Source organism: Eubacterium sp. AM05-23 (assembly GCF_003477535.1).
In the GTDB taxonomy this organism is placed as follows: Bacteria; Bacillota; Clostridia; order Eubacteriales; family Eubacteriaceae; genus Eubacterium; species Eubacterium maltosivorans.
Window position 1 is genome coordinate 230687 of the sequence record NZ_QUDF01000007.1, and the last position, 57671, is coordinate 288357.

56 protein-coding genes and 6 tRNA genes (2 of these 62 running past the window's edge) are annotated in these 57671 nt (G+C 46.4%); 51 read left to right on the forward strand and 11 right to left on the reverse strand.

Annotated elements, in window-relative coordinates:
* From DW091_RS11880 to ligA, 12 genes are all read left to right on the forward strand, one after another.
* Positions 1 to 398, forward strand: partial view of an AraC family transcriptional regulator gene (locus tag DW091_RS11880; protein ID WP_083337128.1) — the 3' portion only. 556 nt of this gene lie to the left of the window's left edge; the window shows 398 of its 954 coding nt (coding positions 557-954); its start codon lies beyond the left edge, outside the window; the stop codon is at positions 396 to 398.
* 105 nt (positions 399 to 503) lie between these two features.
* Positions 504 to 2291 (forward strand): ABC transporter ATP-binding protein, encoded by a 1788-nt coding sequence (locus DW091_RS11885; RefSeq protein WP_187368467.1) that lies wholly within the window; start codon positions 504 to 506, stop codon positions 2289 to 2291.
* A complete protein-coding gene (locus tag DW091_RS11890) occupies positions 2291 to 4033 on the forward strand; it encodes an ABC transporter ATP-binding protein (protein ID WP_118518242.1) in 1743 nt (580 codons plus the stop codon). The genes DW091_RS11885 and DW091_RS11890 overlap by 1 nt, the downstream gene beginning before the upstream one ends.
* 309 nt (positions 4034 to 4342) lie before the next feature.
* The gene (gene polA, locus DW091_RS11895) at positions 4343 to 7000 is read left to right on the forward strand and encodes a DNA polymerase I (RefSeq protein ID WP_118518243.1); all 2658 of its coding nucleotides are present in this window, start codon (positions 4343 to 4345) and stop codon (positions 6998 to 7000) included.
* 61 nt (positions 7001 to 7061) lie between these two features.
* Positions 7062 to 7676 carry a dephospho-CoA kinase gene (coaE, locus tag DW091_RS11900; RefSeq protein WP_158577886.1) on the forward strand — a complete coding sequence of 205 codons (615 nt, stop codon included), beginning with the start codon at positions 7062 to 7064 and terminating at the stop codon, positions 7674 to 7676.
* A 55-nt stretch (positions 7677 to 7731) separates the two neighbouring features.
* Positions 7732 to 7821: transfer RNA gene (locus DW091_RS11905), tRNA-Leu, on the forward strand.
* A gap of 263 nt (positions 7822 to 8084) precedes the next feature.
* Entirely contained in the window at positions 8085 to 10190 is a 2106-nt protein-coding gene (locus tag DW091_RS11910; RefSeq protein WP_058695626.1) for a hypothetical protein, read from the forward strand.
* Between the two features lie 2 nt (positions 10191 to 10192).
* A complete protein-coding gene (locus DW091_RS11915) occupies positions 10193 to 10876 on the forward strand; it encodes a response regulator transcription factor (RefSeq protein ID WP_096920054.1) in 684 nt (227 codons plus the stop codon).
* A gap of 10 nt (positions 10877 to 10886) precedes the next feature.
* On the forward strand, positions 10887 to 12206 hold the full coding sequence (locus DW091_RS11920) for an ATP-binding protein (protein WP_224168792.1): 1320 nt from the start codon (positions 10887 to 10889) through the stop codon (positions 12204 to 12206).
* Entirely contained in the window at positions 12203 to 13342 is a 1140-nt protein-coding gene (locus DW091_RS11925) for an iron-containing alcohol dehydrogenase (protein WP_058695623.1), read from the forward strand. The genes DW091_RS11920 and DW091_RS11925 overlap by 4 nt, the downstream gene beginning before the upstream one ends.
* A 20-nt stretch (positions 13343 to 13362) precedes the next feature.
* Entirely contained in the window at positions 13363 to 15567 is a 2205-nt protein-coding gene (gene pcrA, locus DW091_RS11930) for a DNA helicase PcrA (protein ID WP_058695622.1), read from the forward strand.
* Positions 15568 to 15597: 30 nt separating this feature from the next.
* Positions 15598 to 17598 carry an NAD-dependent DNA ligase LigA gene (ligA, locus tag DW091_RS11935; protein ID WP_118518245.1) on the forward strand — a complete coding sequence of 667 codons (2001 nt, stop codon included), beginning with the start codon at positions 15598 to 15600 and terminating at the stop codon, positions 17596 to 17598.
* Between the two features lie 113 nt (positions 17599 to 17711).
* Here ligA and DW091_RS20710 read toward each other — a convergent pair whose 3' ends face one another.
* Positions 17712 to 17846 carry a hypothetical protein gene (locus DW091_RS20710; protein WP_263422113.1) on the reverse strand — a complete coding sequence of 45 codons (135 nt, stop codon included), beginning with the start codon at positions 17844 to 17846 and terminating at the stop codon, positions 17712 to 17714.
* A gap of 165 nt (positions 17847 to 18011) precedes the next feature.
* Here DW091_RS20710 and gatC point away from each other — a divergent pair, with 165 nt between their 5' ends.
* The 26 genes from gatC (at position 18012) to DW091_RS12070 (ending at position 38238) form a co-directional block, all read left to right on the forward strand.
* Positions 18012 to 18299, forward strand: a complete 288-nt coding sequence (gene gatC / locus DW091_RS11940) for an Asp-tRNA(Asn)/Glu-tRNA(Gln) amidotransferase subunit GatC (protein WP_013379276.1) — start codon at positions 18012 to 18014, stop codon at positions 18297 to 18299.
* Between the two features lie 10 nt (positions 18300 to 18309).
* Positions 18310 to 19773, forward strand: coding sequence for an Asp-tRNA(Asn)/Glu-tRNA(Gln) amidotransferase subunit GatA (gene gatA / locus DW091_RS11945; RefSeq protein ID WP_118518246.1), 1464 nt, complete (start codon positions 18310 to 18312; stop codon positions 19771 to 19773).
* Between the two features lie 17 nt (positions 19774 to 19790).
* Positions 19791 to 21230 (forward strand): Asp-tRNA(Asn)/Glu-tRNA(Gln) amidotransferase subunit GatB, encoded by a 1440-nt coding sequence (gene gatB, locus DW091_RS11950; RefSeq protein WP_058695619.1) that lies wholly within the window; start codon positions 19791 to 19793, stop codon positions 21228 to 21230.
* Between the two features lie 68 nt (positions 21231 to 21298).
* The gene (rph, locus tag DW091_RS11955) at positions 21299 to 22021 is read left to right on the forward strand and encodes a ribonuclease PH (protein ID WP_058695618.1); all 723 of its coding nucleotides are present in this window, start codon (positions 21299 to 21301) and stop codon (positions 22019 to 22021) included.
* A 20-nt stretch (positions 22022 to 22041) separates the two neighbouring features.
* Positions 22042 to 22641 (forward strand): XTP/dITP diphosphatase, encoded by a 600-nt coding sequence (locus DW091_RS11960; protein WP_118518262.1) that lies wholly within the window; start codon positions 22042 to 22044, stop codon positions 22639 to 22641.
* A gap of 18 nt (positions 22642 to 22659) precedes the next feature.
* Positions 22660 to 23145 carry a metallophosphoesterase gene (locus tag DW091_RS11965; protein ID WP_058695616.1) on the forward strand — a complete coding sequence of 162 codons (486 nt, stop codon included), beginning with the start codon at positions 22660 to 22662 and terminating at the stop codon, positions 23143 to 23145.
* A 170-nt stretch (positions 23146 to 23315) separates the two neighbouring features.
* Positions 23316 to 23389, forward strand: a tRNA-Gly gene (locus DW091_RS11970).
* A gap of 13 nt (positions 23390 to 23402) precedes the next feature.
* Positions 23403 to 23479, forward strand: a tRNA-Arg gene (locus tag DW091_RS11975).
* A gap of 20 nt (positions 23480 to 23499) precedes the next feature.
* Positions 23500 to 23575 (forward strand) — tRNA-His (locus DW091_RS11980).
* 9 nt (positions 23576 to 23584) lie between these two features.
* Positions 23585 to 23660: transfer RNA gene (locus DW091_RS11985), tRNA-Gln, on the forward strand.
* Between the two features lie 46 nt (positions 23661 to 23706).
* Positions 23707 to 23782: transfer RNA gene (locus DW091_RS11990), tRNA-Lys, on the forward strand.
* A gap of 463 nt (positions 23783 to 24245) precedes the next feature.
* Positions 24246 to 24560 carry a YdcP family protein gene (locus DW091_RS12000; RefSeq protein ID WP_000420682.1) on the forward strand — a complete coding sequence of 105 codons (315 nt, stop codon included), beginning with the start codon at positions 24246 to 24248 and terminating at the stop codon, positions 24558 to 24560.
* 15 nt (positions 24561 to 24575) lie between these two features.
* Entirely contained in the window at positions 24576 to 24962 is a 387-nt protein-coding gene (locus DW091_RS12005) for a YdcP family protein (protein WP_000985015.1), read from the forward strand.
* 28 nt (positions 24963 to 24990) lie between these two features.
* Positions 24991 to 26376 (forward strand): FtsK/SpoIIIE domain-containing protein, encoded by a 1386-nt coding sequence (locus DW091_RS12010; RefSeq protein WP_000813488.1) that lies wholly within the window; start codon positions 24991 to 24993, stop codon positions 26374 to 26376.
* A 2-nt stretch (positions 26377 to 26378) separates the two neighbouring features.
* Positions 26379 to 26531 (forward strand): hypothetical protein, encoded by a 153-nt coding sequence (locus DW091_RS12015; protein WP_000879507.1) that lies wholly within the window; start codon positions 26379 to 26381, stop codon positions 26529 to 26531.
* A gap of 22 nt (positions 26532 to 26553) precedes the next feature.
* Positions 26554 to 27759 (forward strand): MobT family relaxase, encoded by a 1206-nt coding sequence (mobT, locus tag DW091_RS12020; RefSeq protein ID WP_000398284.1) that lies wholly within the window; start codon positions 26554 to 26556, stop codon positions 27757 to 27759.
* A 42-nt stretch (positions 27760 to 27801) separates the two neighbouring features.
* The gene (locus DW091_RS12025; RefSeq protein ID WP_001009056.1) at positions 27802 to 28023 is read left to right on the forward strand and encodes a hypothetical protein; all 222 of its coding nucleotides are present in this window, start codon (positions 27802 to 27804) and stop codon (positions 28021 to 28023) included.
* 116 nt (positions 28024 to 28139) lie between these two features.
* On the forward strand, positions 28140 to 28637 hold the full coding sequence (locus DW091_RS12030) for an antirestriction protein ArdA (protein WP_000342539.1): 498 nt from the start codon (positions 28140 to 28142) through the stop codon (positions 28635 to 28637).
* An 88-nt stretch (positions 28638 to 28725) separates the two neighbouring features.
* Positions 28726 to 29118, forward strand: coding sequence for a conjugal transfer protein (locus DW091_RS12035; RefSeq protein WP_000723888.1), 393 nt, complete (start codon positions 28726 to 28728; stop codon positions 29116 to 29118).
* The gene (locus DW091_RS12040) at positions 29102 to 31549 is read left to right on the forward strand and encodes an ATP-binding protein (RefSeq protein ID WP_000331160.1); all 2448 of its coding nucleotides are present in this window, start codon (positions 29102 to 29104) and stop codon (positions 31547 to 31549) included. The genes DW091_RS12035 and DW091_RS12040 overlap by 17 nt, the downstream gene beginning before the upstream one ends.
* Before the next feature lie 2 nt (positions 31550 to 31551).
* Positions 31552 to 33729: a membrane protein gene (locus DW091_RS12045; protein ID WP_000804748.1), complete on the forward strand. Its 2178-nt coding sequence runs from the start codon at positions 31552 to 31554 to the stop codon at positions 33727 to 33729.
* Complete coding sequence (locus DW091_RS12050; RefSeq protein WP_050274500.1) at positions 33726 to 34727, forward strand: bifunctional lysozyme/C40 family peptidase; 1002 nt, start codon at positions 33726 to 33728, stop codon at positions 34725 to 34727. The genes DW091_RS12045 and DW091_RS12050 overlap by 4 nt, the downstream gene beginning before the upstream one ends.
* Entirely contained in the window at positions 34724 to 35656 is a 933-nt protein-coding gene (locus DW091_RS12055; protein WP_001224318.1) for a conjugal transfer protein, read from the forward strand. Before DW091_RS12050 ends, DW091_RS12055 begins: the two co-directional genes overlap by 4 nt.
* Before the next feature lie 244 nt (positions 35657 to 35900).
* Positions 35901 to 36017: a tetracycline resistance determinant leader peptide gene (locus tag DW091_RS12060; RefSeq protein WP_001814923.1), complete on the forward strand. Its 117-nt coding sequence runs from the start codon at positions 35901 to 35903 to the stop codon at positions 36015 to 36017.
* A 15-nt stretch (positions 36018 to 36032) separates the two neighbouring features.
* Complete coding sequence (gene tet(M) / locus DW091_RS12065) at positions 36033 to 37952, forward strand: tetracycline resistance ribosomal protection protein Tet(M) (RefSeq protein WP_000691736.1); 1920 nt, start codon at positions 36033 to 36035, stop codon at positions 37950 to 37952.
* Between the two features lie 118 nt (positions 37953 to 38070).
* Complete coding sequence (locus DW091_RS12070) at positions 38071 to 38238, forward strand: cysteine-rich KTR domain-containing protein (protein ID WP_000336323.1); 168 nt, start codon at positions 38071 to 38073, stop codon at positions 38236 to 38238.
* Positions 38239 to 38297: 59 nt separating this feature from the next.
* On the opposite strand, the gene DW091_RS12075 is transcribed toward DW091_RS12070, so the two are convergent.
* Positions 38298 to 38651 (reverse strand): helix-turn-helix transcriptional regulator, encoded by a 354-nt coding sequence (locus DW091_RS12075; RefSeq protein ID WP_001227347.1) that lies wholly within the window; start codon positions 38649 to 38651, stop codon positions 38298 to 38300.
* A gap of 504 nt (positions 38652 to 39155) precedes the next feature.
* On the opposite strand from DW091_RS12075, the gene DW091_RS12085 reads away from it, so the two are divergent.
* Together DW091_RS12085 and DW091_RS12090 are read left to right on the forward strand one after the other, a co-directional pair.
* On the forward strand, positions 39156 to 39578 hold the full coding sequence (locus DW091_RS12085; RefSeq protein WP_000804885.1) for a sigma-70 family RNA polymerase sigma factor: 423 nt from the start codon (positions 39156 to 39158) through the stop codon (positions 39576 to 39578).
* On the forward strand, positions 39575 to 39805 hold the full coding sequence (locus tag DW091_RS12090) for a helix-turn-helix domain-containing protein (protein WP_000857133.1): 231 nt from the start codon (positions 39575 to 39577) through the stop codon (positions 39803 to 39805). The genes DW091_RS12085 and DW091_RS12090 overlap by 4 nt, the downstream gene beginning before the upstream one ends.
* 225 nt (positions 39806 to 40030) lie before the next feature.
* Here DW091_RS12090 and DW091_RS20570 read toward each other — a convergent pair whose 3' ends face one another.
* Positions 40031 to 40282: a hypothetical protein gene (locus DW091_RS20570; protein ID WP_001845478.1), complete on the reverse strand. Its 252-nt coding sequence runs from the start codon at positions 40280 to 40282 to the stop codon at positions 40031 to 40033.
* Between DW091_RS20570 and DW091_RS12100 the strand changes: the two genes are divergently transcribed.
* The gene (locus DW091_RS12100; RefSeq protein ID WP_000814511.1) at positions 40266 to 40469 is read left to right on the forward strand and encodes an excisionase; all 204 of its coding nucleotides are present in this window, start codon (positions 40266 to 40268) and stop codon (positions 40467 to 40469) included. The two genes, DW091_RS20570 and DW091_RS12100, sit on opposite strands and share 17 nt — an antisense overlap.
* 81 nt (positions 40470 to 40550) lie before the next feature.
* Complete coding sequence (locus tag DW091_RS12105; protein ID WP_001291561.1) at positions 40551 to 41768, forward strand: tyrosine-type recombinase/integrase; 1218 nt, start codon at positions 40551 to 40553, stop codon at positions 41766 to 41768.
* Positions 41769 to 41945: 177 nt separating this feature from the next.
* Here the strand turns inward: DW091_RS12105 and DW091_RS12110 are convergent, their stop codons facing one another.
* Both DW091_RS12110 and DW091_RS12115 read right to left on the reverse strand, forming a co-directional pair.
* Entirely contained in the window at positions 41946 to 42659 is a 714-nt protein-coding gene (locus DW091_RS12110) for a 4Fe-4S binding protein (RefSeq protein WP_118518247.1), read from the reverse strand.
* 81 nt (positions 42660 to 42740) lie between these two features.
* The gene (locus DW091_RS12115; protein WP_058695614.1) at positions 42741 to 43340 is read right to left on the reverse strand and encodes a nitroreductase family protein; all 600 of its coding nucleotides are present in this window, start codon (positions 43338 to 43340) and stop codon (positions 42741 to 42743) included.
* A gap of 169 nt (positions 43341 to 43509) precedes the next feature.
* On the opposite strand from DW091_RS12115, the gene DW091_RS12120 reads away from it, so the two are divergent.
* A complete protein-coding gene (locus DW091_RS12120; RefSeq protein ID WP_118518248.1) occupies positions 43510 to 43950 on the forward strand; it encodes a hypothetical protein in 441 nt (146 codons plus the stop codon).
* A gap of 51 nt (positions 43951 to 44001) precedes the next feature.
* Here the strand turns inward: DW091_RS12120 and DW091_RS12125 are convergent, their stop codons facing one another.
* The 3 genes from DW091_RS12125 to DW091_RS12135 all read right to left on the reverse strand — a co-directional run bounded on the left by DW091_RS12125 (position 44002) and on the right by DW091_RS12135 (position 46495).
* Positions 44002 to 44502, reverse strand: a complete 501-nt coding sequence (locus DW091_RS12125; protein WP_013379285.1) for a hypothetical protein — start codon at positions 44500 to 44502, stop codon at positions 44002 to 44004.
* Positions 44503 to 44668: 166 nt separating this feature from the next.
* Complete coding sequence (gene pyrE, locus DW091_RS12130) at positions 44669 to 45334, reverse strand: orotate phosphoribosyltransferase (protein WP_118518249.1); 666 nt, start codon at positions 45332 to 45334, stop codon at positions 44669 to 44671.
* 66 nt (positions 45335 to 45400) lie between these two features.
* Complete coding sequence (locus DW091_RS12135; protein ID WP_118518250.1) at positions 45401 to 46495, reverse strand: hypothetical protein; 1095 nt, start codon at positions 46493 to 46495, stop codon at positions 45401 to 45403.
* Positions 46496 to 46830: 335 nt separating this feature from the next.
* Between DW091_RS12135 and DW091_RS12140 the strand changes: the two genes are divergently transcribed.
* From DW091_RS12140 to DW091_RS12175, 8 genes are all read left to right on the forward strand, one after another.
* On the forward strand, positions 46831 to 47865 hold the full coding sequence (locus DW091_RS12140) for an ATP-binding cassette domain-containing protein (RefSeq protein ID WP_118518251.1): 1035 nt from the start codon (positions 46831 to 46833) through the stop codon (positions 47863 to 47865).
* The gene (locus DW091_RS12145; protein ID WP_013379289.1) at positions 47855 to 48514 is read left to right on the forward strand and encodes a methionine ABC transporter permease; all 660 of its coding nucleotides are present in this window, start codon (positions 47855 to 47857) and stop codon (positions 48512 to 48514) included. Before DW091_RS12140 ends, DW091_RS12145 begins: the two co-directional genes overlap by 11 nt.
* 74 nt (positions 48515 to 48588) lie before the next feature.
* The gene (locus DW091_RS12150; protein WP_224168793.1) at positions 48589 to 49368 is read left to right on the forward strand and encodes a MetQ/NlpA family ABC transporter substrate-binding protein; all 780 of its coding nucleotides are present in this window, start codon (positions 48589 to 48591) and stop codon (positions 49366 to 49368) included.
* 167 nt (positions 49369 to 49535) lie between these two features.
* Positions 49536 to 50390: a shikimate dehydrogenase gene (locus tag DW091_RS12155; RefSeq protein ID WP_074618238.1), complete on the forward strand. Its 855-nt coding sequence runs from the start codon at positions 49536 to 49538 to the stop codon at positions 50388 to 50390.
* Between the two features lie 13 nt (positions 50391 to 50403).
* Entirely contained in the window at positions 50404 to 50985 is a 582-nt protein-coding gene (locus DW091_RS12160) for an HDIG domain-containing metalloprotein (protein ID WP_118518252.1), read from the forward strand.
* A gap of 91 nt (positions 50986 to 51076) precedes the next feature.
* Positions 51077 to 52129 carry a nicotinate-nucleotide--dimethylbenzimidazole phosphoribosyltransferase gene (gene cobT / locus DW091_RS12165; RefSeq protein ID WP_118518253.1) on the forward strand — a complete coding sequence of 351 codons (1053 nt, stop codon included), beginning with the start codon at positions 51077 to 51079 and terminating at the stop codon, positions 52127 to 52129.
* A 30-nt stretch (positions 52130 to 52159) separates the two neighbouring features.
* Complete coding sequence (locus DW091_RS12170) at positions 52160 to 52597, forward strand: ACT domain-containing protein (RefSeq protein ID WP_058695603.1); 438 nt, start codon at positions 52160 to 52162, stop codon at positions 52595 to 52597.
* 257 nt (positions 52598 to 52854) lie between these two features.
* Positions 52855 to 53508: a TetR/AcrR family transcriptional regulator gene (locus DW091_RS12175; protein WP_058695602.1), complete on the forward strand. Its 654-nt coding sequence runs from the start codon at positions 52855 to 52857 to the stop codon at positions 53506 to 53508.
* 61 nt (positions 53509 to 53569) lie between these two features.
* On the opposite strand, the gene nudC is transcribed toward DW091_RS12175, so the two are convergent.
* The 3 genes from nudC to gadC form a co-directional block, all read right to left on the reverse strand.
* Entirely contained in the window at positions 53570 to 54397 is an 828-nt protein-coding gene (gene nudC, locus DW091_RS12180) for an NAD(+) diphosphatase (RefSeq protein ID WP_118518254.1), read from the reverse strand.
* A gap of 217 nt (positions 54398 to 54614) precedes the next feature.
* Positions 54615 to 56033 carry a glutamate decarboxylase gene (locus tag DW091_RS12185; RefSeq protein WP_058695600.1) on the reverse strand — a complete coding sequence of 473 codons (1419 nt, stop codon included), beginning with the start codon at positions 56031 to 56033 and terminating at the stop codon, positions 54615 to 54617.
* Between the two features lie 79 nt (positions 56034 to 56112).
* Positions 56113 to 57671: the 3' portion of a glutamate:gamma-aminobutyrate antiporter gene (gadC, locus tag DW091_RS12190; protein WP_118518255.1), read on the reverse strand. The gene runs 79 nt beyond the window's last position; only the last 1559 of its 1638 coding nucleotides appear in the window; its start codon lies off the right edge, out of view — the gene reads right to left on this strand; its stop codon occupies positions 56113 to 56115.

Consider the following 57671-nt stretch of genomic DNA (forward strand, 5'->3'; position numbering starts at 1 on the left):
AGGTGCTGGAGCTGCTGCTCTTTCTGAGCATTACCCCTTTTGACAGCGAAAGGGGCCGGCGGCGGTACCTTTCGGCCCGCCAGGCGCGTGTGGTGGAACAGATACACGATGTCCTCACCCAAAATCTGGACCAGAACATCACCCTTGAGGATCTGTCAAAGCGCTTTGACATTGGCATGACTACCATGAAGAACTGCTTCCGGGCCGTGTATGGAAAACCCATCAATACCTGGCGCAGAGAGTACCGCCTGCATGTGGCGGCCCGGATGCTCAGAGAGACGGGCAAGAGCGTCCTGGAAATCGCCAACAGTGTGGGCTATGAGAATCCCAGTAAATTCTCCGACGCTTTCAGAAAACAGATGGGCGTCCTGCCCCTTGAGTACCGGAAAAATAATTGACCACATGGAGCATTCCGCCCGTCCGGGGTAGAGACAGAGACCGGTTAGGAGTAAACTGTTTCCTATAGTTAGATATATCTAACTAAAAAGAGAAACAGAGGTGATATGATGCAACCACAAAAAGAGGCCCGGCGGGGGCTGTTTTCGTACGCGGGAAAGTATAAAGCCCTGTCCGTCTGCGCCTGTATTTTATCCGGGGTCAGCGCGGTTCTGGTCCTCATGCCCTTTATCTGCATCTGGCAGGTGGTGAGGGAAATTTTCGCGGTGCTGCCCAACGTGGGGCAGGCTCAGAATCTGAGTTACTATGGCTGGCTGGCCGTGGCCTTTGCCCTGGCAGGAATCATTACTTATTTTGCAGCCCTGATGTGTTCGCACCTGGCAGCTTTCAGAACAGCGCGCAATATGCGCAGCGAGGCGCTGCACCACATTGTCAGGCTGCCGCTGGGCTATTTTAACCAGAACAGCAGCGGCAGGCTCCGCCGTATCATAGACGAGAGCGCAGGGCAGACCGAGGCCTTTCTGGCCCACATGCTGCCCGATCTGGCGGGGGCCATTGTGACACCCTTTGCCATGCTGGCTATTCTGCTCATCTTTGACTGGCGGCTGGGCCTGGTGAGTCTGGTGCCCATGATCATTGGCTTTATTATCCTGTCACGGATGATGGGGGCCAGCATGAACACATCCTTGCAGCAGTACCAGAACGCCCTTGAGGACATGAACTCAGAGGCTGTGGAGTATGTGCGGGGTATTCCGGTGGTCAAGACCTTCCAGCAGAGCGTTTATTCCTTTAAGAATTTTCACGCAGCCATCAAGCGCTATAGCTCCTGGGCAGTGGATTACACCCTTAAATGCCGTTTGCCCATGTGCGGCTTTACCGTGTCAGTCAACGGCGTTTTCGCCTTTCTGATCCCGGCGGGAATCCTGCTGATTGCCAGTGCGGTGGACTACAAAACCTTTTTGCTGAATTTTATTTTCTATGTCCTGTTTACACCAGTCGTTACGGTCATGATGACAAGGATCATGTTCTCGGGGGAAAATGCCCTGATGGCCCGCGACGCGGCAAGGCGTATCGAAACGATACTCCTTGAAAAGCCACTCGAGGAGCCGACGGCGCCCCTCAAACCAAGGGGAGCCGGCATTGTGTTTGACCAGGTGCGGTTCACCTATTCGGGGAGCGATACGCCCGCTGTCGACGGCGTCAGTTTCGAGATTCCCGAGGGCGCCACTGTGGCTCTGGTGGGCCCCTCCGGCGGTGGAAAGACGACGGCGGCCAGCCTGATTCCGCGTTTTTGGGATGTGCAGGAGGGCCGTGTCTGCGTCGGCGGTGTGGATGTTCGCCAGATCGCTACCACCGACCTCATGGACCAGGTATCCTTTGTATTCCAGAACACAAGGCTTCAGAAGGCCAGCCTGCTCGAAAATATCCGCAGTGCCCGGCCCGACGCGCCGGCAGAGGCTGTGCTGGCAGCCGCCCGTGCCGCCAGATGTGAGGATATTTTTGAAAAGCTGCCCCAGGGTATCGACACTGTTGTGGGCACCAAAGGCGTTTACCTGTCCGGCGGTGAGGCCCAGCGGATCGCCCTGGCGCGCGCCATTCTGAAAGACGCGCCCATCGTGCTTCTGGATGAGGCCACTGCTTTTGCCGATCCCGAGAATGAATACCAGATCCAGAAAGCCTTCGAGGAGCTGACAAACGGGAAAACCGTTCTGATGATCGCCCACAGGCTGACCACCGTCCGGCATGCCGACTGCATTCTGGTCATGGAGAATGGCCGGGTCACAGAGCAGGGAACCCATGAAGCGCTGCTGGAAAAGGGCGGCACCTATGCAGCCATGTGGAAGGAATACCAGAGCACAGAAGCCTGGAAAATAACCGGAAAGGAGACAGCCTGATGACTGCTTATTTTCAGAAAAAGTTTGCCCTGAGCGAGCAGGGCGCAAGGGATCTGGTCAAGGCGGTTTTTGCCTGCACCCTGACCGATGTGATCCTCATGCTGCCCATTGGCCTTTTATACTTAGTCGCGACAGAGCTGGTTTCGCCCCTCATCGGGGGGAATGCTCCGGCGCCAAGCCTGTGGTTTTATATTGTCGGCTCGGTGATTGTCCTGGCACTGATCTTTATTTTTGAGTACATCCAGTACAACAAGACCTTTCTGGCATCCTACGCCGAGAGCGCGAACATGCGTATCCGGCTGGCAGAAAAGCTGCGGCGCCTGCCGTTATCCTTTTTCGGCAAGCGTGATCTGTCCGACTTAACCACCACCATCATGGCCGACTGCGCCGCTATGGAGACAGCTTTTTCCCATTATATCCCTGAGTTTATCGGGGCAGTGGCATCGGTCATTCTGGCCGGCATCGGGCTGTTTGTTATGGACTGGCGCATGGCGCTGGCACTTTTGTGGGTGCTGCCTGTGGTGCTTCTTATCATGGCGCTGAGCCGGGCACAGCAGAACAAGGTGGGCCGGCAGCACAACAAGGTAAAGCTGGACTGTGCCGACAATATACAGGAATGTATCGAAACTGTAAGGGAGATCAAGGCGAACAATCAGGAAAGCCGTTATCTGAAAAAACTTGACGACCTGCTGGGCAGAAATGAGAAAATCCAGATCAAGGCTGAGCTCAATACTGCCATGTTCGTAGTGACCTCCCAGATGCTGCTGCGTGTGGGCAGTGCCACCGTGGTGCTTGTGGGATCAGTACTTCTGGTCAGCGGCCAGACCGACTTTCTGACCTTTCTGGTATTTTTGATTGCGGCGACCCGTGTCTTTGACCCCTTATCCGGCGCACTGGTTAACCTGGCGGCCATCTACGCGACCATGCTCACAGTGGAACGCATGAAGGAGATCGAGGAACAGCCAGTCCAGGAGGGCAGCGAGCAGGCAGACTACCAGGGCTATGACATTGTCTTTGATCAGGTGGGCTTTGCCTACAACAGTGGGAAAACCGTGCTCGAGGATGTATCCTTCACAGCTTGCCAGGGTCAGGTAACTGCTCTGGTGGGGCCTTCCGGCGGAGGTAAGAGCACCGCGGCCAAGCTGGCCGCCCGCTTCTGGGACATTCAAAAGGGGCGGATTACCGTGGGCGGTACAGACATCAGCACTGTAGAGCCTGAAACGCTGCTGAAAAATTTTTCCATTGTTTTTCAGGATGTGGTACTCTTTAACAACACCGTACTCGAAAATATCCGTATTGGACGGAGGAACGCCACCGACGAGGAAGTGCTGGCCGCGGCACGCGCCGCTCAGTGCGACGCTTTCGTCATGAAGATGCCCGACGGCTATCAGACCAAAATCGGTGAGAATGGATCGGTTCTTTCCGGCGGAGAGCGCCAGCGCATCTCCATTGCCCGGGCGCTGCTCAAGGACGCGCCGGTCATCCTCCTGGATGAGGCCACCGCCTCGCTGGATGTCGAAAATGAGTCCCAGATCCAGCGGGCCATCTCCAACCTGGTTAAAAACAAAACCGTGCTCATCATTGCCCACCGCATGCGCACCGTGGCCGGGGCTGACAAAGTTGTCGTCCTGGAAAACGGCCGGGTCGCACAGCAGGGAACGCCGGAAGCCCTCATGGAACAGGGCGGCCTGTACCGCCATATGGTCGAGCTCCAGCAGCAAAGCGAGGACTGGGCCATCTGAATATCAAAAAGAAAAGTCCATTCGACAAAGAATGGACTTTTTTAGTCCCCAATCCCTGTACATTTAAGCCGCTTTTGGTATAATGAAGCTGAGTCCAAATTTCCAAGGGAAATTTGGCAGGGCAAAGGAGCGTAAGCGGTTGCCCGGCAACGAAGCGAACGCAGAGGACGAGGAAATTTTCCTGAAAGGAAAAAAGAATTACCGAGGAGTCTGTGCTCCTTGAAAAGAGTCCAAGCTTCGTCCTGCCCCTCAACCCGTATCGCCGCGATACGGGCTCATCGACCAAAAATAAATCCATGGAGGATTCACGTGAATAAAAAAAGTATCTTGATTGACGGAAACAGTCTGGTTTACCGTATGTTTTACGGCGTGCGCGAAATGTCCAATTCCAAAGGCGTGCCCACAAACGCCATCTACGGCTTTGTCAACGTCTTAGTAAAAATCCAGAATGAGTACAAGCCGGATTATCTGGCAGTGGCCTTTGACCTGAGCGCCCCGACCTTCAGGCATAAGGAGTACGAGGACTATAAGGGCGGCCGTGACAAAATGCCCGAGGATCTGCAGGTGCAGATGGACCTGCTCAAGGAGCTGCTTGGCAAAATGGGGATTCCCATGATCACAAAGGAGGGCTACGAGGCCGACGATATTATCGGCACGCTCTCTAAGCAGGGCGAAGCCAGAGAGACGAAGACTCAGATTATCACAGGAGATAAAGACTCCTTCCAGCTGGTGGACGACTATGTCAATGTGCTCTACACTGCTACCCGCAGCGGTACCCAGTTCGCCACAGTGGATGACGCCTACATCATGGAACGCTATGGCGTAACGCCCAGGGAGCTCATTGACGTTAAGGCGCTTATGGGCGACCCGTCCGACAATATTCCCGGTGTGGCCGGCGTAGGCGAGAAGACAGCCATCAAGCTCATCAAGGAGTACCACAATATCGATACGCTGTACGAGCACATCGATGACCTCAAGGGAAAACAGAAGGAAAAGCTGGAAGCCGGTAAGGAATCCGCCTTTGCCAGCCGCTTTCTGGGTACCATCTGCCTGGATGTGCCACTGGACCTGAGCCTTGAGGATCTGGCTTTCAAGCCGATCTTTACCGAGGAGAGCATCGAAATGCTCAGGGACCTGGAATTCAAGTCCATCCTCAATAAAATCCTGCCCGATGACGGCGAGGGGGACGCGCCAGTGGCGGCCAGCGATATCCAGTACACCACCATCGGCACCACCACCGAGATGATCACGGTCATGAACCGCCTGGCCAGGGAGCTGAAGCTGACGGTTTACGCCTACCGCGAGGACGACCGCGTCTGGGTGGCGGCGTACATCGGCGGTGTGTACTACTTTGTGGAAAAGCCCGCCATGGTTTCAGCCTTTTTCAGCGGTCTCGGTGAAATTCCAGAGGCCGACAGCCTGCAGACCGTCGGGCATGACCTAAAAAATCTGACACATATTTACCACAGCCAGTGCTCAGTCATCGTCAACTACACCTTTGACACCTACATCGGCGCCTATCTGCTGAATCCGTCCGACCAGCGCTATGATCTCCAGACCGTTGCCATGAAATACCTTGGCGACACCATCCAGAGCGAGGAAGACTTCTTCGGCAAGGGCAAGACCCTGGTGAGCGCAGCGGACATGGACAGCGCCAGACTGGCTGCCTTTATGGTCAAAAACTGCGAGGTCATCCACCGTCTCGAAAAGCCCCTGTCAGAAAAGATCGAAGCTGACGGTATGACTGGCCTGTTCCAGAACATTGAGCTGCCCCTGCTCAAAATCATGGCTTCCATGGAGGAGCTGGGCTTTAAGGTCGATATCCACCAGCTTGAGGAGCTGTCCGTAGAGTTTGAGAAAAAGATCGAGACCCTGACCTCGGAAATTTACGAGCTGGCCGAGGAGGATGATTTTAATATCAATTCCACCAAGCAGCTGGGCGCCATCCTCTTTGATAAGCTCAAGCTGCCAGTGGTCAAAAAGACCAAGACCGGCTATTCCACCAACGCTGAGGTGCTGGACCAGCTGGTGCTGTTCCACCCCATTATCCAGAAAATCATCGACTACCGCATGATCTCTAAGCTGGATTCCACCTATGGCAAGGGCCTGATAAAGCTGGTAGACCCAAAAACCCACAAGATCTATTCCACCTTTAACCAGACGGTTACAGCTACCGGGCGTCTGAGCTCCTCCGACCCTAACCTTCAGAATATTCCCGTCAAAACGGAGATGGGCCGGGAAATTCGAAAGGTATTTGTGCCATCAGCCGAGGACCGGGTACTGGTTGATGCCGACTACTCCCAGATTGAGCTGCGTGTGCTGGCCCACCTGTCTGAGGATGAAAACTTGATCGACACTTTTGTGAAAAACCAGGACATCCACACCCGCACCGCCTCCGAAATTTTTAACGTGCCCATGGACGCGGTGAGCAGAGAGCAGAGGAGCCACGCCAAGGCCATCAACTTCGGCTTGATCTATGGCAAGCAGGCCTTCAGCCTGGGCAAGGACCTTGGCATCACCCGGGGCGAAGCCCAGTCCTATATCGATCTGTATTTCTCCAGATACCCCAAGGTGCTGGAATACATGGAGAACATCAAGGCCGAGGCCAAGGAAAAGGGTTATGTGACCACCATCTGGGGGCGCAGACGCTATATCACCGAGATCAATTCCAGAAACCGGATGCTGGTGCAGGCCGGTGAGCGCATGGCGCTGAATACCCCGATCCAGGGCTCCGCCGCCGACATCATCAAAATCGCCATGATCAAGGTTTACGACCGTCTTGAACGCGAGGGGCTGAAATCCCAGCTGATCCTCCAGGTGCACGATGAGCTCATCATCGACACCCTCAAGACTGAGCAGGAAACCGTTATGAAGCTGCTGGTAGAGGAAATGGAAAATGCTGTGGATCTCAAGGTGCCTCTGACTGTGGATGCCCACGCCGGGGATTCCTGGTACGCGGTCAAATAGAAGCGGTTGCGCGGACCCGTATCGCCGCGATACGGGTCCGCTTTCTAAAAGGAGCAAGTCAATGAAAGTTATCGGATTAACCGGAGGCATCGCCTCGGGAAAATCGACGGTCTCCACCATTTTCAGGGAGGATTACAGGCTGCCCGTCATCGACGCCGATCTGCTTTCCAGAGAAGCTGTGCTGCCGGGCAGCCCCGGCATGCGCCAGATCGAGACCGCCTTTGGCCGTGAGGTTCTCCTGCCCGACGGCAGCCTGAACCGCAGCCGTATGGGGGAGCTCATCTGCGACGACAGCGCGGTGAGGGACCGGCTGAACGCTATCCTGCACCCGGCCATCAAGGATCTGTACTACGCGAATCTGGAAATGCTGAAACGGGACGGGAAGCCGCTTGTCATTTACGACTGTCCGCTGCTCATCGAGGCTGGCCAGCGCGATGAGGTGGACGAGGTCCTGCTGGTGGTGACCGATGCCCAGACAAGGCTTAAGCGCATTATGGAGCGGGACGGTGTGGACGAAAGCCTGGCAAAAAAGAAAATCGAGATACAGATGCCGGATGAAAAAAAGATCGAGCTGGCAGACACCATTATCTATAATAACGGTACGCTGGCCGACCTCAAAAACAGCCTTGATTTTTATATGAAAGAAAAATTAAAAAATGCTTGCATTATGAGCTAAGACCGTTTATAATAAATAAGGTCACGGACCGGTGATACAATCGGTCCGCATTTATGCGAGGATGGCGGAATTGGCAGACGCGCAGGTTTGAGGGGCCTGTTGGAACTTATCTCCAGTGAGGGTTCAAGTCCCTTTCCTCGCACCATTTTTAAAAAACAAAACCATGGAAGAGCATTCCATGGTTTTTTTATTTCTGACCCGTATCGCGGCGATACCCTTTGAAAATAATTTTTCCTACCAGAGAGTGTGTTTCTCTGGTTTTTTGTGCTTTGGCCAAATCTTCCCCGCTTTTTATCTACATTATTTAAGGGTTTTATGATAAACTATAATGAATTATGCAAAGTATTAGATGTGGATGAAGGATTTTTATAAATAGATCTATTTTATATCGAAAGGAAGGGTGTTTTAATGAAGAATTGTTGTGAAAAATGCGGAAAAGAACTGGGGTTTTTTGAGCGTTCTTTAAAAATAAACAATTCGCGGATTAACATACAATACGATGCGCTCTGCAGCGAATGCCACAAAACCATCAAGGAGGGCATCAGCCAGATCGACGAAATGTACCAGCGTGTCATGGGAAACCTCAAGGAAAATTACCGCGCCACCAACATGGCAGCCGTGGATATTGACACCTTGATCTTTCTGGCAGTCGAAGCGCTGCTGGTCATCGAACCGAATTATTTTTCTGACAAGACCAGCCTGAACCAGACCATTATCAACCGGACCGACCGGATCATTAACAAACAGAACGACATGGCCAAGATTGTCTACAAGGTGCTGCTCTATGGCTTCTTTGACAATCTTGAAAACAACGGGCTGGACAAGAGCAAGAACTTTGTCAGCTACATGATGCAGAATACTCTTTACATGGAACAGCTGTCCATGAACTGCAGCGAGGAAGTGCCGCGGACCTACGTTAACGCCTTTTTCTCCCGCAAGGGTTTTATCATGGAGCGCATTGAAAAGAAAACCCTGCTTTATGTCATGATCAAGGACGAAACCGTCATTGACTACGAAATGAAGCAGACCGAGGATTATTACCTGATCGACTTTAAAAATCTTTTCTATACCGGCGATCCGGGAAAAAATGTCCAGTGTTATGTGAACGGTGTGGAGAACGCAAAGACCATCACCAAAACCATCGATAATTTTAATACAAAGACTACCAAGAAAGAGGAGCGCCGCATACGCGACACCCTGAACATCATTAACGAGAAGGTTGTGAGAGACCTGAAGTCTCTGAAGCCTGATGAAGCCATCGACACCATTCATCTGGACTGCGTGCTGCTCTGTATCGCGAAAAATATAAGAAATGACCCCGAGGGACGTAAATCGCCCATTCAGGCCCCAGACGGCCTGACAGTGGATCTGCTCTGGAAAAAGTACACGGCCAATCTGGCGCTCATGGGCATCGACAGCAAAGAAAAGGCCGCCGAGTATATTGCCAAGAACTGCCTGTATGCAGACGGCTTCCATGTAAAATACGGCAAAAAAGATCCGGAAACAGGCTGGGCTTTCTTTACGACCAAAGGCTATATTGTCGCCTTTGACCAGAGCAAGCGGTTGTTTTTCATGTATACCGACGACTATCCCAACGACCTGTACTTCCCTTGTAACGAGATGATGTATAACGGCCGCCAGTACCTCCAGCTGCCAATGGAGGACGAGGTGCCAAACGACGACGAGCTGGACGGCATCCTGTTCTTCAGCCGTGACGTTAAGCTGATTATGGGCATCGGCCATTATTTTGAGCGCAACAATATGTTTTACCAGATGGAAAACTTCATCGAGGTTGAGGAAGCCGTCTACGGCGATCCTGAGCAGCTCATGGAGGTGAAGCGGGTGTCCGACCACCTGTTCAGGGATTTTGGCTACATGCCCTTCTGCCTGTATGACGAGTGGTATGTGATCCAGAAGGAGCTGCGGCAGGATGATATTCTCCTGAACCGGCTGATTCCCGAAAAGAGCGGCCTGCGCAAACGCTACGCCACCGGAGATGTCATCTACGCGCCCAAGATTCTCGATGCATTTAAAAATGGAGCCAGAGAGCTCCAGGACAATCTGGAGATCATGGGTGAGAGCATAGCAAAGGGGCTGCTGTGGTGCTATTTCAAGGCCTCCCTTATCGATACCCTGTCCAAGGAGTGGGTCCGCATCGGCGGCGATATCCTGGCAGCCGGTGACGACCTGGTGACCGCCTTTTTCAAATATTCCAGCCTCAAGACCATCGAACCGGAAAAGACCTACTATATCGGCTTGTTTATCTACTATCTGATGGATAAAAACATTCTGCCGGATACCGATTTTCTGGACAATTATGAGCGGGCAGTGCAGACCTTCCTCGAATGTAAACGGGAGGTTGACCGCACTCTGGCCGAGCAGCCGGCAGAGCCCATAACCCAGGAAATAAATACCGAGCCTGAAACGCCCCGGCCTCAGGCGGCACCGGCAGACGCGGCCCCCGAGCCCGAATTCAAGCCCCTGAACTGGGAAGATGACAAGCGGGGTGAATAAACATGCGCGTTTTACTGGTAGAGGACGAGGTATCCCTGGCAACCGCCCTTGGGAAAATCCTCGAAAAAAATAAAATCCTGGTTGATGTGGTCCACGACGGCATCGAGGGAAAGCTGCTCAGCGAGAACGATGTCTATGATGTTATTGTCCTTGACATTATGCTGCCAGGCATGAGCGGGCTGGACATTCTCAAATCCATCCGCGACCGCGGTAAGAACGTGCCTGTGCTGCTCCTGACCGCAAAAGACAGCACTGCTGATAAGGTAAAAGGCCTGGATATGGGCGCTGACGATTACCTCGTCAAGCCCTTTGTCACCGAAGAACTGCTGGCCCGTATCCGCGCTCTGGGCAGGCGCCCCTGGGAGGTCTACCAGGACAATGCCATTACCTTTTCCGATTTATCGCTGAATATCAACAGCGGAGAGCTGCTCATAGACGGCGCGCCCATCAAGCTGACCTCTAAGGAGGCCCAGCTGCTGGAAATGTTTATCAGAAACCCGGGTATGACGATCTCAAAGGAACAGATACTTGACCGGATCTGGGGGATTGAAAGTATGGCCATGGAGAATTCTGTCGAGATTTATGTTCATTATCTGCGGAAAAAACTGAAGAAATCCCGGACTGTTATCAAGACGATCCGTGGTCTGGGCTATGTGCTGAAGGAAGAGGACAATGCTCAGCCTTAATAAATTAAGATTGAATCTGACACTGATGAATACCGCGGTCCTGATTGGATTGTCGGTATTTGTCGCTGTTTCGCTCTATTTAACCATCAATATGGATATGGAGTCCGGCGTCAGCAATAACCTTGAGATCTACTGCTCTCAGCTGGCCAACAACGTCGAGCAGCTTCAGACACAACAGGAGGGCGGCGCGGTTGCGGCAGAGACCCAGAAGGGCTATCAGGAGTTTAAAGACACTCTGGTGCACAACAGCATCGCTTTTACGATCTGGGACGATGCGTTTAACGTGGTGGACAAGTCTGAGTCCCAGCCCTTGAATCAGGACCAGCTTTTCCGGCTTATTAACCGCTATTTCAGCGGCAACCGGGACAAGTATTTGATCAGTGACTACGAGACCGACGACAACAATCTTAAAATCTGTACCTATGTTACCGTCAGTAAGGATGGTGAAATGCGGGTGGTGCAGGCCATGAAAAATATGGATACGGAGCGTGGCGTGTTAAAGAACGCGGTCCGGATGATCCTTATCGTGGTGCTGGCCGGCGCGACCCTTTCCTTACTGTGCGGTTATTTTCTGTCCGGCAGGGCGCTGGTGCCAGTGCGAAAGAGCATGGACCAGCAGCGGGAATTCCTCGCGGATGCGTCCCATGAGCTCAGGACGCCCATTGCTGTTATCCAGACCAATCTGGAGGTGGTGAAGGCCAGCGGCGACGAAACCGTTGAAAGCCAGGCCACCTGGCTGGATAACGCCTATGACGAAACCAAGCGCATGCACCACATCGTGGAGGATTTGATGTTCCTGGCCAGAGCCGATTCCGGCGACGTGCACTTTGAGCCCATGCCGGTGGATATGAGCTACCTGATCATGGAGGTTACCGAGCGGTTTATCCCCATGGCCGCACAGAAATCCATCACGATCCTCAGCAAAGTTCCTATGGAAGAACTGAACGTGATGGGGGATGAAAAGCAGCTGACCCAGCTCATGGTTATCCTCATCGACAACGCCATCAAATACACCGAGCCGGGGGCTGACGAGCGGAATAAAACCATCGTCGTCCAGGCTGAGCGGATCGAGGAAGGTATTGAGATCTGTGTGGCCGATAAGGGCATTGGTATTTCAAAAGAGGAGCAGGAAAAAATCTTCCAGCGCTTCTACCGTGTGGATAAGGTGCGCTCCCGGGCAGAGGGCGGCACAGGCTTGGGCCTGTCCATTGCCTACTGGATCGTCCAGAAGCACAAGGGCATGATCAGGGTGGAAAGTGAAGAAAACCTGGGAACCAAAATGATGATTGTGTTCCCGGCTTATGAAGGACCAAAGGAGGCAAATGAATGAAAGAATTAAAGTTTAACGGCAGTAAGCTGGTTACAGGACCAGGCGCCATTGATTATATTAAGAATCTGGATGGACAGCGGATCTTTGTGGTTACTGGGAAGTCCGCGATGTTTAAAAACGGAACCATCGACCATATCAGAGCGGTTTTTGCGGAGCAGGGAAAAACCTGTGAAGTGTACAGCGGGATTGGCGGCAATCCGACCACAGGCGAGGTGCTCTCTGGCCTCGCGGCCATGAAGGCCTTTGATCCGGACACCGTCATGGCAGTGGGCGGCGGCTCCGCCATCGACGCTACCAAGGTCATGACCCTGATGTGCGAATATCCAGAGCTTACACTGGAGGATATCCGCGGCGGAAAAGCGCCGGCAGAGCGCAGGAAGCTTCAGTTTATTGCCGCACCGTCCACCTCAGGCACTGCCAGCGAGGTCACCCGCGCAGCGGTTATTACCTTTACAGAGGAAAACATCAAGGTGGGCCTGAAGACCACGGCGTTTATCCCCGACATCGCCATCCTCGACGGCAACCTGACCCTGTCCATGCCAAAACACGTTATGGTGGAAACCGGTATGGACGCCCTGACCCATGCGGTTGAGAGCTATATCAACAAGAACAATGACGATTTCTGCAAGTTCATGTCCAAGGGCGCGGTGGAAGGACTGTGTGCGTACCTGCCGCTTTCCTATGAAAAGGGTGACGTTGAGAACCGGCAGAAAGTACACAACTTCCAGTGCCTGGCGGGTATGGCCTTCCAGAACTCCGGCCTGGGGATGGATCACGGCATTGCCCATGCCTTTGGCGGACGCTTTGGCACCAGCCACGGCCTGCTCAACGCAGTGGCCCTGCCCTATGTGCTCAAATACAACGCCCGGGATGAGGCGGTAAGGGCAGATCTGGATGAGCTGTCAAGAGTGATCGGTGCCGATATTATCGATACCATCGAGGGCTTTAACGCCCGGTTTGGCGTCCCCAAAACCTTCAGGGAGATGGGGATCAGCGAGGAAGACTTTAACAGCCATTATGAGAGCCTTCTGGACAATTCCATGAAAGGCTCGACCGCCCGTAATCCGGTGCCGATGACCCGTGAGGAAATGGACAAGGTCTTAAAAAGTATCTACTACGGCGATATTTTGTTTTAGAGAGAACAAGCGGAGGAACAATGAGTTTATTAGACGGACTGAATGAACAGCAGAGGGAAGCGGCAGCAACGACCGAGGGGCCGGTTTTGATTCTGGCCGGTGCCGGTTCCGGGAAAACCCGGACCATTATCCACAGAATCGCATATATTATCGAGAGTAAAAAGGCCTGGCCCTCACAGATACTGGCCATCACCTTTACCAATAAAGCGGCGGGCGAAATGCGTGAGCGTATCGCGGCCATGAACGTGGAGGAAAGCGACCGTATCTGGATGTATACTTTCCATGCCATGTGTGCCCGCATCATGCGTATCCACAGCCAGTGGCTGGGCTACAGCGATAATTTTGTCATCTATGATACCGACGACCAGAAGCGCCTTTACAAAACCCTGATCAAGGAGCTGGACTTTAATGATAAAATGTTTCCGTTCCAGTATGTATCGAGTCAGATATCAACAGCCAAAAATAATTTCTGGACGCCGGAGGATTACCTGAAGAATAATCCGGGCGAGTTCAGGGCAGAGAAGGTGGCGCAGTACTACCGCCTATACCAGGACACCTTGAAAAAGAACAACGCCATGGATTTCGATGACCTCATCTATAACACCCTGGTGCTGTTTAAAGGCTTTCCCGAAATTTTGGAGCAATACCAGAACCGGTTTAAGTACATCCTGGTCGATGAGTACCAGGATACGAACCACAGCCAGTACGAGCTGGTCAACCTGCTGGCAGCAGGACACCGCAACCTGTGCGTGTGCGGTGACGACGACCAGAGTATTTATATGTGGCGAGGAGCAGATATCAACAATATCCTCGACTTTGAAAAGGACTATCCTGACGCCAAGGTGGTCAAGCTGGAGGAAAACTACCGTTCCACCAGTGTGATTCTGGACTGTGCCAACAAGGTGATCGCCAACAATACTGGCCGTAAGGATAAAAACCTCTGGACCAGAAATCCCGGGGATGATAAAATCGTTGTCTCATCCTTTAACCAGGGCTATGACGAGGCCCGCTTTGTAGCCCAGGAAATCGAGAACCTCCGGGCCGATAAGGGTTATACCTATGGTGATTTTGCAGTGCTCTACCGCACCAATGCCCAGTCCCGTCTCTTTGAAGAGGCCTTCATGCGTGAGGGCATGCCTTACCAGCTCATCGGGGGTACAGGCTTCTACTCACGTATGGAAATCAAGGACATTATTTCCTATCTTCATGTACTCATCAACCCACTGGACAACATCGGCTTCATGCGCATCGTGAACGTGCCCAAGCGCGGGATCGGCACAGCCACCCTGGAAAAAATCAGGGAATTTGCCGAGTTTAAGGGCTGGAGCCTCATGGAGACCTTCTATCACTGTGAGGAAGTGCCGGAGCTCAGCTCCAGTGTGCGCAACAAGGTCCGCGAGTTTGCCATGGTTATGGAAGAGCTGCGGGACCGCTGCGAAACCGATTCAGTCAGCGAGCTCATCGACCATGTCATCAAGGATACCGGCTATCTTGAGATGCTGGAGCTTGGAAAGCTGGACCACAGCGAGAGCCGTATCGAAAACCTTGAGGAACTGATCTCCTCCGCTGTGGAATTTGAAAAGAACAGCGATGACAAGAGCCTGACCGCCTATCTGGAAACAGTCGCCCTGACTGCCGAGACCGACAAGTATGACAGCGAGGAAGGGAAGATCCTGCTTATGACCCTGCACAATGCCAAGGGACTCGAGTTTCCTGTGGTCTTCCTGCCAGGCGTGGAGGAGGGCATCTTCCCCCACGGCCGCTCCATGGACAATCCAGAGGAAATGGAAGAGGAACGCCGTATCTGTTATGTGGGCATCACCCGCGCCAAGGAGCGGTTGTATATGTCATGGGCGGCAGAACGCACCGTTTACGGACGCCGCCAGCCCCAGATACAGTCCCGCTTCCTGAAGGAGCTGCCTCCGGAATGCCTGGAGCTGAATGTCCAGAAATACGAGCGCAACGAGATTGTCGAGGAAGCCTCGGTTGAGAAAAAGACATACAGTTTTTCCGACCATTTGCAGCATAAACCCAATGTTTATAAATCCGCAGCGCCTAAAAAGGCCAAGGAGGAAAGCTCCGGTGCCTTTAATCTCAGCGATAAGGTCAAGCATAAAAAATTCGGCATCGGCACCATTGTTGAGGTAAAACCGAACCAGGTGTCAATCGCATTCCCGGGAGTGGGTATAAAGAAACTGGACCCGTCTTATGTAACAAAAGCCTAGGTCTAAATTTTGCGTTGAGGACAATGACTTATGAATGAAGAATTAAAACAGGCTGAAGCCAAAATCAGCCAGCTTAAAAAACAAATTGAGGAAAACAACGTCCGTTATTATGATAAGGACGCGCCCGTCATTCCAGACTACGAGTACGACCGCATGATGCGGGAGCTCATCAGTCTGGAGACTGCCTATCCGCAGTTCCTGACCCCCGACTCACCCAGCCAGCGTGTGGGCGGCGTGCCGTCAGAGGCCTTTGAGAAAGTGAACTACACCACGCCCAAGCTCAGCCTCAGCAACGCCTTTAACGCCGGGGACCTGAGGGACTTTGATACCCGTATCCGCAAGGTCTACCCCGATGTGGAGTACTGTGTCGAGCATAAATTCGATGGCCTGACCGTTGTGTTAGACTACGAAAACGGACTGTTAGTCCGCGGCTCTACCCGCGGCGACGGCGTGACCGGCGAAAATGTCACCCAGAATCTGAAGACGGTCAAGACCATTCCCCTGCGCCTCACAGAACCTGTGACCCTGGAGGTCCGGGGAGAGGTGCTGATCTACAAGGAGGACTTTGAGCAGCTGAACACAGCGCGGGAGGAGCAGGGCGAGCCCCTGTTCGCCAATCCCAGAAACGCCGCCGCAGGCTCTATCCGCCAGCTTGATCCCAAACTGGCGGCCGAGAGGCCCCTGGACATCTTTGTGTTTAATCTGGAATACTGTGAGGACCGGACCTTTGAGACCCATAAAGAAAGCTTTGATTTCCTCACACACTGCGGCTTTAAAACCAGCGAGATGAAGCTTTACAGCAGCATGGAGGACATCATCGCCTACATCGAGGAGATGGAGCACGGCGGCCGGGAAGCCCTGCCCTATGAGATCGACGGCATGGTTATCAAGGTCAATAACCTGGCAGAGCGGGAGCGGCTGGGGGATACCTCCAAATCACCCCGATGGGCCATTGCTTACAAGTTCTCGCCCGAGCAGACCGTGACCACTGTGCGGGACATCACGGTGCAGGTGGGCCGTACCGGCGCTCTGACGCCTGTGGCGGAGCTTGAGCCTGTCCTGCTGGCAGGCTCCATGATCTCCCGGGCGACCCTCCATAACGAGGACTACATCATCGACAAGGATATCCGGATTGGCGACAAGGTCGTGATCCAGAAGGCCGGAGATGTTATCCCCGAAGTCGATCATTCCATTCCAGAGGAGCGCACCGGCGCTGAGGTCATTTTTACCATGCCCACCCATTGCCCGGTCTGCGGCTCCAAAACCTACCGGGTGCCCGGTGAGGCAGTAACTAAGTGCCTGAACATGGACTGTCCGGCCCAGGTATTTCGCAAGATTGTTCATTTCGCCTCCAGAGATGCCATGAATATCGACGGCATGGGTCCGGCGGTGGTAAGACAGTTGCTGGATAACGAATTGATCCACACCATTGTGGATATCTACCATGTTTTTAACCGTCGGGAAGACCTGATTGGGCTCGAAAAAATGGGCGAAAAATCTGTGGATAACCTCATAAACGCCATAGAGGATTCCAAAAGCAGGCCGCTCTCCAAGGTGGTTTTTGCCCTGGGAATTCCGCTGGTAGGAGCCAACGGGGCCAAAATACTGGCCTCCCACTTTGGCAGCATGGACGCCCTTATGGAGGCTTCCGAAGAGGAGCTGACAGAAATTTATGACATCGGCGGCAAAATGGCTGTGGAAATTGTGGATTTTTTCAAGACCGATGCAAACCGACGTATTGTGGACGGCCTGCGGGAGGCTGGTGTCAACATGACGGAAAATACCGCCAGGGCCACTGCAGAACTCGCGGGGAAAACCTTTGTCCTGACCGGCACACTGCCCACCATGGGACGCCGTGAGGCCAAGGAGATCCTGGAGAGCCACGGCGCCAAGGTATCCGGCTCGGTCAGCAAAAAAACCGATTATGTGCTGGCCGGAGAAAACCCCGGCTCCAAGGCTGAGAAAGCCATGAGCCTGGACGTGCCCATTATAGACGAGGAAGCCTTTAAAAAAATGGTCGGCCTGGAATAAAAATAAAACCAAGGGGTATCGTGGCGATACCCTTTCAGGGTGTAGATAAACTTTATCATGAAGATTTGAAGCGTTAAAGAGAGGCGGTTCTTGCCAATGTCCGGCTATTCCTATCATGCGGCACGATTCCTGGCCGTTATCCGCAGCGCCTGGACCTTTTTGCTTATCTGGATAAAAGGCGCAGTCTTGGGCTGCGCCACTTTTTGACAGCCTGATGCGGCAGAATACCGCATTTTCAATCCGGTCATGAACCTTCCACCTTCAACGTTCCACCGTCCACCTTTGTTCAGCCCGTATCGCCGCGATACGGGCTGAATTTCTGCGGGTTGAATTTTACTGAAAATAATTTACATTTAAAGGGTTTTGAATTATAATGATATAATGAGAAAAATTTACCCGAAAGGAATGAAATCATGAGTATTACCAGAGAAGAAGTTACCTATGTTGCGGATCTGGCCCGCCTTGAATTCACCGAAACGGAAACGGACCGTCTGGCGGATGAGCTGGGCGCAGTCCTTGATTATGCGGCGACTTTGAATAAATTAGATACATCAGACGTAAAACCCACAGAACATATTCTGCCGGTTCAGAACGTTTTTAGAAAAGATGAAGTGAAGCCTTCACTGCCAATTGAAAAAGTCCTGGCCAACGCGCCGGAATCAGAAGCCGGCTGCTTTAAAGTGCCGAGAGTTCTGGAATAGGAGGATCGAATTGGAATTATCACAATTGACTGTCCATGAGATCAATGGGCTTATTGAAAAGAAAGAAGTTTCCGTCAAAGAGGTCACCCAGGCAGCGGTCGACCGTATCGACGCAGTAGAAGATAAAATTGACGGCTATCTTTGCCTGACAACCGAGACAGCCATGAAAGAGGCTGAGGAGCTGGACGCGCTTATCGCAGAAGAAGGAAAGAAGGATGTGCTCGAGGGCATTCCCTACGCCTTAAAGGACAATATGTGTACCGACGGTATCCAGACCACCTGTGCGTCCAAAATTCTGGGCGATTTTGTGCCGCCCTACAACGCAGAGGTCTATGACCGCCTGCTGGCCCAGAAGGGGATTTTGCTCGGAAAGGCCAATATGGATGAGTTTGCCATGGGCTCCTCCACAGAAAATTCCGCCTTCAAGGTAACCAAAAACCCCTGGGATCTCACACGCGTGCCCGGCGGCTCCAGCGGCGGCTCTGCAGTGGTGGTGGCCTCCGATATGGCTTACTACTCACTGGGCTCCGATACCGGTGGTTCGATCCGCCAGCCAGCGGCCTTCTGCGGCGTGGTTGGCATGAAACCGACCTACGGCCTGGTTTCCCGCTATGGCCTGGTGGCTTTCGCGTCTTCCTTAGACCAGATCGGTCCCTTTACCAAGGATGTTGAGGACTGCGCCATCGTGTTAAGTGCCATTGCAGGCCATGACCCCAAGGATTCAACCTCCCTTAAGGTTGATAAAAAGGACTATACACAGAACCTGAAGAATGGCGCCAAAGGCATGAAGATTGGCGTGGCACAGGCATTTATGGGCGAAGGCCTTCAGCCAGAGGTGCGCGCAGCCATCGAAAGCGCCATTGACACCTACCGTGCCATGGGCGCAGAAATCGTGGATGTCTCCTTTGAGTATCTGGATTACGCTCTGTCCGCCTATTACCTGATCTCCTCCGCGGAAGCCAGCTCCAATCTGGCCCGCTACGACGGTATCCGTTATGGTGTCCGCGCCGAGGAATACGCAGACCTGGTAGACATGTACCGCAAAACCAGAACCCAGGGCTTTGGCGATGAGGTCAAACGCCGCATCATGCTGGGAACCTACGCCTTAAGCTCCGGTTATTACGACGCTTATTATAAAAAAGCCATGCAGGTTCGTACCCTGATCATGGATGACTTCAAAAATGTTTTTGATTCCTGTGATGTCCTGCTGACGCCAACCACGGCCAAGACCGCCTTTGGCATCGGCGAAAAGACCGGTAATCCGCTGGAAATGTACCTGACCGATATTTATACCGTTCCGGTGAACATCGCCGGAATTCCGGGAATTTCAATCCCCTGCGGCTTTGACCGTGACGGCATGCCTATCGGTATGCAGCTGCTGGGACCGGTACTGAGCGAAGAAAAGATTCTGCAGGCAGCCTACGCCTTTGAACGTGAAACCGCGTTTAAAGACCAGAAGCCAAAGCTTGTATAGGCAAAGGAGGAATAAAGATGGAATACGATATTGTCATCGGGATGGAAATCCATGCCGAGTTAGCAACAAAATCTAAAATTTTCTGCTCCTGCTCTACCAAGTTCGGTGCAGATGAAAATACACATGCCTGCCCGGTGTGCCTTGGGATGCCCGGCGTACTGCCGGTACTCAATGAAAAGGTCGTTGAGTATGCCACGAGAGCCGGACTGGCCCTGAACTGCCATATTGCGAATTTCAGCAAAATGGACCGTAAAAATTACTTTTACCCTGATCTGCCAAAGGCCTATCAGACCTCTCAGTTTGATCTGCCCATCTGTACCGGCGGGGTTGTGGATATTGAAGTGGAAGGCGAAAAAAAGGAAATCGGCATTACCCGTATCCATATCGAGGAGGACGCCGGTAAGCTGCTCCATGAATCCGCAGATGGCACCCTGGTCGATGTTAACCGCTGTGGCGTGCCGCTCATCGAGATTGTCACTGAGCCGGATATCCGCGGTGCCGAGGAAGCTCGGGTTTTTGCGGAAAAAATCCGTAATATTTTGGAATATGTGGGCGTTTCCGACTGTAAAATGGAAGAAGGCTCCATTCGTTTCGACGTTAACCTTTCTGTCAAGGAAAAGGGCAGTGATGTGCTGGGAACCCGTACAGAGATGAAGAATCTGAACTCTTTCAGGGCTTTAGTGCGCGCAGTCCAGTACGAGAGCAAACGTCAGATTATCGAGCTTAAAAAAGGACACCGCATTATCCAGGAAACCCGCAAGTGGGACGACGTCAAGGGCGTCAGCTCCTCCATGAGAAGCAAGGAAGAAGCCCACGACTACCGCTATTTCCCGGAACCAGACCTGGTGCCCATTGTTATTACCGATGAGACCATTGAGCAGATCAAGTCTGAGCTGCCAGAGCTGCCGGAAGCCAAACGTGCCCGCTATGTGGCAGAGTACAAGCTGCCGGACTACGACGCCGGTGTCCTGACTGCCTCCAAGGTGACTGCGAAATTTTTTGAGGAAACCGTTGCGCTGTACGACGAACCCAAGCAGATTTCCAACTGGCTGATGGTGGATATTCCAGCTATGCTCAAGGAAAAAGAGCTGTCGATGGAAAACATTCCCTTTACCCCGGCACAGCTGGCTGAGTTGTTAAAGCTCATCAAGGACGGTACCATCAGCGGTACTATCGGCAAAAAGGTTCTGGTGAAGATGTTTGAAGAAGACAAAAACCCCAAGGCCATTGTGGAAGAAAATAACTGGGCTCAGATGAGTGATACCAGCGAGCTGGAAGGCATTATCGCCCAGATTATCGAAGACAACCCGAAATCCATCGAGGATATCGGAGCCGGGAATCAGAAGGCCTACGGATTCCTGACCGGCCAGGTCATGAAGGCAACCAAGGGACAAGCAAACCCACAGGTCGCCAACAAGATTATCCGCGAGCTGGTCGCCAGGAAACTGGAAAGCTGAATAATATGACAGAATACAACGGGCGGTCCTCAGATCGTCCGTTGTTGCGATTAACAAAGGAGAGAATTTTGAATCGAATTGACGGAAGAAGTAACGACGGCCTGAGGCCGGTGAGCATCACCCGGCATTTTACCAGAAACGCCCAGGGCGCGGTACTCATCGAGGTGGGAAATACCAAGGTTATCTGTACTGCCATGGTGGAGGATAAGGTACCGCCCTTTTTAAGAGGTGAAAAAAAAGGATGGGTCACCGCCGAATATGAAATGCTCCCAAGCTCCACAGGTTCTCGTAAGGGAAGGGACCGCAGCCGCGGCAAAATTGACGGCAGAACCGTTGAAATCCAGCGCTTAATTGGCAGAAGCCTGCGTTCTGTGATTGATATGGAGAAGCTTGGGGAACGGACAATATGGATTGATTGTGATGTGATCCAGGCCGACGGCGGCACCCGTACCGCGTCCATTACCGGTGCCTTTGTGGCTCTGTATGACGCAGTCACATGGCTCATGGAGGAAGAGGTCATTGATGAGTGGCCAATTAACGGATATGTGGCCGCCACCAGTGTCGGTATCAACCAGAACGAGCCCATTATGGATCTCTGCTATGAGGAGGATTCTACTGCAGAGGTCGATATGAACATTGTCATGACTGATAAAGGCGAGATCGTGGAGATCCAGGGAACTGGGGAGGAACGCCCCTTTACCCGGGATGAATTCCAGAAGCTCATGGCATTGGGAGAAGACGGCGTGTATAAACTGATTAACATTCAAAAAGAGGCGCTGGGAACACTTTAAGCGCCCGGAAAGGGACTATGATGAAAACCATCGTGCTTGCAACCGGAAATAAAGACAAGGCCCGGGAAATCAAGGCCATGCTGGATCATAAATTTGAAGTAAAGAGCATGAAAGACATGGGCATTGACATTGAGATCATTGAGGACGGCGACACCTTTGAGGACAATGCCCTGATTAAGGTGAGGGCTATTCAGCCTTTTGTGAAGGATTCTGAAATGATCATTATGGGGGATGACTCTGGTCTGTCGGTGGACGCATTGGACGGCGCACCAGGAATCTATTCCGCCCGCTACGCAGGGGAGGATGTGACCTACCGCGATAACAATGAAAAGCTCTTAAAGGCCATGAAGGATGTGCCTGAGGAAAAACGCGGTGCCGAATTTGTCAGTGCGATCGCCATGATTTTACCGGACGGCCAGGAGCTGACCGTCAGAGGGACCGTCAGAGGCAGGATCGCCTTTGATTTTATGGGTGAAGAGGGCTTTGGTTACGACCCGCTTTTTATCGTGGAAGAGACGAGCAAAAGCTACGCGCAGATGGCACCAGAGGAAAAGAATGATATCAGCCACCGTGCCAGAGCTGTGGCGCGCGCAAAACAGATTTTAGAGAAATACCAGTAGCAGAAAGGAGAAGGGAACATGCGGATCGGATTAGTCAGTGACAGCCACGGCAATCTGGGCGACCTGGAACGCGCGGTCAGCCAGATGGGCAAGGTGGAGGCGATTTTTCATATGGGCGATTATGTGGACGACGCCCTGCAGATCAAACATTGGACATCGGTGCCGGTGTTTGCAGCCAAGGGCAATATGGATGTCTATTCCCAGAAGGGACATCTTTTTATCAAGACCGAGCTGGGCGGCAAGGTGATCCTGGCCTGTCACGGCCACACGCTCCATGTCAAAAATGAGTACAGCACCCTGCGCTATAAAGCACTGGAGGAAAACGCGGATATTGTGCTTTTCGGTCACACACATATCCCGATGATCGACCAGGACGACTGCCTTTTAATGATAAATCCCGGCAGTGTAGCCCTTCCTCATTTTGGCGGAGAAAAAACCTTTGGTATTTTGACCATTGAAGATGGAGGTGCAGACGGCGAGATTATTCCACTTATGCCAGAGTGAAATAGAGCGCTGTAAAAAATCATATGTTTTCATGCATTTTTGTGAAAAAAGTGTTGACATTCGTCTTTTTTTGCAGTATACTAACACTTGTCCTCAGCGAGAAAGTGCTGTGAGCAAGGCGATATCAACACTTTTTAACCAATGCGGACAACAATAAATTTTAGCAGTATGCGGGTGTAGCTCAGTGGTAGAGCCCTGGCCTTCCAAGCCAGTCGCGAGGGTCCGATTCCCTTCACCCGCTCCATTTATGCAAAATTGCGCCAATAGCTCAGTTGGATAGAGCAACGGCCTTCTAAGCCGTGTGCCCGGGGTTCGAATCCCTGTTGGCGCGCCATATCTTTTCCTTTAAACTTGGTGGACGTAGTTCAGTTGGTAGAGCGCCAGATTGTGGTTCTGGTTGTCGAGGGTTCGAGTCCCTTCGTCCACCCCATTTTTTTACAGGGGTATAGCCAAGTCGGTAAGGCACCAGACTTTGACTCTGGCATGCGTAGGTTCGAGTCCTGCTACCCCTGCCACTTTGTTATAGCAAGATGGAAAAGCTGTTAATGAAGGATAATACATGACCCATTAGCTCAGTTGGTAGAGCATCTGACTTTTAATCAGGGTGTCGGGCGTTCAAGTCGCCCATGGGTCACCATTTTAGAAAGTATAGCAGCTGTGAAACAGCTGCTTTTTTTATTTAAAGAACAAGCCAGTCGGCTTGAACGTTAAGAATGAAATCTGGCCCGTATCGTAGCGATACGGGCCAGATTATTTTTTTAGTAAAAAATAGCATAAAAATCTAGTTATCCGCATAAAAACTGGACTTATCACACTTTATCAAGGTCAAAACCACTCAATTTACTACTAATTTACTACTTATGAATGAGCTTTGATACGACGATTTATCCTTGAAAAGTGAAGATATAAAGATACTTCCAATAAAATTTGAATATTTAATAGGTAGACACTTCAAAAAATGAGGTGTCTATTTTTTTACCCGATTTTGAAAGGAAGTGAACTTATGAAAACAAAAAATCAAGAATCAAAAGGTCGTTCCCCACTCTTTAAGACCATCAAACATTCATTCAGCCAATAAAAAAGAAAGGATAGGTAAAAATATGGAACTTAAATTTGTGATTCCCAACATGGAAAAAACATTCGGCAATTTAGAATTTGCTGGCGAGGATAAAGTCGTTCAGCGAAGAATCAACGGACGGCTAACTGTCTTATCAAGAAGCTATAATCTCTATTCTGATGTTCAAAGAGCAGATGATATTGTGGTGGTGCTTCCTGCTGAAGCTGGCGAAAAACATTTCGGCTTTGAGGAACGTGTGAAGTTAGTCAATCCACGTATTACCGCAGAGGGCTACAAAATCGGCACTCGTGGTTTTACAAATTACCTTTTACATGCTGACGACATGATAAAAGAATAAAGAAAGAGAGGAAAAATGATGAGATTAGCAAATGGCATTGTATTAGATAAAGACACGACTTTTGGAGAATTGAAATTCTCTGCTCTACGTCGTGAAGTGAGAATCCAAAATGAAGACGGGTCGGTTTCAGATGAAATCAAGGAACGTACCTATGACTTAAAATCCAAAGGACAAGGACGCATGATTCAAGTAAGTATTCCTGCCAGCGTGCCTTTGAAAGAGTTTGATTATAACGCACGGGTGGAACTTATCAATCCCATTGCGGACACCGTTGCTACTGCCACCTATCAAGGAGCAGATGTTGACTGGTATATCAAGGCAGACGATATTGTGCTGACAAAGGATTCTAGTTCATTCAAAGCTCAACCACAAGCAAAGAAAGAACCGACACAAGACAAATAGTCGCTAGGTAGAAAGGAGACTTTTTCGCATGAAACAGCGTGGTAAAAGGATTCGCCCATCTGGTAAAGATTTAGTCTTTCATTTTACGATAGCGTCACTCCTGCCTGTTTTCCTGCTGGTTGTCGGACTGTTTCATGTGAAGACAATCCAGCAGATCAACTGGCAGGATTTTAACCTATCACAAGCAGATAAGATTGACATTCCCTATTTAATTATCAGTTTCAGTGTCGCAATTCTTATCTGCTTGCTGGTAGCGTTTGTATTCAAACGGGTTCGCTATGATACGGTTAAACAACTTTACCACCGTCAAAAACTGGCAAAGATGATACTTGAAAACAAGTGGTATGAATCTGAACAGGTCAAAACAGAGGGTTTCTTTAAAGATAGTGCTGGTCGTACAAAGGAAAAGATAACCTACTTCCCTAAAATGTATTATCGACTTAAAAATGGCTTGATACAGATACGGGTGGAAATCACGCTGGGAAAATATCAAGACCAACTCTTACACTTGGAAAAGAAATTAGAGAGTGGCTTGTACTGTGAGCTGACGGATAAAGAGTTAAAGGATTCCTATGTGGAATATACTTTGCTCTATGACACCATAGCCAGTCGTATTTCTATTGATGAAGTAGAAGCTAAAGATGGTAAACTTCGCTTAATGAAAAACGTATGGTGGGAATATGATAAGCTCCCTCATATGTTGATTGCTGGTGGTACAGGTGGCGGTAAAACTTACTTTATACTGACACTGATTGAAGCCTTGCTTCATACAGATTCAAAACTGTATATTCTTGACCCGAAAAATGCTGATCTTGCGGACTTAGGTTCTGTGATGGCAAATGTCTACTATAGAAAAGAAGACTTGCTTTCTTGCATTGAAACATTCTATGAAGAAATGATGAAACGTAGTGAGGAAATGAAGCAGATGAAGAACTATAAGACTGGCAAAAATTATGCTTACTTAGGTCTCCCGGCACACTTCTTAATCTTTGATGAATACGTCGCTTTCATGGAAATGCTGGGAACAAAAGAAAACACCGCAGTTATGAATAAGCTGAAACAGATTGTCATGTTAGGTCGTCAAGCTGGCTTCTTTCTAATACTGGCTTGTCAACGTCCAGACGCAAAATATTTAGGCGACGGAATCCGTGATCAGTTTAATTTCAGAGTGGCTTTAGGTCGTATGTCTGAAATGGGCTATGGCATGATGTTTGGCAGTGACGTACAAAAGGATTTCTTCTTAAAGCGAATCAAAGGTCGTGGCTATGTTGATGTAGGAACAAGTGTCATATCAGAGTTTTATACTCCCCTTGTACCAAAAGGATATGATTTCTTGGAGGAAATTAAAAAGTTATCCAACAGCAGACAGTCCACGCAGGCGACGTGCGAAGCGGAAGTCGCAGGTGTGGACTGATCTTGCTGGCTGGTGTGGCAATAGCCACGCCAGCACTTAACCCCCCGTATCTAACAGGGGGGTACAAATCGACAGGAAACAGTCAAAAAAACATTAGAAAATCCTTTGGTTACAAGGGATTTACAAAATTTCAGCGTATGTCAAATGGGCTTTAAAAGTTGACATACGCCTTTTTGATTGGAGGGATTTTTACTGAATGAACAAACTTGGTTACAGCATTTAAAAGAAAAACGCTTGGCTTATGGACTATCTCAAAACCGTTTAGCTGTTGCGACTGGTATTACAAGGCAGTATCTAAGCGATATTGAAACAGGAAAAGTCAAGCCATCAGAGGATTTACAGCAGTCCCTTTGGGAAGCTCTGGAACGCTTCAATCCCGACGCTCCCCTTGAAATGCTGTTTGATTATGTAAGAATTCGCTTTCCGACAACAGACGTACAGCAGGTGGTCGAAAACATCTTACAACTGAAACTGTCCTATTTTCTTCATGAGGACTATGGTTTCTATTCTTATTCAGAGCATTATGCTTTAGGCGACATATTCGTCCTTTGCTCCCATGAACTGGACAAAGGAGTTCTGGTGGAATTGAAAGGTCGTGGGTGCAGACAATTTGAAAGCTATCTTCTGGCACAACAAAGAAGCTGGTATGAGTTCTTTATGGACGTTTTGGTGGCTGGCGGTGTGATGAAACGCCTTGACCTTGCCATTAACGATAAGACAGGGATTTTAAATATCCCTGTACTCACTGAAAAGTGCCAACAGGAAGAATGTATCTCCGTCTTCCGCAGTTTTAAAAGCTATCGCAGTGGCGAACTGGTACGCAAAGAGGAAAAGGAATGTATGGGAAACACCCTCTATATCGGTTCATTACAAAGTGAAGTTTATTTCTGTATCTATGAAAAGGACTACGAGCAGTACAAGAAAAATGATATTCCCATTGAAGACGCAGAAGTAAAAAACCGTTTTGAGATTCGATTGAAAAATGAGCGTGCCTATTATGCAGTCCGTGATTTACTCGTCTATGACAATCCAGAGCATACCGCCTTTAAAATTATCAATCGGTATATCCGTTTTGTAGATAAAGACGATTCCAAACCTCGTTCTGATTGGAAACTGAATGAAGAATGGGCTTGGTTTATTGGGAACAATCGTGAACGATTAAAACTAACCACAAAACCAGAGCCTTACTCCTTCCAAAGGACGCTGAACTGGCTATCTCATCAAGTTGCCCCGACCTTAAAGGTTGCGATTAAACTTGATGAAATCAACCAGACGCAGGTTGTAAAAGACATTCTCGACCATGCGAAACTGACAGACCGACACAAGCAGATTTTGAAGCAACAGTCAGTAAAAGAACAGGACGTGATAACAACAAAAAAATAACTCAAATACAAATTCATTGAATATAGAGAGGAGAACATTTTTATGAATTTTGGACAAAACCTTTATAACTGGTTTCTATCAAACGCTCAATCACTGGTGCTTTTAGCAATCGTTGTGATTGGCTTGTATCTTGGCTTCAAGCGTGAGTTTAGCAAACTGATTGGCTTTTTAATTATTGCGATTATTGCGGTTGGCTTAGTCTTCAACGCTGCTGGAGTAAAAGACATTTTACTAGAGCTATTCAATCGCATTATTGGTGCTTAAATAAAACCGTTCTTTTGTGGAATATAAGTGGTTTTCTTATGTTCCGCAAAGGAATGGTACACCAAACGAAGTGCGGTAGGGATTTTTGAATCTCTACAAAGAAAGGACGTGAATATATGGACGATATGCAAGTCTATATTGCGAATTTAGGCAAATACAATGAGGGCGAATTGGTCGGTGCGTGGTTTACCTTTCCCATTGACTTTGAGGAAGTCAAAGAGAAAATCGGCTTGAATGATGAATATGAGGAATACGCCATTCATGACTACGAGTTACCCTTTACGGTTGACGAATACACTTCCATTGGCGAACTCAATCGACTATGGGAAATGGTATCGGAATTACCCGAAGAATTACAATCGGAGCTATCTGCTCTGCTCACTCATTTTTCAAGCATTGAAGAACTAAGCGAACATCAAGAGGATATTATCATTCATTCCGATTGTGATGATATGTATGACGTGGCACGCTACTACATTGAAGAAACGGGTGCTTTAGGCGAAGTACCAGCTAGTCTTCAAAACTATATTGATTATCAAGCCTATGGTCGGGATTTAGACCTTTCAGGAACGTTTATCTCAACCAATCATGGGATTTTTGAAATCGTCTATTAAATCTGTCGGTACATTACTACTGGCAGATTTTCTATTTTACGGGGTGGCTCAATCAGCTACCCCTATTTTTTATGAAAGGATTGATTACATGAAGAAAATACGAAGCTATACCAGTATCTGGTCTGTGGAAAAGGTACTGTATTCTATCAATGATTTTAGACTTCCGTTTCCCATAACCTTTACGCAAATGACATGGTTTGTCGTGTCACTCTTTGCAGTGATGATACTTGGCAACTTGCCCCCTCTTTCCATGATAGAGGGAGCATTTCTCAAATACTTTGGGATTCCTGTGGCTTTCACATGGTTTATGTCTACAAAAACTTTTGATGGTAAAAAGCCTTATGGATTTTTGAAGTCTGTCATTGCTTATGCACTGCGACCAAAGCTGACCTATGCAGGAAAAAAAGTAACGCTTGGCAGAAACCAGCCACAAGAAGCCATTACAGCAGTTAGGAGTGAATTTTATGGCATATCCAATTAAATACATTGAAAACAATCTCGTCTGGAATAAAGACGGGGAATGTTATGCTTACTATGAGCTTGTTCCTTACAATTACTCATTTCTAAGTCCAGAACAGAAAATACAAGTGCATGATTCTTTCAGACAGCTTATCGCACAAAATCGTGATGGCAAAATTCATGCTTTACAAATCAGTACAGAATCCAGCATACGTTCTGCACAAGAGCGTTCCAAAAATGAAGTCACTGGCAAGCTCAAAGCGGTTGCCTATGACAAAATCGACCAACAGACAGACGCTTTAATATCCATGATTGGCGAAAATCAAGTGAACTACCGTTTCTTTATCGGCTTTAAGTTGCTTCTCAACGATCAGGAGTTTTCTATGAAAAGTCTTACCGTTGAAGCAAAAAATGCTTTGTCTGATTTTGTCTATGATGTGAACCATAAGCTGATGGGCGATTTTGTTAGTATGAGTAATGATGAAATCCTGCGTTTTCAGAAGATGGAAAAGCTCTTAGAAAATAAAATCTCTCGTCGTTTCAAAATCCGCAGGTTAGATAAGGACGACTTCGGCTATCTGATTGAACACCTTTACGGACAGACAGGCACTGCCTATGAAGAGTATGAGTACCATCTATCAAAGAAAAAGCTGGATAATGAAACGCTGATTAAATACTATGACTTGATTAAGCCTACTCGCTGTTTGGTGGAAGAAAAACAGCGATATTTGAAAATCCAGCAGGAAGATGAAACCGTCTATGTAGCTTACTTTACCATTAACAGCATTGTCGGAGAACTGGACTTCCCGTCCTCTGAAATCTTCTACTACCAGCAACAGCAATTTACATTCCCGATTGATACGTCAATGAATGTGGAAATTGTAGCGAATCGTAAAGCCCTATCTACTGTCCGCAATAAAAAGAAAGAACTGAAAGACTTGGATAACCACGCTTGGCAAAGTGATAATGAAACCAGCTCCAATGTGGCGGAAGCTCTGGAAAGTGTGAATGAGCTGGAAACCAATTTAGACCAAAGCAAGGAATCTATGTACAAGCTGTCTTATGTGGTAAGGGTATCAGCAAATGATCTTGACGAACTCAAACGTCGTTGTAATGAAGTGAAAGATTTTTATGACGATTTAAGCGTAAAACTGGTACGACCATTTGGGGATATGCTCGGCTTACATGAAGAATTTTTACCTGCCAGCAAGCGTTATATGAATGATTATATTCAATACGTGACCTCTGATTTCCTCGCTGGTTTAGGTTTTGGTGCTACTCAAATGCTGGGGGAAAATGAGGGGATTTATGTTGGCTACAGCTTAGATACTGGACGCAATGTCTATCTGAAACCTGCTCTTGCCAGTCAAGGGGTTAAGGGTTCAGTAACCAATGCGTTAGCGTCGGCTTTTGTTGGTTCGCTGGGTGGTGGTAAATCCTTTGCGAATAACCTTATCGTCTATTATGCGGTGCTTTATGGGGCACAAGCAGTGATTGTAGACCCAAAAGCAGAACGTGGCAGATGGAAAGAAACCTTGCCAGAGATTTCCCATGAAATCAATATCGTCACTCTGACTTCTGATGAGAAAAACAAAGGCTTACTTGACCCTTATGTGATTATGAAAAATCCCAAAGATTCTGAATCACTGGCTATTGATATTCTGACATTCCTTACGGGGATTTCCTCTCGTGATGGGGAACGCTTCCCAATCCTTAGAAAAGCCATTCGTGCAGTAACCAATAGTGAAGTACGAGGGTTGATGAAAGTGATTGAGGAATTACGGGTTGAGAATACGCCACTAAGTACCAGTATAGCCGACCATATCGAAAGTTTTACAGACTATGACTTTGCACATTTATTATTCAGTAATGGTTATGTGGAGCAGTCTATCAGCTTAGAAAAACAACTGAACATTATACAGGTTGCGGACTTGGTACTTCCCGACAAGGAAACTTCCTTTGAGGAATATACCACTATGGAGCTTTTATCCGTTGCTATGCTGATTGTCATTAGTACCTTTGCTTTAGACTTTATCCATACAGACCGAAGCATTTTCAAGATTGTAGATTTAGACGAAGCATGGAGCTTTTTACAGGTAGCACAAGGAAAAACACTATCTATGAAGCTGGTTCGGGCTGGTCGTGCTATGAACGCTGGGGTATATTTCGTGACCCAAAATACAGACGACCTCTTAGATGAAAAACTGAAAAATAACCTCGGCTTAAAATTTGCATTTCGTTCCACTGACCTTAACGAGATTAAAAAGACCTTAGCCTTTTTTGGTGTAGACCCAGAGGACGAAAACAATCAGAAGCGATTGCGTGATTTGGAAAACGGGCAATGCCTTATCAGTGATTTATATGGTCGTGTCGGTGTGATACAGTTCCACCCTGTATTTGAAGAACTGCTCCATGCCTTTGATACCAGACCACCTGTGCGAAAAGAGGTGTAAATGTGAAACCATCAATAGTAAACAGAATAAAATCAAACTGGACGCTGAAACGTCTAGGTAAAGTGGCAATGACAGTGGCTTTCACACTTGTGATTGCCATTTTTCTTTTAGCCATGCTGGGAACGGTGGTTCAAGCTGCGGGCTTGGTAGATGATACGGTCAATGTGGCAAATGAATACAGCCGATACCCACTTGAAAACTATCAACTGGATTTTTATGTGGATAATAGCTGGGGCTGGCTTCCGTGGAACTGGTCGGACGGGATTGGAAAACAGGTCATGTATGGACTATATGCCATTACCAATTTTATTTGGACAATCAGTTTGTATGTTTCCAATGCGACAGGTTACTTAGTACAGGAAGCCTATTCCTTAGACTTCATTTCCGCTACAGCAGATTCCATTGGTAAGAATATGCAGACCTTAGCTGGTGTGAGTGCAAACGGATTTTCAACAGAGGGTTTCTATGTTGGATTCCTCTTACTCTTGATTTTGGTTCTTGGGGTTTATGTTGCCTATACGGGACTGATAAAGAGAGAAACCACAAAGGCAATTCATGCCATTATGAATTTTGTGCTGGTGTTTATCCTATCGGCTTCCTTTATTGCCTACGCTCCCGACTACATTAAAAAAATCAATGACTTTTCATCAGACATCAGTAATGCCAGTTTATCACTTGGCACGAAGATTGTCATGCCCCATTCCGATAGTCAAGGCAAGGACAGCGTGGACTTAATCAGAGATAGCCTGTTTTCCATACAGGTTCAGCAACCGTGGCTACTGCTTCAATACAACAGTTCAGACATTGAAAGTATCGGTATTGACCGTGTGGAAAGCCTGCTCTCCACCAGCCCAGATTCCAACAATGGCGAAGACAGAGAAAAAATTGTTGCGGAAGAAATTGAAGACAGAAGCAATACCAATCTAACCATTACAAAGACCATTAACCGTTTAGGTACAGTCTTCTTCCTATTTGTCTTCAATATTGGGATTTCCATATTTGTATTCCTATTAACAGGAATCATGATTTTCTCGCAGGTACTTTTTATCATCTATGCTATGTTTCTGCCTGTGAGCTTTATTTTAAGCATGATTCCATCATTTGATGGTATGTCAAAACGAGCCATAACAAAGCTCTTTAATACCATTTTGACACGAGCTGGAATCACATTGATTATTACGACAGCATTTAGTATTTCAACCATGCTCTATACCTTATCGGCTGGTTATCCGTTCTTTTTGATTGCTTTTCTACAGATTGTGACCTTTGCAGGAATCTACTTCAAGCTGGGCGATTTAATGAGTATGTTTTCTCTACAGAGTAACGATTCTCAAAGTGTGGGAAGTCGTGTGATGAGAAAACCTCGTATGCTTATGCACGCTCACATGCACCGTCTACAGCGGAAACTTGGACGTTCCATGACTACTCTAGGGGCTGGGTCTGCCATTGTTACAGGTAAAAAAGGACAGTCGGGTTCGGGGAGTTCTGCAAGGACACAAGCAGATCACTCCCGACCAGACGGAAAGGAAAAATCAACACTTGGAAAACGTATCGGTCAAACCATCGGTACAGTAGCTGATACCAAAGACAGAATGGTAGACACTGCTAGTGGTTTGAAAGAACAGGTTAAAGATTTGCCGACCAATGCAAGATATGCAGTATATCAAGGAAAATCCAAAGTAAAAGAGAATGTCCGTGATTTAACCAGTAGTATTTCTCAAACCAAAGCGGACAGAGCCAGTGGACGCAAGGAACAGCAGGAACAAAGGCGAAAAACCATTGCGAAGCGTCGCTCTGAAATGGAACAGGTCAAACAGAAAAAACAGCCTGCTTCTTCTGTTCATGAAAGACCGACTACAAGACAAGAACAATATCATGATGAACAGACCTCAAAACAGTCTAATATTCAGACTTCATATAAGGAATCTCAACAAGCCAAACAAGAGCGTCCAGCAGTTAAGTCCGATTTTTCAAGTCCAAAAGTGGAACGCCAAGGCAATACCGTTCAAGAAAAAACCGTTCAAAAGCCAGCAACTTCAACCACTACAGCAGATAGAACTTCACAACGTCCAATCACAAAAGAACGTCCGTCTACTGTTCAAAGAGTACCACTACAAAATACAAGAAGTAGACCACCAATCAAAACCGCCACCATTAAGAAAGTCGGTAAGAAACCATGAAGTTGAAAACTTTAGTGATTGGTGGTTCTGGATTATTCTTGATGGTCTTCTCACTGCTTCTGTTTGTTGCCATTTTATTTTCAGATGAACAGGACAGCGGAATTTCCAATATTCATTATGGAGGTGTGAATGTTTCCGCAGAAGTGCTGGCTCATAAGCCTATGGTAGAAAAATATGCCAAAGAATATGGCGTTGAAGAATATGTCAACATACTTCTTGCGATTATACAGGTGGAATCGGGCGGTACTGCGGAAGATGTTATGCAGTCCTCGGAATCCCTCGGTCTTCCACCTAATTCATTGAGTACAGAAGAATCCATTAAGCAAGGTGTGAAGTATTTCAGTGAATTATTAGCCAGTAGCGAAAGGCTCAGTGTAGATTTAGAATCGGTTATCCAGTCCTACAATTATGGTGGTGGTTTCTTAGGGTATGTGGCTAATCGTGGAAATAAATATACCTTTGAACTGGCTCAAAGTTTCTCAAAAGAGTATTCAGGTGGCGAAAAAGTGTCTTACCCCAATCCCATAGCCATACCTATCAATGGGGGCTGGCGATACAACTATGGCAATATGTTTTATGTGCAACTGGTAACGCAGTATCTTGTCACAACAGAGTTTGATGATGATACGGTACAAGCCATCATGGACGAAGCACTGAAATATGAGGGCTGGCGATACGTTTACGGTGGAGCTTCCCCGACTACTTCTTTTGATTGTAGCGGACTGACACAATGGACGTATGGAAAAGCTGGAATTAACTTACCACGAACCGCACAACAGCAATATGATGTGACCCAGCATATCCCACTATCGGAAGCACAAGCTGGCGATTTGGTTTTCTTTCATTCTACCTATAACGCTGGCTCTTATATTACTCATGTTGGGATATACCTTGGCAATAACCGTATGTTTCATGCAGGCGACCCAATCAGTTATGCCGACTTAACAAGCCCCTACTGGCAACAGCATTTAGTGGGAGCAGGACGAATCAAACAATGAGAAAGGAAGATTTAATGATGAAATTTAGAAAAAATCAGAATAAAGAAAAACAGATACCAAAGGAAAAGAAACCTCGTGTCTATAAGGTCAATCCTCATAAAAAGGTTGTGATTGCCTTGTGGGTACTTTTAGGGCTTAGTTTCAGCTTTGCGATATTCAAGCACTTTACAGCTATAGATACTCATACTATTCACGAAACAACTATCATAGAAAAGGAATACGTTGATACTCATCATGTAGAAAATTTTGTAGAGAACTTTGCGAAAGTCTACTATTCATGGGAGCAATCCGATAAGTCCATTGATAATCGAATGGAAAGTCTAAAAGGCTATCTGACAGATGAACTTCAAGCTCTCAATGTTGATACAGTACGCAAAGATATTCCTGTATCGTCTTCTGTAAGAGGATTTCAGATATGGACGGTAGAGCCAACTGGCGACAATGAGTTTAATGTAACCTACAGTGTAGACCAGCTCATTACAGAGGGAGAAAATACAAAGACCGTCCACTCTGCTTATATAGTGAGTGTCTATGTAGATGGTTCTGGAAATATGGTACTGGTTAAGAATCCGACCATTACCAACATACCTAAGAAATCAAGTTATAAACCAAAAGCCATTGAAAGTGAGGGGACGGTTGATTCCATTACAACCAATGAAATCAATGAGTTTTTAACGACGTTCTTCAAGCTCTATCCTACAGCGACAGCCAGTGAACTTTCCTACTATGTGAATGACGGGATATTAAAACCAATCGGAAAAGAGTACATCTTTCAAGAACTGGTAAATCCTATTCACAATCGTAAGGATAATCAAGTCACGGTATCGCTGACAGTGGAGTATATCGACCAGCAGACCAAAGCAACGCAGGTATCTCAATTTGATTTGGTACTTGAAAAGAACGGGAGTAATTGGAAGATTATAGAATAACAAATATTGGTACATTATTACAGCTATTTTGTAATCACGTACTCTCTTTGATAAAAAATTGGAGATTCCTTTACAAATATGCTCTTACGTGCTATTATTTAAGTATCTATTTAAAAGGAGTTAATAAATATGCGGCAAGGTATTCTTAAATAAACTGTCAATTTGATAGTGGGAACAAATAATTGGATGTCCTTTTTTAGGAGGGCTTAGTTTTTTGTACCCAGTTTAAGAATACCTTTATCATGTGATTCTAAAGTATCCGGAGAATATCTGTATGCTTTGTATGCCTATGGTTATGCATAAAAATCCCAGTGATAAAAGTATTTATCACTGGGATTTTTATGCCCTTTTGGGTTTTTGAATGGAGGAAAATCACATGAAAATTATTAATATTGGAGTTTTAGCTCATGTTGATGCAGGAAAAACTACCTTAACAGAAAGCTTATTATATAACAGTGGAGCGATTACAGAATTAGGAAGCGTGGACAAAGGTACAACGAGGACGGATAATACGCTTTTAGAACGTCAGAGAGGAATTACAATTCAGACAGGAATAACCTCTTTTCAGTGGGAAAATACGAAGGTGAACATCATAGACACGCCAGGACATATGGATTTCTTAGCAGAAGTATATCGTTCATTATCAGTTTTAGATGGGGCAATTCTACTGATTTCTGCAAAAGATGGCGTACAAGCACAAACTCGTATATTATTTCATGCACTTAGGAAAATGGGGATTCCCACAATCTTTTTTATCAATAAGATTGACCAAAATGGAATTGATTTATCAACGGTTTATCAGGATATTAAAGAGAAACTTTCTGCCGAAATTGTAATCAAACAGAAGGTAGAACTGTATCCTAATATGTGTGTGACGAACTTTACCGAATCTGAACAATGGGATACGGTAATAGAGGGAAACGATGACCTTTTAGAGAAATATATGTCCGGTAAATCATTAGAAGCATTGGAACTCGAACAAGAGGAAAGCATAAGATTTCAGAATTGTTCTCTGTTCCCTCTTTATCATGGAAGTGCAAAAAGTAATATAGGGATTGATAACCTTATAGAAGTTATTACTAATAAATTTTATTCATCAACACATCGAGGTCCGTCTGAACTTTGCGGAAATGTTTTCAAAATTGAATATACAAAAAAAAGACAACGTCTTGCATATATACGCCTTTATAGTGGAGTACTACATTTACGAGATTCGGTTAGAGTATCAGAAAAAGAAAAAATAAAAGTTACAGAAATGTATACTTCAATAAATGGTGAATTATGTAAGATTGATAGAGCTTATTCTGGAGAAATTGTTATTTTGCAAAATGAGTTTTTGAAGTTAAATAGTGTTCTTGGAGATACAAAACTATTGCCACAGAGAAAAAAGATTGAAAATCCGCACCCTCTACTACAAACAACTGTTGAACCGAGTAAACCTGAACAGAGAGAAATGTTGCTTGATGCCCTTTTGGAAATCTCAGATAGTGATCCGCTTCTACGATATTACGTGGATTCTACGACACATGAAATTATACTTTCTTTCTTAGGGAAAGTACAAATGGAAGTGATTAGTGCACTGTTGCAAGAAAAGTATCATGTGGAGATAGAACTAAAAGAGCCTACAGTCATTTATATGGAGAGACCGTTAAAAAATGCAGAATATACCATTCACATCGAAGTGCCGCCAAATCCTTTCTGGGCTTCCATTGGTTTATCTGTATCACCGCTTCCGTTGGGAAGTGGAATGCAGTATGAGAGCTCGGTTTCTCTTGGATACTTAAATCAATCGTTTCAAAATGCAGTTATGGAGGGGATACGCTATGGCTGTGAACAAGGATTGTATGGTTGGAATGTGACGGACTGTAAAATCTGTTTTAAGTATGGCTTATACTATAGCCCTGTTAGTACCCCAGCAGATTTTCGGATGCTTGCTCCTATTGTATTGGAACAAGTCTTAAAAAAAGCTGGAACAGAATTGTTAGAGCCATATCTTAGTTTTAAAATTTATGCGCCACAGGAATATCTTTCACGAGCATACAACGATGCTCCTAAATATTGTGCGAACATCGTAGACACTCAATTGAAAAATAATGAGGTCATTCTTAGTGGAGAAATCCCTGCTCGGTGTATTCAAGAATATCGTAGTGATTTAACTTTCTTTACAAATGGACGTAGTGTTTGTTTAACAGAGTTAAAAGGGTACCATGTTACTACCGGTGAACCTGTTTGCCAGCCCCGTCGTCCAAATAGTCGGATAGATAAAGTACGATATATGTTCAATAAAATAACTTAGTGTATTTTATGTTGTTATATAAATATGGTTTCTTGTTAAATAAGATGAAATATTTTTTAATAAAGATTTGAATTAAAGTGTAAAGGAGGAGATAGTTATTATAAACTACAAGTGGATATTGTGTCCTGTATGTGGAAATAAAACACGATTAAAGATAAGGGAAGATACTGAATTAAAAAAATTCCCCCTCTATTGTCCGAAATGCAGACAAGAAAATTTAATTGAAATAAAGCAGTTCAAAGTAACTGTGATTACAGAGCCAGACGCAAAGACGCAGAGCCGATAAAATGAGATTAATACAATCTCATTTTATCGGCTCTTTCCGTTATGTATGGATTCTTTTAATTAGTCTTCGATGTTTCTTGCTTCGTTGATACCGCTGGCTAAAGATTCCATTAAGGATAGTTCTTTGTCTGTAAAGCTATCCATGTATTTCTCTATCTGTAATCGTCGGGTGCTTTTTACCAAGTTATTAGCAGGTAAGAAAAATTCATCAACGGAAACATGAAGTAACGATACAAGGTCATAAAGAACTTGTATGCTGGGGTGTTGCCCTTTATTTTCAATATTAGTTAAGTACCGTGGGTCAATTTCAATCAATGCTCCCACTTGTTCACGAGTTAAACCTCGTTTCAATCGAGCTTCTTTAATGGCTAAACCAAAGGCTCTAAAATCATATTTATCTTCTTTTTTACGCATAGTAGACCACCTCTATACATTTTATTGTTCCTACTGAATTAAAAACAGGTATAGAAAAACGTGTTATATGGTTTATAGGTTTATATTTAATAAAAAGCACTACTAAACGCCAATAAAAAAAACCGTTATATGGTAGTGCTATTTACGCTGTTAAAATATTGTATATTACTTCCAAATGGCGGTTTGTTGGAGGTCAACGTCGCCATGAAGTACATCATATACAATAAATTTCCTTACATTGGGTTCTTGTCAAAAAAAGTCGTCTATCTGCAATAGATAAGTACGTCCACCAATGTGGTTTTATAAATCATATAGATAGAATAACAGAAGCATGTAAACAGAGAAATAAATCTGTTTATATGCTTTTTTGGCTATTCAGAACTTTTTTACAAAGTTTATTTATCAGTAATGCAACAAATCCCCCTTTCACATTGGGACTAAGAGTGAAAGGAGATAAACGAGCAAGGCTCACTTCCTTTCCTAGACAGAAAGGGGGTGAGAAACATGAAACCATCTTCTTTTCAGACCACAATAGAAAATCAGTTTGACTATATCTGTAAACGTGCTATGGAAGACGAGCGAAAGAATTATATGCTTTATCTTTCAAGGATTGCAAAGCGTGAGGTGTCCTTTTCGGATGTTGGCGATTATCTTGTTAGCCAGTTTGCGACAACAGATAACTATTCAACTGACTTTCAGATTTTTACACTCAATGGGTTATCAGTAGGCGTTGAAAATGATTTGTTGAGTGAAGCATTACGTGAGTTGCCAGACAAGAAACGTGAAATTCTACTGCTGTTTTACTTTATGGACATGAGCGATTCAGAAATTGCAGACCTGTTGAAATTGAACCGTTCTACTGTCTATCGGCATAGAACCAGTGGACTAGCCTTAATTAAAAAGTTTATGGAGGAATTTGAAGAATGAAAACACAATATCCTATGATTCCCTTTCCTCTCATTGTAAAGGCAACAGATGGCGATACCGAAGCGATTAACCAGATTCTACATCATTACAGAGGGTACATAACGAAGCGTTCCCTACGACTTATGAAAGATGAATATGGCAATCAAAGTATGGTCGTTGATGAAGTCTTACGTGGAAGAATGGAAACCAGACTGATTACAAAGATTTTGTCATTTGAAATTAAGTAATATCCTCTCTCCTTTCGTGGAAGCGTGCTAAACCATTCCACGCTTCCCGAACAGGGAGGTTTGTTATTCCACCAAAGCATATTGAGCTTTCAATGTGTTTTGATAGGCTAACGAGCCATTGTTCTTTGAAAACTGAATAAAAGTAATCGAATACGTTTCGATAAGAAAAGAGCCAACGGAACTAACCGCCATGACCTATCTTATAAAGATAGCGAGCGATTCATGTTAGTGATCCGAGAAGCAATCTTTAGCAGGATTGCCTGCAACGACATTCTTATCGTGATAATGATACTCCCATACAGTCAATAGTCCGAGCGTGATAAAACCGTCGCAGGCAATGAGTATGGCTACATGAGAACCATGCAGGGGTGGAACTCCCGTGAGCTTTGCTAAAGCTGTTCGATTGCTGGTAAAACAACTTTTATGAAATCCAAATAAGTGATTTGGAAAGGAGGATTTTATGAAGCAGACTGACATTCCTATTTGGGAACGTTATACCCTAACCATTGAAGAAGCGTCAAAATATTTTCGTATTGGCGAAAACAAGCTACGACGCTTGGCAGAGGAAAATAAAAATGCAAATTGGCTGATTATGAATGGCAATCGTATTCAGATTAAACGAAAACAATTTGAAAAAATTATAGATACATTGGACGCAATCTAGCGTCGCCAAAGGGTCTTGTATATGATAAAATAGTATTAAGTCGTATCAAGGCTCTTTCCATAAAGGAAAGGAGCAAATGCCATGTCAGAAAAAAGACGTGACAATAAAGGTCGAATCTTAAAGACTGGAGAGAGCCAACGAAAAGACGGAAGATACTTATACAAATATATAGATTCATTTGGAGAACCGCAATTTGTTTACTCGTGGAAACTTGTGGCTACAGACCGAGTACCAGCAGGAAAGCGTGATTGTATCTCACTTAGAGAGAAAATCGCAGAGTTACAGAAAGACATTCATGATGGTATTGATGTTGTAGGAAAGAAAATGACACTCTGCCAGCTTTACGCAAAACAGAACGCTCAAAGACCAAAGGTTAGAAAAAACACTGAAACTGGACGCAAATATCTTATGGATATTTTGAAGAAAGACAAGTTAGGTGTAAGAAGTATTGACAGTATTAAGCCATCAGACGCTAAAGAATGGGCTATTAGAATGAGTGAAAATGGTTATGCTTATCAAACCATCAATAACTACAAACGTTCTTTAAAGGCTTCATTCTATATTGCTATACAAGATGATTGTGTTCGGAAGAATCCATTTGACTTTCAACTGAAAGCAGTTCTTGATGATGATACTGTCCCTAAGACCGTACTAACAGAAGAACAGGAAGAAAAACTGTTAGCCTTTGCAAAAGCTGATAAAACCTACAGCAAAAATTATGATGAAATTCTGATACTCTTAAAAACAGGTCTTCGTATTTCAGAGTTTGGTGGTTTGACACTTCCAGATTTAGATTTTGAGAATCGTCTTGTCAATATAGACCATCAGCTATTGAGAGATACTGAAATTGGGTACTACATTGAAACACCAAAGACCAAAAGTGGCGAACGTCAAGTTCCTATGGTTGAAGAAGCCTATCAAGCATTTAAGCGAGTGTTAGCGAATCGAAAGAATGATAAGCGTGTTGAGATTGATGGATATAGTGATTTCCTCTTTCTTAATAGAAAGAACTATCCAAAAGTGGCAAGTGATTACAACGGCATGATGAAAGGTCTTGTTAAGAAATACAATAAGTATAACGAGGATAAATTGCCACACATCACTCCACATAGTTTGCGACATACATTCTGTACCAACTATGCAAATGCAGGAATGAATCCAAAGGCATTACAGTACATTATGGGACATGCTAATATAGCCATGACGCTGAACTATTACGCACATGCAACATTCGATTCTGCAATGGCAGAAATGAAACGCTTGAATAAAGAGAAGCAACAGGAGCGTCTTGTTGCTTAGTAGTACAAATGAATTTACTACTTATTTACCACTTCTGACAGCTAAGACATGAGGAAATATGCAAAGAAACGTGAAGTATCTTCCTACAGTAAAAATACTCGAAAGCACATAGAATAAGGCTTTACGAGCATTTAAGAAAATATAAAAAGATAATTAGAAATTTATACTTTGTTTATGTTAAATATTTAAAATTTTGCCATCGGTCGATACCGTTGTGACCGACCAGGGAATAATCTTCCCGCTGCTTTTTAAAGCGGCTTTAACAGCATTGACAATGCCTCCGCAGCATGGCACTTCCATTCTTACAACTGTCAGCGAACGGATATCGTTATTCGCCAAAATATCGGTCAGCTTATCTGCATAGTCCACATCGTCAAGCTTTGGACAGCCGATAAGGGTGATCCGGTTTTTAATGAATTCATTGTGAAAATCACCATAGGCGTAGGCTGTGCAGTCGGCAGCGATGAGCAGATCTGCATTGTCAAAATATGGAGCCTTTGGCGGCGCCAGCTTAATTTGCACAGGCCACTGGTTTAAGCGGGACTGGGCAGGGGGGGTACTGTGGTTTCCAGCCTCTGATTTTGCGTGGCGATCAATTTTACGGGAGGTCGTTCCCGGACAGCCGCAGGCCAGCGTTTTGGGCTGGACCTTTTCAGTTTCCATTTTAGCCTGTACAGCAGCTTCATCATAAGCGGCCGCCTCCCGCTCCTCAAAGTGGATAGCGTCCTCAGGACACACTGGCAGGCAATCTCCCAGACCGTCGCAGTAATCGTCCCTTAACAGCGTGGCGACACCGTCGACCAGACCGATGGCCCCTTCGTGACAGGCGTCGACACACAGACCGCAGCCGTTACATTTTTCTTTATCAATTTTAATGATTTTACGTATCACAGTTATTCCTCCAGTTCAGGTGTTGACTATAGTATAGCATATTCACCGGAGGAATTCTGTTGCATCAGCAACAAATGTGATTTAATAGAAAACTTTTAAGCGTTCAGACAGAGGTTGGAAGTCCTTATCGCCAGGCATGGCAGTGGGTTCGCCAAAAGGCATCTGTGCTCTTAAACGCCAGGCGTCCGGAAGCTTCCATTCTTTTTTGACAGCTTCGTCGATGAGCGGATTATAGTGCTGAAGGTTTGCGCCGAGGCCTTCAATTTCCAGGGAATTCCATACTGAGAACTGAAGCATGCCGTTGGCCTGTTCTGCCCATACTGGGAAGTTATCTGCATATAGTGGGAATTGTTCGACCAGGCTGTCTGTAACGGTATCGTCAATAAAGTACAGGACGGTTCCGTGGCCGGCTTTAAAGCTGTTTACCTTGTCTTCGGTCGGCTGGAATTTGTTTGCCGGCACCTTCTTGCGCAGTGTCTCCATTACGATATCCCAGAGTTTGTCATGTTGCTCGCCAAAGAGTAAAACGACCTTTGAGCTCTGGCTGTTAAAAGCAGAGGGGGTATGCTTGATGGCATGGCCGATCACTTCCTCGATTTTATTGTCGGAGATGGGGCTTTTTTTGCTGATGGCATAGAAACTGCGGCGGTTTAAAATCGCGCTGTAAAAATCTTTTGACATAATATACGCTCCTTTTAATTTAAATTTATATACAAAATAATATTTTAGAATAATTATTATTTAAAAATATACCCGGTTTATAAAAAAAATAACATTTGGAGGAAAAAATATAATGTGATTTTAAAAAAATTGTGCTACAATTGGTCAGGAAAAATATGGAGGTGCAGCTATGGAAGCAGCAGGAAGAAAAGTTTTAAAGGTCGGCGGGATTTTAATGGCCATTATAGGCGTTTTTGGCGCTGTTATTGCCGTTTCCGGTATTATTGGCTACAATAATATGGACCCGTCCATGGCAGCGGATATGGAGAAAATCATGGGCGTTAGCATCAGAGACCTTTCGGTAAACCTGATGGTGAGTACAGTCGTCTGTGTTTTTGAGCTTGTGGTTGGAATTTTGGGCGTTGCTTTTTCTAAAAAAGCAGGAAAAGGCGCATTGTGCTTTATTCTCGGCATCATCATTATTATATTCCAGGTAGGCTCTGTCATTTACGGCAGCCTGCGAACCGGATTTACAGCGGATATGATCCTTACCCTGATAGCGGGGCTGATCATTCCTGGAGTTTATACCTTTGGTGCCTGGAAAAATATGCGGTCAGCACAGCAGGCATAAAAAAACGTCCCCGAAGGGACGTTTTTGTAAATAGAAATTGAACGGCTTGGTCTATGCCAGGTATTCTTCTTCCTGGTTATTGCGCATGGAGAACAGGAAGAACGGCTGAGTAATCGCAAAAATAATGCTGAGCACCAGGAATAAAACAGCGTTTTCTGGTTTATACATGCGGTACAGACGGTATAATGCGCCGTAATAATAAACGGCATAGGCGATCGGGAAGAGCCATCCAATGAATGGAATCATGGAAAGCAGCCCGCTCGCAAATGGCAGAAGCGGCAGGAACACATGGGCGTATGGAATCACCCATGAGCCAAAGGCGACCTTTTCGTTGATGATTTTACCCATCAGGTAAGTCTTAGCAATGGGAATCCATGCCAGCCAGGGGCTGTCGATACCACGGTTTTTAGCCATCTGGTATAAGCTGAGTGAATTGAAAACATAGCAGACGATACCAATGACTAAAATAATAACAAAGTAAGCAGCCAGAAAAGATAAAATAATAGCGGCAACACCCGCGTCTGTTGAAGAGTAATAAATACTGTCGGACATGTTGTCTCTCCTTTCATATATTTTAGAATACATCTAATTAAGTCCATTGTAGCACCTTATGTGAATGAAAGCAATATGATTTTAAAAAGAGTGACTCCTCTGGGATTTAACGTGACTTTAATGAACAGTATAATAAAAGCTCCGGAGGTTTCCGGAGCTTTTATTGTTAAATACCGTTTTTATCAAGATGATCTTCCATGCGTCTTTTCATTTCGTCATCAATCACGATTTTTCCGTCAATTTCGTAGTTGTAAAGATGAGCGATAATATCGCGTACAGTTACAATGGGGTAAGTGGTGATACCAAACGCTTCCTTGACTTCCTGGATTGCGCTCTTGCCATTGTTGCCCTTTTCCATCCGGTCAACGGAAATGATGAGCGCGGTTATGTCGACATCGGCAAGGCCCTTGAGCAGCGGTACACTCTCGCGGACTGAGGAGCCGGCAGTGATGACATCCTCGATGATGATGGCCTTATCGCCGTCCTGGGGCTTGTAGCCGATAATGCTGCCGCCTTCGCCGTGGTCCTTGGCTTCCTTGCGGTTAAAGCAGTAGGGAATGTTGACGCCGTGGTCTCTGTAAAGGGAAACGGCGGAAGTAATGACGAGCGGAATACCTTTGTAGGCAGGACCGTACATAAAATCCATTTCCCCGATGTTTTCCCCGATGCAGGCCGCGTAGTATTCGCCCAGCTTTGAAATCTGTTCGGCTGTTTTATAGTTGCCGGTATTGATGAAATAAGGTGTTTTACGGCCGCTTTTGGTCACGAAATCGCCAAAGGTCAAGACGCCGGAGCGCACCATAAAATCGATAAAGTCTTCTTTGTAACCCATAGTATCCTCCAGATAATTGTTTTCTAAATAAAATTATATACGATATCCGCTCAGGTGGCAAACAGTTTATCCGTTGCCAAGCAGATGACGTTCCAGATTCACGACAAAATCCTGGATATTGGTAATAAAGGATTCGCTGCTCAGGCTGCCGCGGTCCTTAAGCTTGTTCACGACAAATTCAGAGATGTCAACCGTGTAGAAGTAGACGGGCCGGACCACGCCGCCCACCAGCTGGTAGGAAGGGGTCATATTACCGGTTGCGATGGTGTGAAGCTGGGTCGCGAGGCAGATGACAGTGGTCGCTCTGCGCGTGTAGGCACGCATGGCGTCCTGAGCCTGATAGACGTCGGAATAGACGCCCGGCAGAGGGCCATCGTCGCGGATCGAGCCAGCCAGCACCATGGGAACGTCTTTTTTTAGACAAGCTTGGACAATGCCGTCGCGGATATTATAGTCACGGACCAGATTTTTAAGCGAGCCGGAGGAGCGGGCACGGTTAATGGTTTCGATATGATGGTAATGGCCATTTTTACAGCTGCATTTTGAATAAATATCCTGCCCCAGGGCTGTATGGAAAAAGTTTGCCTCCAGATCATGGGTTGCCAGGGCATTGCCGGCAAAAAGAGCGTCGACATAGCCGGATTTTATGAGTGACGACATGGCGTTGCGGGAATCGTAGTCGAAGGCAGCTGCCGGTCCCAGCACCCAGACCACGTAGCCATGGTCCTTTTCATAGCGAAGCAGGTCGTAAAGCCGGTCATAATCGCTGGAAAAGGCTGTTTCTCTGGAATTGTTCATTCGAAAGGCAAAGTTGTCTGTATTGTCCTGGAAGTTCCGGTTAAAAGCGTTTTGGTGAACATAAACGCCAGTTTCGCCGTTGTCGCTGCGGCCGATGACAACCGCGTCGCCTTTTTTGACGTTGCGGAATTCGACCGCGTGGGGAAGGCCGTCCTCGATGACGACAACACAGTCCATCCGGCTTTCACGGATCAGAATCCAGTGACCGTCGATCTTAAAATATTCAGGAAAAATGGAGGTTGCGTAAAAATTTTCAGGGACGACGCCGTCCTTGGGGGCTGGTTCGGTATGAACGTCTGGAGAGCCGGCGAAATGCTCAGTGTGAAAGTCAGGTGGGATATACTCAGGTAATTTAAACATAATTCTAATTCACTCCTAATTGATAGCCATAAAATAGTTTTCCTTTTAAAATCCATTATAGCACTTTAAAATCAGGGATTCAACGCAGGACAAAAGGCGCGGGCGAATATTTTTTGAAAAGTGTTGACAAAAGTAGAGAGGTACTTTATAATATAAAAGTATATAAAACATATATGAATAAATAAAAAATGAATTTTACAGGTTTTGCAGTTGAACGCTGTATACCTTGACAAAGGCTTTAAATCTAGAATATAATTGTAAAAGTGTATCCTTTCAATACCATATGAAAGAGTACGAAATGATATTTGAGAAATCAAGCTTTTTGAGAGGAGGTAGAAATGGAAACACCAATAAACGAACAGGCGCAACCCATCATTGAGATCCGGTCTTTGGGAAAAACCTTCCATACAAAAAGTGGCGATGTGAAGGCTCTGGATGATATTAATATCACCATTCATAAAGGCGATATTTTTGGAATCATCGGTATGAGCGGCGCTGGAAAAAGCACGCTTGTGCGCTGTATGAACCTGCTGGAAAAACCAACGGAGGGCAGCGTTTTAGTCGACGGTGAGGATATTTCGGAAATATCGGAAAAGGATCTTCGGAAAGTACGTTATTCCATGGGGATGATCTTTCAGCAGTTCAACCTTTTGGAACAGCGGACTGCCGAAAAAAATATTTTATTTGCGCTTGAAATCGCGGGGTATGACAAGTCCAAGGCCAAAGGACGCGCGGCGGAGCTTTTAGAGCTCGTCGGCCTCAGTGACAGGGCGCAGTCCTATCCTTCCCAGCTGTCTGGCGGGCAGAAGCAGCGTGTCGCTATCGCGCGTGCGCTGGCCAACAACCCGAAGGTACTGCTGTGTGACGAAGCCACCTCAGCCCTTGATCCCACCACCACACGGTCGATTCTTACGCTTCTAAAGGATATCAACAAACGTCTGGGCATTACCATTGTGGTGATCACCCATGAGATGAGCGTGGTGGAGGAAATATGCAGCCATGTGGCCATTATTGATAAGAGCCATATTGCCGAGCAGGGCAGTGTGGAGGAAATATTCACTAATCCAAAAACTGCCATTGCCAGGAGAATGATTTTCCCGGACGGTGAAAACCTCACTGGCCACGTCGGCAAGAACTGCTGCCGCATCGTCTTTGACGGAAGCTCGTCCTACGATCCGGTAATAGCCCGGATGATTCTGGAATGTAAGGCGCTGGTCAACATTATGTATGCGGACATGAAAAATATCGACGGCATTGCCCGCGGACAGATGGTCATCCAGCTGCCTGAGGACAGCACAACTGCCAGCAAGGTGCTGAATTATCTGAGATCCAATGGATTGACTGTGGAGGAGGTGCCGGACTATGTGGGATAGCACAATGATTAATATGATCTGGTGGGGGCTGCTTCAGACCCTGTATATGACCCTGGCGTCAACCTTGATTTCTTATGTGCTGGGAATCCCGATGGGGGTTATTCTGGTGGCCTGTGACAAGGACGGTGTCAAGCCGCTGCCAATTGTTCATAAAATTTTAGACATTATCGTTAATATTACCCGTTCCATTCCGTTTTTAATCCTGCTGATCGCGGTTATCCCGATCACGCGCTTTATTACCGGTACCACCATCGGCTCCAACGCGACCATTGTGCCGCTGGTTATGGCGGCCGCGCCGTTTATCGCGCGTATGGTGGAATCCTCACTCCGTGAGGTGGATAAGGGACTAATTGAGGCATCGCTTTCGATGGGAGCCAGCCCCTTTCAGGTGATCTGCAAGGTGCTTCTGCCGGAAGCTAAGCCTTCGCTGATTGTGGGCGCGGCTATTTCAACCACCACCATTCTGGGCTACTCAGCCATGGCTGGTATTGTGGGCGGCGGCGGCCTCGGTGATATCGCCATTCGTTACGGGTATTACCGCTACGAAAACGGCGTGATGATTGTGACTGTTGTACTGCTGGTTCTGGTGGTTCAGGTATTCCAGGAAATTGGAATGAAGATCGCTGAAAAGCAGGATAAGAGAAAATAATTTCCAGGAGGAAAAGAAGGATGAAATTAAAAAAAGTATTATCTGTACTGGTAGCGTTAGGCCTTGTGACGGTTATGGCCGCAGGCTGCAGCTCTTCCGGCGGAGGATCAGCCTCTGGCTCGGATGATAAAACCATCGTGGTGGGCGCATCGCCGACCCCTCATGCTGAAATTTTAAAAGCAGCTGAAAATGTTCTGAAAGAAAAGGGCTATACCCTTGAAATCAAGGAATTTACCGATTACGTACAACCGAATATGACCCTTGAAAATAAAGAGCTGGATGCCAATTACTTCCAGCACAAGCCGTATCTGGATGATTTTAATCAGAAAAACAACACAAAGCTGGTATCAGCAGGAGCCATTCATTATGAACCATTGGGACTATATGCAGGCAAAACCAAAGCGCTTGCAGACCTGAAAGATGGTGCCACCATTGCAGTTCCAAATGATACAACCAATGAAGCGCGTGCTTTATTGCTGCTTGAAACCAATGGGTTAATCAAATTGAACCCGGATGCCGGCTTAGCCGCCACGCCAAAAGACATCACTGAAAATCCGAAGAACCTGAACATTCAGGAACTCGAAGCCGCACAGTTGGGCCGCTCCTTACAGGATGTCGATATGGCTGTCATCAACGGTAACTATGCATTGCAGGCAGATCTGAAGGTCTCTGATGCGCTGGCAAAAGAAGAAAAAGATTCTGTTGCCGCCCAGACCTACGCCAATGTTGTGGCAGTCCGCGAAGGCGATGAAAACTCTGACAAAACCAAAGCCTTAATGGAAGCCTTAAAGAGCGACGATGTGAAAAAATTCATCGAAGATACTTACCAGGGTTCTGTTGTATCAATTTTTTAAAGACCGAATCGAAACAGGAGACACGCCAAGTGCGGTCTCCTGTTTTTTATACGTTTTATTCAAAGAGTATCGCCGCGATACCCTTTGAACTTTATATAGTCCATCCTGTTTAGAAAATTTGTGCTATAATAGCAATAACGATTTTATAAAAGTGAGGAATAAGCGTGATGATAGAGATTACAGGAACAACACAATTGATTTGTCTGCTGGGAAGCCCTGTGGCCCACAGCGTGTCGCCGGCAATGCACAATATGGCCTTTTCACTTTTGGGGCTGGATTATGCCTACCTTGCCTTTGAGGCTGGCGAGACGCAGCTGGCAGAAGCTGTAAAGGGGCTGAAGCTTCTAAAAGCAAGGGGCTGGAACCTGACCATGCCAAATAAGACAAAAATGTGTGAGCTGGTCGATGAGCTCTCGCCGGCTTCACAGCTCATGGAGGCTGTAAACACTGTCGTCAACGACGAGGGCGTTTTAAAAGGCTATACAACCGACGGCAGTGGCTATATGCGGATGCTGCGTGAATATGATGTGGATGTTATCCATAAAAAGATGGTGCTCGCCGGAGCCGGCGGCGCGGCCCGGGCCATTGCCATACAGGCGGCGCTGGACGGTGTGGCAGAAATTGTGATCTTCAACCGAAGTCTGGATAAGGCAGTTAAAATTGCTGATGATATCAACAGTCATACAGACTGTGCGGCCTCGGCCTACAGTATTGCCGATACAGCCCAGCTTAGCAGAGCGCTAGAGGACGCCGCCTTATTTACCAATGCTACCCAGATTGGCATGGAGCCAAATCCTGGCCAGTCGGTGATTGAGGACAAAGGCCTGCTGCGCCCTGGTCTTGTGGTATCAGACATTGTTTACAACCCGAGAAAAACAAAGCTTTTAAAAATGGCTGAGGAACAGGGCTGTAAGACGGTTGGAGGCCTGGGTATGCTGCTCTGGCAGGGAGCAGATGCCTTTAAACTGTGGACCGGTCACGAAATGCCGGTATATGACGTCCAAAATAAATATTTTAAATAACAGGAGGCAGAAAATGTCAAAATCTTTAACCCGCGATGAAGCCCTGGAGCTTCTGAAGGAATACAATGAGAGCGATGCTCTGGTAAAGCATGGCTTGGCTGTGGAAGGTGTTATGCGTCATTTCGCCCGTAAATACGGTGAGGACGAAGAAAAATGGGGAATCGTTGGACTCCTGCATGACCTGGATTATGAAAAGTATCCGGATCAGCACTGTGTAAAGGTTCAGGAAATTATGCAGGAGCGCGACATCGACCCTGAAATCATCCGTGCAGTGGCCAGCCATGGTTATGGAATCTGTGTGGATATTGAGCCCCAGTCCCAGATGGAGAAAGTTCTCTACACCATTGATGAGCTGACGGGTCTGGTCAATGCTACCGCCATTATGCGGCCATCTAAAAGCGTGCTGGATCTGGAGACCAAGTCCGTTAAAAAGAAATTTAAGAGCAAAGGATTTGCCGCTGGTGTAGACCGCGAGATCATTAAAAAGGGCTGCGAACGCCTGGAGATGGATTTGGGAGATGTCATTGAGGAAGTTATCTTTGGGATGCGTGAGGTCTGCGATGCCATTGATCTCAGAGGCGATGTCGAAATTTAACCCGAATTTGCATGAAATCATCTTTTATCGCACAAGCGGTAATGCTATAATATTATAGTAGAAAAAGAAATTAACTTGAGAGGGAAATAAAATGAGTTTATTACAGGAAACCTTGGATAAAATCCAGAAAATTGATGAAACGGCCAAAAAGAAGTCAAGAGAACGCATCGACATTCTTTTAAAACCAGTGGGAAGTCTGGGTGTGCTGGAAAATATTGCTGAACAGCTCTCTGCCATTACCGGAGAAGTAATCCCGGATATTGAGAAAAAGGCAGTACTCTGCTTTGCAGGCGACCATGGCGTGTGTGACGAAGGTGTGTCGGCCGCTCCGCAGGTGTTTACAGAACTGATGACCCCGATGATCGCGGCTTACAGAACAGGCGTCGGCGTGCTCAGCCGCCTGGCGGGTGCCGATGTTTTTGTCTATGATGTCGGCATGATTCCAGACCTTCCGGCAGACTGTGATGCTGTGGATAAGAAAATCCGCCGCGGCACTGCCAACATGCGCAAGGAACCCGCAATGACCCGTGAAGAAGCGGTTAAGGCGCTGGAAATTGGTATTGAGGCCGCTAATGAAGCCATCGAAAAAGGCTATAAGGTCCTGGGAACAGGCGAAATGGGCATTGGAAACACAACTCCAAGCACCGCGATTTTTGCTGTTTTAGGCGATGTTGATCCAGAGAAAATTACCGGTGTCGGCGCTAACCTTTCAGAAGACCTGACAAAGAACAAAGCACAGGTTATCCGCGACGCCATCGCTTTAAACCAACCGGACAAAAACGACCCTGTCGATATCTTATCAAAGGTCGGCGGCCTGGAAATCGCGGCCATGACAGGCGTCATGCTCGCAGGCGCAGCCAATCATGTGCCGGTTGTGGTCGACGGCTATATTTCGACTGCATCCGCAGCCATCGCTATTGCTCTGAAACCAGAGGTCAAGGATTATCTGATCTGTTCACACGCTTCTGATGAAAAAGGCGCAAAATTTGGTTCGGAGTTATTGAAGTTCGCACCGTTTTTACATATGGATATGCGCTTGGGCGAAGGCAGTGGGGCTGCGCTGGCCTTTTATCTGTTGGATGCCGCAGTTGCCATGAACCGTGATATGGCCACCTATGCAGATGTCAATATGGACGTTGTTTGAAAAGAAGAACAGAGACACAGGAGGTAGAATATGATCAGACAGGTATCTGTATTTATACAAAACAGAGAAGGCCGCCTGAGCGAAATGCTCAAGGTATTAAAGGCAGAAGATGTAAATATCCGTTCCTTAACCATAGCGGAAACCGCCGATTACGGCGTTGTCCGCCTGATTTTACAGAATACGGATAAAGGGTTGGCCGCACTTAGAGAAGCGCATATTATGGCGAATGAAACAAATGTTATGGCGGTTGAGATTCCAGACCGTCCAGGCGGAATGAGCGATATGGTCGAGCTGCTGACAGAATGCGGCATTAATATCGAATATGCTTATTCCTTCCTGCCGCAGAACACCTCTAACGCCATCATTATTTTTAAAATTGATGAGGATGACGTTGAAAAGGTACGGGAAGCCTTTGACAGGGAACCCCATGCCAATCTTTTGGAGAGCGATGAACTGCTCATGAAATAAAGCAGATCAATAAAACGGTATTTCCTTTGGGAGATACCGTTTTTTCTTGGAGTCTTAGTTGGATTAGATTTTAATCGACCTTGGAATAGGTATCTTATAATAAAAACATGAAAAAGTCTCGTAAAATAAAGACTTTTATATTTTTTGATAGACTTTTTGGTGAAATATAGTATAATAAAGTCATTATCCAATTTTAATAGTGAATAAATAATTTTTACAGTAAACTCCACCCCAAATTAAAGAGAAAGGAACTGTTAATGGTAGCTAAATCAAAAAAAGGGACGCTCACCAAACAGAACATTATTAATGCAGCCAAGCAGCTTTTTTATGAAAATGGCTATAATAAAACAGGTATCCAGGATATAGCGGATTACGCTAATGTAAAGCTGGGAACAATCACATATTACTTTAAGAAAAAAGATGATATGATTTCTGATATTTACAATACCTTTTTTATGGCGCTCTATGATTATGTTTCTGAAGCGTCAGAAAAGGACTTGAACCTTTACACCAAGTATTGCTTTACACTGGTGCTGTATTACAATGCGATTCTATCCGACCCCCACAATACTTTGCTGTATTACGAGGTGCTGGTTAAAAACGTGGATAATGGCGGACGCCTGTCCATCACAAAAACGCTTAACCGCTCGTGCCTTGATTTTTTAAACAAATCCTATACAGACGAGGACCTGGATGTTATTGCAATGGCTGAGTTTGGTTCCCGTAAAGAACTGTTCATCAATTACTATGAACGTGAGATTGAATTTGGAAAAGACCAGATGTGTTTTTATTTTGTAAAAACACTTTTCAGACTGATGGATCTGGACGGAGATATGATCCAGAACACCATCAATCAGGCCTTTGAGTTTCTAAGAAGTAAAAATCCGGAGCACATCCGGTTTCTGGTGTAAACAAAAACCAACCCGTATCGCTGCGATACGGGTTGGTTTTTTATGATGATGGGCCGAGGCTCTAGTAAAGGCCGTTTTTAAACTGGATCATCATTTCATTGGTGAGGCTGAAGCCATCAGCCTCGACCGGCATTGCGTCACGCGTAAACCATTCGGCAACAGCCAATTCATTTTCATCCAAGGTGATGGTGTCGTCACCATCCAGGTCTGCAAAAAAGCCGAAAAGAAGAGAATCTGAAAAGGGCCATGGCTGGCTTTTGTAATAACGGAGGTTCTTCACCCTAAGGCCGACCTCCTCCATGACTTCGCGTTTGACGGTTTCCTCAATGGTCTCGCCGATCTCGGCAAAGCCGGCGAGCAGTGCGTATTTTTTAAAAGCCCGCCCGGCGTATTTGGACATGAGGATGCGGTCGCCGTCGGTCACCGCGACGATGACCGCAGGAGAAATTTTGGGGTATTCCAGATTGCCGCATTCCGGACAGTAGAGCATGCGCTCGTTGGCGGCGGGCTTCATGGGTTTGCCGCAGCGGCCGCAGAAACGGCGGTTTCGATACCAGTTATACAGCTGGTAGCCCACCAGCCCGGCATAGGTGAGGTAACGCGGGCGTGTGCGGCGCAGAGTCTGCATGTTTTCAAGGTAAAAATCCTCGTTAAAAGCGGCTTCAGGCGCTTCTGAAAGGTAGAAGGTATCTTCGCCGACAGAAAAAAGATAGGCATAGCGCCCGGCCATGTCCGGTGAAATATCCGAAAAGCGGGGAAAGGAAATGGCCTCACTGCTGTGCCTGAGAAGGATGTAATCATCCTTATACCATAAAATATAAGCATCCCCTTCCGGCGGGGCTGGTTCGTATTCATTTGCCAGCCGGTAAGGTTCAATGTCCTGTATCATGATCTTACTCCTTTGATGCTGTAAAATGGCGTAGGGCTGAGCCGCTGCGTCTGCTACTAACTATACCATAACAGCGCATGAACAACAATGCAGAAAGCTATTAAAAAACAACCCGTATCGTTACGATACGGGTTGCTGTGGATTACAGAAGTGGATAGGAGACACTTCTGCGCTATTGGTTAGGAGAGAAAAACATCAACAGATTTTGATGTTCTTATTAATGGGTAAAACCATATACACCCTTGTTGTTAACCTGGTCGCCGCCGTGTGGAAGAATGTGTGCTTCGTCCAGTTCCTTGATCGCGCGGTTCATGTCTTCCATGAGCAGAACGCCAAGCTGTTCGCTTAAGTCAGCACGGACAACGACTCTCTGGATAATATCGTCCTGTAAGTTTTCCGGCAGTGGATAAGCCGGTACCTGCCAGCCCTTCATACGGATACGGTCAGCAAGGTCATATAAGTTCCATTCTTTATTCGCGTCTTTTTTCATCTTCCAGCAGACGATTGGTAAGTTGGAGCCATCATTGTAGATTTCAAACAAACCGGTTTTTTCCAGTTCCTTAGAGATATACATGGCAACATCTCTGGTTCTTTCATGAATTTTCTTGTAGCCTTCATAGCCGTATCGTAAGAAGTTGTAATACTGTCCAATGATCTGGCTTGCGGAACGTGAGAAGTTAATGGCCATTGTCGGCAGGCTGCCGCCTAAGTAGCTGACGCTGAAGATCAGTTCCTTCGGTAACCATTTTTCATCTCTCCATAATACCCAGCCAATACCAGGGTATACCAAGCCGTATTTATGGCCGGAAGTATTGATGGAAACAACATTTTTGAGGCGGAAATCCCATTCCAGGTCTGGTTCAATAAATGGTGCAAACATGCCGCCGGAAGCACCATCGACATGGATGTAGATTGGGAATTTAGGGTTTTTCTGGTTGTAGTCTTCGACTAAAGCATCCAGAGCCTTGATATCGTCAAATTTACCAGTGTAGGTAATACCCATGATACCGACGATACCAATGGTGTATTCATCAACAAAGTCCATAACAGTATCCATGTTCATACTCATATGCTGTTCATCCAGTGGTACGAGACGCATTTCAATGTCCCAGTACACACAAAATTTTTCCCAGCATACCTGATAACCAGAGGAGATAACCAAGTTTGGTTTTTTGGCTTTTACATCTAAGCCTTGCTTAATCGCGTTATTGCGCCATCTGAATTTCATCGCCATACCACCGAGCATACAAGCTTCGGAAGAACCTACGGTAGAGGTGCCTAAGAATTTTTCATCATCCGGTGCATGCCACAGATCAGCGATCATATTGACACAACGGTTTTCAAGTTCAGTTGTCTGAGGGTATTCAGATTTATCAATCGCATTTTTTTCAAGGGTTTCAGCCATGATCTTTGTAGCTTCTGGTTCCATGTAGGTCTGGCAGAAAGTAGAAAGGTTCAGCCTGGCACTTCCTTCGTCAAGTAAGTCATCTTTAATTAAGCGATATGCAACTTCCGGTTCAACAGGATCCTTGCGAAGTTTGTATTTTGGTAAGGGTTCATCACTTGCTTCTGTACCAAAAATTGGGGTTAAGTAACGGTCCTTTAATTTGTCCTGATCATCTTTTGAATATAACATTTTGATTACCTCCTAAAATGTTTGAATTAAATTTATTTATGTCAAGCCAATGATAATTGACGACACAGCGTGAAATAAGTTATTTTTTAGTGGACAGCTTGTCCGGTTTGTTTGTGTGATCGGTTTGCGCTGCGGCTGCGGCCTCCTGAGCCGGATCTGCAACGGGCGCCGTATCCTGATTCATGTAATCTTCGGGATCAGGATTAATATGATGTTCACCACGGCCTCTCAAGCTGATAAAATTGAAGTGGCCTGGACGGTCTGCCATGGTAACATGCTGTGGTTCTTTAATCTTCTTACCCTTCTTATCATGCAATGCGTAAATGATGAATGGAACAATAACAGCCAAGATGAAGCTGATCATCAGAACCGTTTCATATTTTCCATCGTTTGTCGCTGCAAGCTGAGATGGTGGGAAGAAAGAAATAATAAATGTAGCAACAGACATAATCAAGCCGATGCCTGCCAGAATGGTTTTACCGACTGTGCCGCCAGGTACCTGGTAAGCACGTTTAAGATCTTTGTGTTTGTAGACCAGAACGAAGTAGCCGATAAAGAAGAGAATATAACCAACCAGATAAAGCACAACGGTCAGTGAGATTGCAGTTAAGAATGAAATGTTTGCACCGCCGCCGCCAAAGGTCAGCACTGCTGCCCAGATTGTAACGATGGCACCTTGTACCATAATCAGTGGGACGGGAACATTGTGTTTGTTGACTTTTTTGAAAACACCAGGTAAGATACCCTTTTGTGCGGTTGTGTAGAGCCCTCTTGAGGGGCCGACGACCCAGGCGCTTACTTCGCCCATAACACCGACAGCGATCATGCAGGCAATAATTTTGACCAGCCATCCAAGATGTGGATTAACATGATTCATCAAAGCGGCGAAGGCTTGGACAACACCGGAGTTCATGCTTAATTCGCTTGCCGGAACAGAAGCTGCAACAGCCATACCACCGATGGTGTTTAATATAATGGCCATAATAACCAGCATAAACATGGCCAACGGATAGTTCTTGTTGGCATTTTGGAGCTCATTGACATGTGAAGCGGAGGCTTCAACACCCATAAAGGCCAGAACGAAAGAAGCGAAAATTACCAGCGTATTGATCTTAGAAAAATCAGGAATAAATGCTTTTGCGCTGATTTCGACATTCAGCGGACCGCCGGTTGTAAAATAAGCAATCGCCAGACCGAAGAGAATAATGGCCGGAATAATGATCCCGACAATCAGGCCGACTTTAGAAATAATCGCGGTGTACTTGGTCCCGCCGAGCTGAGAGAAGGTCAAAGCCCAGAAGACGACTAACACGCCAATAAACTGTATGGTTGGATTACTGCTGAGTGCAGGGAAGTCAAACACATACGAAAATGCGCCGAGGATGAAATAAATCATGGTGACAAAACCGACGGTTATTTGGAACCATTGAAAAAAGATTGCGGCAAAACCCCATCGTTCACCAAGTGTATTTCCGACCCAGGCAAAAATACCACCGTCCTGCCAGCCGTCGACCGTCGCCATTTCAGCGGCGCAGAGAGCAACAGGAATGAACCATAAAAATCCACCAAGTAATAAGAAAAATACAAGTTGGAAACCAGATGATGCAAAGGTTGGATATTCATAGACCGTCATAACCA

Coding starts and splice junctions, on each gene's coding strand:
- DW091_RS11885 (WP_187368467.1), top strand. CDS start 504: ATGATGCAACCACAAAAAGAGGCCCGGCGGGGGCTGTTTTCGTACGCG.
- DW091_RS11890 (WP_118518242.1), top strand. CDS start 2,291: ATGACTGCTTATTTTCAGAAAAAGTTTGCCCTGAGCGAGCAGGGCGCA.
- coaE (WP_158577886.1), top strand. CDS start 7,062: ATGAAAGTTATCGGATTAACCGGAGGCATCGCCTCGGGAAAATCGACG.
- DW091_RS11910 (WP_058695626.1), top strand. CDS start 8,085: ATGAAGAATTGTTGTGAAAAATGCGGAAAAGAACTGGGGTTTTTTGAG.
- DW091_RS11915 (WP_096920054.1), top strand. CDS start 10,193: ATGCGCGTTTTACTGGTAGAGGACGAGGTATCCCTGGCAACCGCCCTT.
- DW091_RS11925 (WP_058695623.1), top strand. CDS start 12,203: ATGAAAGAATTAAAGTTTAACGGCAGTAAGCTGGTTACAGGACCAGGC.
- pcrA (WP_058695622.1), top strand. CDS start 13,363: ATGAGTTTATTAGACGGACTGAATGAACAGCAGAGGGAAGCGGCAGCA.
- ligA (WP_118518245.1), top strand. CDS start 15,598: ATGAATGAAGAATTAAAACAGGCTGAAGCCAAAATCAGCCAGCTTAAA.
- DW091_RS20710 (WP_263422113.1), bottom strand. CDS start 17,846: ATGACCGGATTGAAAATGCGGTATTCTGCCGCATCAGGCTGTCAAAAA.
- gatC (WP_013379276.1), top strand. CDS start 18,012: ATGAGTATTACCAGAGAAGAAGTTACCTATGTTGCGGATCTGGCCCGC.
- gatB (WP_058695619.1), top strand. CDS start 19,791: ATGGAATACGATATTGTCATCGGGATGGAAATCCATGCCGAGTTAGCA.
- DW091_RS11960 (WP_118518262.1), top strand. CDS start 22,042: ATGAAAACCATCGTGCTTGCAACCGGAAATAAAGACAAGGCCCGGGAA.
- DW091_RS11965 (WP_058695616.1), top strand. CDS start 22,660: ATGCGGATCGGATTAGTCAGTGACAGCCACGGCAATCTGGGCGACCTG.
- DW091_RS12000 (WP_000420682.1), top strand. CDS start 24,246: ATGGAACTTAAATTTGTGATTCCCAACATGGAAAAAACATTCGGCAAT.
- DW091_RS12005 (WP_000985015.1), top strand. CDS start 24,576: ATGATGAGATTAGCAAATGGCATTGTATTAGATAAAGACACGACTTTT.
- DW091_RS12010 (WP_000813488.1), top strand. CDS start 24,991: ATGAAACAGCGTGGTAAAAGGATTCGCCCATCTGGTAAAGATTTAGTC.
- DW091_RS12025 (WP_001009056.1), top strand. CDS start 27,802: ATGAATTTTGGACAAAACCTTTATAACTGGTTTCTATCAAACGCTCAA.
- DW091_RS12030 (WP_000342539.1), top strand. CDS start 28,140: ATGGACGATATGCAAGTCTATATTGCGAATTTAGGCAAATACAATGAG.
- DW091_RS12035 (WP_000723888.1), top strand. CDS start 28,726: ATGAAGAAAATACGAAGCTATACCAGTATCTGGTCTGTGGAAAAGGTA.
- DW091_RS12040 (WP_000331160.1), top strand. CDS start 29,102: ATGGCATATCCAATTAAATACATTGAAAACAATCTCGTCTGGAATAAA.
- DW091_RS12050 (WP_050274500.1), top strand. CDS start 33,726: ATGAAGTTGAAAACTTTAGTGATTGGTGGTTCTGGATTATTCTTGATG.
- DW091_RS12055 (WP_001224318.1), top strand. CDS start 34,724: ATGAGAAAGGAAGATTTAATGATGAAATTTAGAAAAAATCAGAATAAA.
- DW091_RS12075 (WP_001227347.1), bottom strand. CDS start 38,651: ATGCGTAAAAAAGAAGATAAATATGATTTTAGAGCCTTTGGTTTAGCC.
- DW091_RS12085 (WP_000804885.1), top strand. CDS start 39,156: ATGAAACCATCTTCTTTTCAGACCACAATAGAAAATCAGTTTGACTAT.
- DW091_RS12090 (WP_000857133.1), top strand. CDS start 39,575: ATGAAAACACAATATCCTATGATTCCCTTTCCTCTCATTGTAAAGGCA.
- DW091_RS12100 (WP_000814511.1), top strand. CDS start 40,266: ATGAAGCAGACTGACATTCCTATTTGGGAACGTTATACCCTAACCATT.
- DW091_RS20570 (WP_001845478.1), bottom strand. CDS start 40,282: ATGTCAGTCTGCTTCATAAAATCCTCCTTTCCAAATCACTTATTTGGA.
- DW091_RS12105 (WP_001291561.1), top strand. CDS start 40,551: ATGTCAGAAAAAAGACGTGACAATAAAGGTCGAATCTTAAAGACTGGA.
- DW091_RS12115 (WP_058695614.1), bottom strand. CDS start 43,340: ATGTCAAAAGATTTTTACAGCGCGATTTTAAACCGCCGCAGTTTCTAT.
- DW091_RS12120 (WP_118518248.1), top strand. CDS start 43,510: ATGGAAGCAGCAGGAAGAAAAGTTTTAAAGGTCGGCGGGATTTTAATG.
- DW091_RS12125 (WP_013379285.1), bottom strand. CDS start 44,502: ATGTCCGACAGTATTTATTACTCTTCAACAGACGCGGGTGTTGCCGCT.
- pyrE (WP_118518249.1), bottom strand. CDS start 45,334: ATGGGTTACAAAGAAGACTTTATCGATTTTATGGTGCGCTCCGGCGTC.
- DW091_RS12140 (WP_118518251.1), top strand. CDS start 46,831: ATGGAAACACCAATAAACGAACAGGCGCAACCCATCATTGAGATCCGG.
- DW091_RS12145 (WP_013379289.1), top strand. CDS start 47,855: ATGTGGGATAGCACAATGATTAATATGATCTGGTGGGGGCTGCTTCAG.
- DW091_RS12150 (WP_224168793.1), top strand. CDS start 48,589: ATGGCCGCAGGCTGCAGCTCTTCCGGCGGAGGATCAGCCTCTGGCTCG.
- DW091_RS12155 (WP_074618238.1), top strand. CDS start 49,536: ATGATAGAGATTACAGGAACAACACAATTGATTTGTCTGCTGGGAAGC.
- DW091_RS12160 (WP_118518252.1), top strand. CDS start 50,404: ATGTCAAAATCTTTAACCCGCGATGAAGCCCTGGAGCTTCTGAAGGAA.
- cobT (WP_118518253.1), top strand. CDS start 51,077: ATGAGTTTATTACAGGAAACCTTGGATAAAATCCAGAAAATTGATGAA.
- DW091_RS12170 (WP_058695603.1), top strand. CDS start 52,160: ATGATCAGACAGGTATCTGTATTTATACAAAACAGAGAAGGCCGCCTG.
- DW091_RS12175 (WP_058695602.1), top strand. CDS start 52,855: ATGGTAGCTAAATCAAAAAAAGGGACGCTCACCAAACAGAACATTATT.
- nudC (WP_118518254.1), bottom strand. CDS start 54,397: ATGATACAGGACATTGAACCTTACCGGCTGGCAAATGAATACGAACCA.
- DW091_RS12185 (WP_058695600.1), bottom strand. CDS start 56,033: ATGTTATATTCAAAAGATGATCAGGACAAATTAAAGGACCGTTACTTA.